Here is a 55,180-nt window from a genome sequence, read left to right as displayed (position 1 = left end):
CGGTGGGGGAGAGTGCTCAGGCCTACCGTGAGGCGCCGCTGCTGCAGGGCTTCCTGCAGGGCTACCTGACCATGGATACCCTCGGCGCCTTGGTGTTCGGCATCGTCATTGCCACCGCCATCCGTGACCGTGGTGTGCGCAACGAGGCGCTGATCACCCGCTATGCCATTAGTGCCGGGTTGATCGCCGCCGTCGGCCTGTCGCTGGTCTATCTCGCGCTGTTCTACCTCGGCGCCACCAGCCAGGGTATTGCCGGTGACGCGCAGAATGGCGTGCAGATTCTCTCCAGCTATGTGCAGCACACCTTCGGCACGGCCGGCAGCCTGCTGCTGGCGGTGGTCATCACCCTGGCCTGCCTGACCACGGCCGTGGGCCTGCTGACGGCCTGTGGCGAGTTCTTCAGCCAGTTGCTGCCGCTGTCCTACCGCACGGTGGTGATCGCGCTGGCACTGTTCAGCCAGCTGGTGGCCAATCAGGGGCTGACCCAGCTGATCAGCGTGTCGGTGCCGGTGCTGGTCGGTATGTATCCGCTGGCCATCGTGCTGGTCGGCCTGAGCCTGGCGAGCAGCCTGTGGTGTGAGCCGCGCCGGGTGTTCATCCCGGTCATGGCGGTGACGCTGCTGTTCGGTGTGTTCGATGGGCTGGCGGCGGCTGGCCTCAAGTCCTGGGTGCCGGCTGCCATCGGCCAGCTGCCGCAGGCCGGCGACAGTCTCGGTTGGCTGCTGCCGGTGAGCTTGACCCTGCTGGTGGTAGTCGTCTTCGATCGGCTGCGCGGGGCTCCCGGACTGCAAGTGGAGTAGCGCTGCAAGCGCTCTTCATGTTGATAAAACGGCCTCCCGAGTGAGGCCGTTTTTTCGCGCTGGCTTGAACCGGCCCTCCCTCTGGCTGAGGCCGTTTGGCGCATAGGGTCGTGCCGATGGTTTCATAGGCACTCGACTGCCTGCGTGGCCAATAGAAAAAAGCCCCGCTCGGGCGGGGCTGAAGGGGACTTGCTCGGGGGCTGCTGTCAGGCCGCGTGGGCGTCCTGAGGGCTGTGCGGGTGTTGCTGCAGGTAGGCGGCTACCTGGCTCTGCTGGGCCGGGGTGAGGAACAGGCCGAGTTTGCTGCGGCGCCAGAGGATGTCTTCGGCGCTCTGTGCCCATTCCTCCTGACACAGGTAATCGACTTCGCGGGCATACAGGCCGCCGCCCAGGTGTTCGCCCAGATCGCTGAGGTGGCGGACGCCTGCCAGCAGGCGCTCGACTCGGCTGCCGTAGCAGGTGCTCCAGCGCCGCGCGAGGCTTTCGGGCAGCCAGCTGTAGGTCTGGCAGAGGCTGTCGGCCAGTGCCTGCACCGATGTCATCTGTTCGCCGCCCGGCAGTGGTGCGCTGGCCGTCCAGCTGCCGCGCATGCCGGGGAAGAAGGGCGCCAGTTGGGCCAGTGCGGCTTCGGCCAGTTTGCGGTAGGTCGTCAGTTTGCCGCCGAACACCGACAGCAGCGGGGCTTCCCCGGCATTGGCGGCCAGCGCCAGGGTGTAGTCGCGGGTGATGGCCGAAGGTTCGTCGGATTCGTCATCGCACAGCGGACGCACGCCGGCATAGGTGTGCAGGATGTCGCTGCGTTGCAGTTGCTGGCGGAAGTGAGCGTTGCTGATCGCCAGCAGGTAGTCGATTTCCTCGTCGCTGATCTTCACCTCGGCCGGGTTGCCCTGGTATTCGCGGTCGGTGGTGCCGATCAGGGTGAAGCGATCCAGATAGGGAATGGCGAAGACGATGCGGCCATCCTCGTTCTGCAGGATGAACGCCTGCTCACCTTCGAACAGGCGCGGCACGATGATGTGGCTGCCCTGGATCAGGCGGATGCCATAGGGCGAGCTTTGCTTGAGGTCCTCGCGGATGAAGCGTGCCACCCAGGGGCCAGCGGCATTGACCAGCGCGCGGGCGCGGATCGACAGCAGGCTGCCATCGGCCCGTTCCAGATGAATGTGCCACAGGCCCTTGCTGCGCCTCGCGCTGACGCAGCGCGTGCGGGTGTGAATGTGTGCGCCATGCTCGCGGGCGCTCATGGCGTTGAGTACCACTAGACGGGCATCGTCGACCCAGCAGTCGGAGTATTCGAAGCCACGGTTGATCTCGCTTCTGAGCGGGCTGTCGGCGCCGAAGCGCATGCCGCGCGAGCCCGGCAGCTTCTCGCGCTTGCCCAGGTGATCGTAGAGGAACAGGCCGGCGCGGATCATCCAAGCCGGGCGCAGGTGCGGGCGATGCGGCAGGATGAAACGCAGTGGTTTGACGATGTGTGGGGCCTTGGCCAGCAGCACCTCGCGTTCGGCCAGGGCTTCGCGCACCAGGCGGAACTCGTAGTGCTCCAGATAGCGCAGGCCGCCATGGATCAGCTTGCTGCTGGCCGAGGAGGTGTGCTGTGCCAGGTCGTCCTTTTCGCAAAGGAACACCGACAGGCCGCGTCCGGCGGCATCGGCCGCGATGCCCACACCATTGATGCCACCGCCGATCACCGCCAGGTCATAGATTTCGCCCAGAGGGGTGTTGAGGGTGGTCTGGCTGTGCATGGCGGAGTCCTCGTTTCGAAATCGATTTTCGAAATAGCTTATCGAAATCGAACTTTAATGTTCACTTTCGAAAATAGTCTAGGCGAAGCTGCGCTGTCTGACCAGTCATCTGGTCGGATTTTCGGTTGGAGGGGGAAGGGTGGCCTCAGAACCTGTTCAAAGTCTCGCGAGCTAGAGCCAGGCAAGGCGAAATTGGGCGAAGAAGCGCAGTTTACGAGCGGTAAATGAGCATTCTGAGCCCGATTTCAACGCAGCCTGGCCGACGGGCAGCAGACTTTGAACAGGTTCTCAGACGATATCGAGACGGATCTTCTGTTGCTGCAGCTGCTGGGCGATGGCCGCCGGCGGGCATGGTCGGTGAACACGCGGTCGACCAGGCTCAGCGAGCCCAGACGCACTACGGCGTTGCGACCGAACTTGCTAGAGTCGACGGCGAGAAACACCTGACGGGCGTTGTCGATGATGGTCTGCGACACGCGCACTTCCTGGAAGTCGAAGTCGAGCAGGCTGCCGTCCTCGTCGATGCCGCTGATGCCGACCAGGGCGAAGTCGACCTTGAACTGCTGGATGAAATCCACGGCCGCCTGGCCGACCACGCCGCCGTCGCTGCGCACCATGCCACCAGCCACCAGTACTTCGAAGTCATCCTTACCAGCCAGGGTGGCGGCCACGTGCAGGTTGTTGGTGATCACCTTGAGGCCGCGGTGGTTGAGCAGGGCGCGGGCGATGGCTTCGGTGGTGGTGCCGATATTGATGAACAGCGAGGCGTGGTCGGGAATGGCCGCCGCCACTGCTTCGGCGATGCGCTGTTTCTCCTCGCGCATCTGCTCGGCGCGCATGCTGTAGGCGGTATTGCGTGTGCTGCTGCCTTCGCTCGCCGCGCCGCCGTGGGTGCGCCGCACCAGACCGAGTTCAGCCAGCTGGTTGATGTCGCGGCGGATGGTCTGCGGGGTGACGGCAAAGGCCTGGGCCAACTCATCGATACTGGCATAGCCGGTTTCATGGATGCGGTCGAGCAACTGCTGCTGGCGCGGCGCTAGAGTCATGCGGACACTCCTTGAGATGGCGGGAGTATACAGGCTGCCGGGGAGAGTTTTTATGCCTTGCCAGGCATGGCTGCCACCCTGTGGGCCGCCTCTGCGCGGCGTTAAAAACTGCGCCCTGCCGTTTTTTCCGTTAAGGTAGCGCATCTTTTCGTTTGTTTTCGGAAACGAACATGACACCGGCTATCGATCTGCTCAAGAAACAGCGCGCGGAACATCGTGTGCACAGCTATCAACACGATCCCAAGGCCCCTTCCTACGGGCTTGAGGCTGCCGAGAAGCTCGGACTGGAGCCGGCACGGGTGTTCAAGACCCTGCTGGCGGCGACCGAGAAGGGGGAACTGCTGGTGGCCGTGGTGCCGGTGGCCGGCAGCCTCGATCTCAAGGCACTGGCCAGCGCGGCCGGGGCCAAGAAGGCCGAGATGGCCGATCCTCAGGCGGCGCAGCGCAGTACCGGTTACCTGCTCGGCGGCATCAGCCCGCTGGGGCAGAAGAAGCGCCTGCGTACCTTTATCGATCAGTCGGCCGGGCAGTGGCCGAGCATCTATGTCAGTGCCGGCCGGCGCGGCCTGGAGGTCGAGCTGAGCGCCAGCGTGCTGTCTGAGCTGACAGCCGGGCAATTTGCCGAGCTGGCCCGCGGCTAATAACCTTCTTTATCCAACCATCAAGCGCGCCCGCATCCGCACGGGCACGTCGGAGCACAACAATGAGTCAGTACCTTCTCGCCATCGACCAGGGCACCACCAGCAGCCGCGCCATTGTCTTCAGCGCCCAGGGGCTGCCGGTGACCAGCGCCCAGCAGGAGTTCAAACAGTATTTCCCCAAGGATGGCTGGGTCGAGCATGACGGCGAGGAGATCTGGCTGACCACCCTCAAGGTCTGTCGCGAAGCCCTGCAGAACAGCGGTCTGCAGGCGTCGGAAATTGCTGCCATCGGTATCACCAACCAGCGTGAAACCACTCTGGTGTGGGATGCCGCGACTGGTACGCCGATCCATCCGGCCATTGTCTGGCAGGACCGTCGTACTGCCGATTACTGCGCCGGGCTGAAGGACAAGGGCCACGAGGCGGCGGTGGCGGCCAAGACCGGTCTGCTGATCGATCCGTATTTCTCGGCCACCAAGATTCGCTGGATTCTCGACACGGTGCCCGGCGCCCGCGAGCGCGCCGAGCGTGGCGAACTGCGTTTCGGCACGGTGGACAGCTTCCTGCTGTGGCGCCTGACCGACGGCCGCTCGTACAAGACCGATGCCACCAATGCCTCGCGTACCCTGCTGTTCAATATCCACAGCCAGCAGTGGGATCAGGAGCTGCTTGACCTGTTCGAGATTCCGCGCAGCCTGCTGCCGGAGGTGCTCGACTGCGCCGCCGACTTCGGCACCACCTCGGCGGAACTGCTTGGTGCGGCAATTCCGGTGTTGGGCATGGCGGGGGACCAACAGGCCGCGCTGATCGGACAGGCCTGCTTCCAGCCCGGCATGGTCAAGAGCACCTACGGCACCGGTTGCTTCATGATCCAGAACACCGGCACCACTCCGGTGGCCTCGCAGCACCGCCTGCTGACCACGGTCGGCTACCGCCTCAACGGTCAGACCACCTACGCGGTGGAGGGCAGCATCTTCGTGGCGGGCGCGGCGGTGCAGTGGCTGCGCGACGGTATCAAGCTGATCAGCCATGCCCGCGATACCGAGGCACTGGCTGAGGCCACGGGCGATGCCTGCGGTGTCTACCTGGTGCCGGCCTTCACCGGTCTCGGCGCACCCTACTGGGACCCTCGCGCGCGTGGCGCGATCTTCGGCCTGACTCGCGACACCGGGATCAAGGAAATCGTTACCGCCGGCCTGCAGTCGGTCTGCTACCAGACCTGCGACCTGCTCGAAGCGATGCGCCAGGACGGCGCGGCCGCGCCCAGCGCGCTGCGGGTGGATGGCGGCATGGTGGTCAATAACTGGGTCATGCAGTTCCTCGCCGATATTCTCGGCGTGCCGGTGGAGCGCCCGGAAGTCACCGAAACCACGGCACTGGGCGTGGCCTACCTGGCTGGCCTGCAGCTGGGGCTATACGCCAGTCTGGATGACATCGCGCGGATGTGGCACCGTGACCGGCGTTTCGAACCGCGCATGGGCGAGGCTCATCGTACCCGCCTCTATGAGGGCTGGCTGGATGCAGTCAAGCGGGTGCGCAGCGAAGGTTGATCACGGCTGAGGGCAGGGAATGCGGAGAGTCAGGCAGGCATGGTTGGGTGTTGCCGCACTGCTGCTGAGCGGGCAGGCGCCGGGGGAAACCCTGGTGATTGCCGGCGACCTCTGGTGCCCGGTCAACTGCGCGCCTGATTCGCCCCGGCCGGGCATCTATGTCGAGCTGGCCCGTGACATCTTTGCCGAGGCCGGCATCAGCGTCGAATACCGTGTGATCAACTGGGCGCGGGCCCTGCATGAAGCGCGGTATGGCTATATCGATGCGGTCATCGGTGCCGCGCGCAGTGATGCACCGGACTTCGTCTTCACTGCTCAGCCGGTCAGCCAGTCACGCAACTGCTTCTACACCGTCCGGGAGAGCCAGTGGCATTTTGATTCCCTGAAGTCCTTGCATACGCAGCGTCTGGCCGTGGTCAACGACTACAGCTACGGCGAGGAGCTGGATGCTTACGTGCAGGCCGAACAGGGCAACCCGCAGCGTCTGCAGGCGTCGGCAGGCCAGCACGCGCTGGCGCTGAACCTGGCCAAACTGCTGGAGGGGCGGGTTGATGTGGTGCTGGAGAACAGCTGGGTGATGCAGGAGTACCTGGCCCGGCGTGGCTACAGCGGCACGGTGCGTCATGCCGGTTGTCAGCAGCCGGATATTCCCATTTACCTGGCGTTCTCTCCGGCCCTGCCGCGCAGTCGCGATTATGTGCAGCTGCTCGATCAGGGGCTGCAGCGTTATCGAGCCGATGGCCGGATGCAAGCTCTGCTCGAGCGCTACGGGGTCAGGGAAGGGCGCTGACCAAGCGACTGGACATCACTCCCTCATAGGCGGTGGTCAGGTCGTTCATCTGCCACAACAGGGTTTCCGTGGTGGTGCTGATGACGGTCGGCACATAGCGCGAGTCGTTGGACAGCTTGAAGCCGGCGCGGGAGAAAGCCCACTGGGCATCGACTTTCTTCAGTGCCTCGGTAATGGCCGGGGTGTTCTCTTCGGCAGTCTGTAGCTGGCCCAGCGCCGTATCGAACTCGGTTACTGCCTGATTGAACTGTTGCTCCAGACCGGCGACGGGGACATGCCAGCTCATGGCCAGGTAAAGCTTGGCAATGCGCTGACTGAGCATGCGTTGCCGGCCGCTGCGGTTCACCAGTTGTGCCGAGCGGCTGCCGGTGTAAGCCTCGATCAGCTTGACCACTTTTTCGCACTGGGCCAGCAGGCGGTCGCTTTGTGCCAGCACTTCGGTCGCGCCTTTTTTGTCCGGGGTTTCCAGCACCAGATTGCGGTACTCGTGCCAGAGATTCTCGACGACCTGCAGTTCGCGGCGAATTTCCTCGCTGGGGGCATATTCGCCGAGTGCCAGGTAGTTGCTTTCGAACTTGGCCAGGCTCTGATCGAGCTGCTGATTGGCCACGTCCGGGCGAACCTGACTGCCAATCATCAGGTAGCTCTTGGCGATGCGCTGGCTGAGCATGCGTTGCATGCCGGACAGGTTCATCGCTTCGGCATCGTTGATTACCGCCCAGCAGGGCAGGCTGCCCAGACTGAGACTGAGGGCAAGCAGGCTGCGTGAGATCAGTTGACGCATGGTGTTCTCCTTGCGGCAACGAGGCTGCCAGGCAACCCCGTGCCTGCTGCTGACACTTAGTAGGTGTACTGCAGTTGCAGCCAGAGCTTGTCGGTGTCGACGTTGGCGACATTGCCGCGCAGCAGTGGCGTGTCGGCGTCGTAGGTGGCGTACTTCACCAGAGCGACCAGACCCGGTACGGCGGGGATGGGGCGGCCGTAGGAAAGGTTGATCTCGTCACCGTAGCTGTCGCTGCCCTGTTCGGCGCTGTAGTCGTGGTACCAGGCCTGGACCTGACCACCCAGCAGGGGCGCGGTGACGCCGACATAGGCGTCCTCGATGCCGTCGGCCGGGGTGGTGAGGAATACGTCAGCCCAGCCCTGGAACAGGTGCTTGGTGGCCAGTGGCGTCTGGAAAGCACGGTTGCCGGCGCCTTCATCACCACCGAGCACCTCGTAGCCGCCCTTGAACACCACGCCCTGCCAGGTGTAACCGAGCTCGGCCAGGTAGTACTCGCTGTCCAGATCCATCGGATTGTCGGCGTAGTCCTGCTGCTGGGCGTATTCGCCGACCAGGCTGAAGGGGCCGATGGCACCGGTGGCGCGCAGGCCATTGGTGCGGCTGGAGAGGCTGCCCAGCGGCGCGGCGGCGGTAGTGGCGATGTTGTCCAGACCCAGCAGGTAGCTGTATCCGGTCAGGGTCAGCTGCGGCGCGCCGCGGCGATCACGCATCAGGATGTACTGGGCATTGAACAGGTGGCTGTGGCCTTCGATATTGGCCGGGTTGGTCTTGTTGTCGAAGCGGTTGTCGTCCGGGCCCCAGATGCTGTTGACGTTGTCGATGTAGCCGTAGGTCAGGGTCATGCCGGTCAGCGGTTTGACCTGGCCGAGCACGCCATCGAATGTCTGCTCGTTCTGGCGCCAGGCCACACCGCCGATGAAGCGCTGGTTGTCCAGCAGGATGCGCTGGCGGCCGGCGACCACGTTGCCTTTCTTGAAGTCATAGCGCATCAGTGCCTGGTTGATCTCGCTGCCGTCCGGGTCGGCGACCACCGAGAAGTCTTTCTGACCATTGCGGGTGCTGTTGTAGGAGGCATCGCCGATGCGGCTGACGTTGTCCGCCTCGACCAGGCCGGAGAGCCCGTACCACTTGCCGCTCTGTACGGTAAGGCGGGTGCGCAGGGTCTGGGCGTTGGCGTTGTTGAGGGCGTTGTCCTGATCGACGTGCTCGTAGCGGTAGCGGGCGTCGACGTTGACCTTGCCGAATTCGACCAGATTGGCCAGCTCTTCGGCGGCCATGGCGCCGCTGCTGAAAGCGCCGCAGACGGCCAGAGAAAGGACGGAGAGAGTGTGAAGACGCATATCGGTATTCCTTGTGCCAAGACGCAAAAAAAAACGCCACGAGCCGCCATCTCTGATCAGAGCGGGCTTCGTGACGTCGTTGTCGGGTTGGCAGACACGCCGTTGTGCTGTCCGGGGCTGGACTAAGCAGAGACTATGCCAGTTACGCTAGTGTCTTGTTTATTAACGAATTGTTGCGGTTTTGCAGTGTCAGGGCAGGTGGCCCGAGGCAGCCATATGCTTTGCCTTTGTGCAGTTGCCTGGCTGTTATGCCCATTTTCGGGTCCGCTGTATGGCAGCTCTCGGGTGTGACTGCGCCATGCTGCATCAGTGAACACTCAGGAGAATCGCCATGCCCCTCGCTTTTCATCAGGTCGACGCGTTCAGTGACCGGCCTTTCGCCGGTAATCCGGCCATGGTCTATCGCCTTGAACAGTGGCTGGATGAGGCGCTGATGCAACGCATCGCTGCCGAGCACAATCTCTCCGAGACGGTTTTCGTGGTGCGCGAGGATGAGCGCTGGCGCATTCGCTGGTTCACGCCCAGTTGCGAAGTGCCGCTGTGCGGTCATGCCACTCTGGCGGCCGCCCATGTGCTGTTCGAGGTGTACGGTGAGCCGACGCCGGTGCTGCAGTTCGACAGTTTGTCCGGGCCGTTGGCGGTTACCCGTCAGGGCGACTGGCTGGAGCTGGATTTCCCGACCCAGGCACCACTGGCGAGGACCGTCGATGCCGAGTTGCAGCAACTGGTCGGGCAGCCGGTACAGGCGGCCTTTACCACCCGCGAGCTGATGGTGGTGCTGGAGTCGGAGGCGGCCGTGCGTGCCTGTCAGCCGGACCTCAACGTTCTGGCGCAGTGGCCGTTTCTCGGGCTGATAGTTACTGCGCCCGGGGAGCAGTATGACTTCGTCTCGCGTTATTTCGCGCCGGCGCTGGGTGTGGACGAGGATCCGGTGACCGGCTCTATCCACTGCAGCCTGATCCCGTACTGGGCCGAGCGTCTGGGCAAAACAGAGCTGGCAGCCTTCCAGTGTTCGAACCGGGGCGGCGAACTGCGCTGCCGTCTGGAGGGCGAGCGGGTGAAGATTGCCGGGCAAGCGCGCCGGGTTGCCAGTGGCGAACTATTGATCTGATCTGGACTGGCTGAGTAGCAGTCGCTCAGGCGTCGCTGCTAAAGCGGCGCACGCCTGATTCGCCCAGAGGCAGGTGCGCGGCCACGCTGCCCTGCGCGGGGAACAGCACCAGGTGGTCGGCCGCCACGCGAATGCCGACTTCTTCGCCGGGCTGATGGTCGGCATGGCTGGGGAAAATGGCTTCCAGCAGTGAACCCGTGGGCAGCTGCAGGCGGTAGAGGGTAGCGGCACCGAGGAAGGTCTTGCCGCTGATGCGCGCCTTGAGCGGGCTGTCTTCGCTGTAGACGATATCGTCCGGGCGCAGCAGAACGTCCACCGCGCTGCCGTTGGCCAGGTTGTAGGCGCGGTTGCCGCGCAGCACGCCCAGTTCGGTCTGCACCGTGTCCGGGCTGAGTACCTGGCCGCGAATGAAGTAACCCTGGCCGATAAAACTGGCCACGAACGGGGTGAGCGGCTCGTGGTACAGGTTGAACGGAGTGTCCCACTGCTGCAGGCGGCCGGCATTGAACACGCCGATATGGTCGCTGACGGCGAAGGCTTCTTCCTGATCGTGGGTCACCAGAATGGCGCTGGTGCCGCGGGCCTTGAGGATCTCGCGAACCTCCTGGCTCAGGCGGCGGCGCAGTTCGCCATCGAGGTTGGAGAAGGGCTCATCCAGCAGCAGAAGCGCCGGTTGCGGGGCCAGGGCGCGGGCCAGAGCCACACGCTGCTGCTGGCCACCGGACAGCTCATGGGGAAAGCGTTTGGCCAGCGCGCCCAGCTTGACCAGATCGAGCAGCTCGGCGGTGATCCGCGCGGCATTTGGATCGCGGTGGATACCGAAGGCGACGTTGTCTTCCACTGACAGGTGGGGGAACAGCGCGTAATCCTGAAACACCATGCCGATGCGGCGTTTCTCCGGAGCCAGGGTAAAACCGGCCCTGGAGATCACTTCGCCATTGAGCTCGATAGAGCCAGCCTGAACGGGTTCGAAGCCGGCAATGGCGCGCAGGGTAGTGGTCTTGCCGCAGCCCGACGGGCCGAGCAGGCAACCGATATCGCCCTGCTTGAGGTGCAGATTGAGTTCCTGCACCACCTTCTGTTCCTGATAGCCGCAGACCAGGTCACGCAGCAGCAACAGCGGGGCAGTCTGATTCATGTTCAGACCCGGTGGGCGTGTTCGACGAGCAGTTCGAGCAGGGCCTTCTGTGCGTGCAGGCGGTTCTCCGCCTGATCCCAGGCCAGCGAGCGCGGGTCGTCCAGCAGGTCGTGGCTGATTTCCTCGCCGCGGTGGGCCGGCAGGCAGTGCAGGAAGATCACCGACGGATCGGCGGAATCCAGCAGCTCACGGGTCACCTGGTAGGGCGCAAAGGCTTTCTGGCGGATGGCCATTTCCTCTTCCTGGCCCATGGAAGCCCAGACGTCGGTGCTGACCAGATGGGCGCCGCGCACGGCTTCCAGCGGGTCGCGGATGATCTGCGCGCGATCACCGGCCAGCGCGAGGAACTCGGCCTTGGGCTCGTAGCCTTCCGGGCAGGCGATATTGAGCTGGAAGTCGAACTGCACGGCGGCTTCCAGATAGGTGTTGCACATGTTGTTGCCATCACCGACCCAGGCCACCGTCTTGCCGGCAATATTGCCGCGCGCCTCGCGGAAGGTCTGCATGTCGGCCAGCAGCTGGCAGGGATGCAGATCGTCCGACAGGCCGTTGATCACCGGCACGGTCGAGTGCGCGGCAAAATCGGTCAGGGTGCTGTGGGCGTAGGTGCGGATCATCACCGCATCGAGCATGCGCGACATGACGATGGCGGTGTCGCTGATCGGCTCGCCACGGCCCAGCTGGGTGTCGCGCGGCGAGAGGAAAATGGCCTGACCGCCGAGCTGGATCATACCGGCCTCGAAGGACAGGCGGGTGCGGGTCGAGGCTTTCTCGAAGATCATGCCCAGCACGCGGTTCTTCAGCGGCTCCAGCAGCACGCCCTTGTTGCGCAGGTCTTTCAGCTCGATGCCGCGGCGGATCAGGGCCACCAGTTCCTGGGGGCTGAAATCCGTCAACGAGAGAAAATGCCTAACACTCATGGTCGTACCTTAACTACTGGAGGGAGCGGCCGGGGGTTCGGTTTTGCGGGGAAAACGGCGGAACCCGCGGCACAAGCCGCGCGGTGGCGACAAACAGGAAGGCCGGAATCTTATAAGGAAATGACGCGGCGGCGCAAATCAGGCACCGGCCGCCCATCGACCGGCCTGATGATGGGGGATTCAGCTGTCACGATAGGCTGGTCAGCAGAGCCAGGGCTTTTTAGATTGGCGGGCATGGACTGACCCGACCGGTCGTCTCGCCTACAAAAATGAGGTTAGCCATGAGCAAGACCCAGCATCACCGTGCCTGCCACCTGTGCGAGGCCATCTGCGGCCTGACCATCGAGACCGCCCCGGATGAGCAGGGCGGCGTGCAGATCCTGTCGATCAAGGGCGATACCCAGGACAGCTTCAGCCGCGGCCATATCTGCCCGAAGGCGGTCGCCCTGCAGGATATCCAGAATGACCCGGACCGCCTGCGCCAGCCCATGCGCCGGATCGGCAGCGAGTGGCAGGCCATCGGCTGGGACGAAGCTTTTGAACTGGTTGCCGAACGCCTGAGTTCGATTCGGGCGGCCCATGGGCAGAACGCCGTGGCGGTGTATCAGGGCAATCCCAGCGTGCACAACTACGGGCTGATGACCCACAGCAACTACTTCCTCGGCTTGCTGAAGACGCGCAACCGCTTCTCGGCCACCTCGGTGGACCAGCTGCCGCATCACCTGACCAGCCTGCAGATGTATGGCCATGGTCTGCTGATTCCGATCCCGGACATCGACCATACCGATTTCATGCTGATCCTCGGCGGCAACCCGCTGGCCTCCAATGGCAGCATCATGACCGTGCCGGACGTGGAGAAGCGCCTCAAGGCCATCCAGAAGCGCGGCGGCAGGCTGGTGGTGGTCGATCCCCGGCGCAGCGAGACGGCGGCCATTGCCGATCAGCACCTTTTCATCCGTCCCGGGCAGGACGCCGCGCTGCTGCTGGGGCTGCTCAATACCCTGCTGGAGGAAAACCTTGGTCGCGCCACTCACCTGCCGGTGGTGGGGCTGGACGAAGTGCGCGCGGCCATCGCGCCGTTCACGGCTGAAGCCATGGCGCTGCGCTGCGGTATCGACGCCAGCGCCATCCGCCAGCTGGCGCGGGAGTTCGCCGCCGCCGACAAGGCGGTCTGTTACGGACGCATGGGCGTGTCCACACAGGCCTTCGGCACCCTGTGCCAGTGGCTGGTGCAGCTGATCAATCTGGTCACCGGCAACCTCGACCGCGAAGGCGGCGTGCTCTGCACCTCGCCGGCGGTGGATCTGGTGGCGGCTACCTCCGGTGGCAGTTTCAACCGTTGGCAGAGCCGCGTGTCCGGCCTGCCGGAGTACGGCGGCGAACTGCCGGTCGCGGCGCTGGCCGAGGAAATGCTCACGCCCGGTGAAGGGCAGGTGCGCGCGCTGGTCACGGTGGCCGGCAACCCGGTGCTGTCCACACCCAATGGCCGGCAGCTGGAGCAGGCGCTGGAGGGGCTGGAGTTCATGGTTTCGGTGGACCTGTACATCAACGAGACCACCCGCTACGCCGACCTGATCCTGCCGCCGACCGCGCCGCTGGAGCATGATCACTACGACACCACCTTCAACGTCTTTGCCGTGCGCAATGTCACCCGCTTCAACGAGGCGGTGCTGCCCAAGCCGGAGGGCGTGCTGCATGACTGGGAAATCTTCATCGGTCTGGCCAAGGCCTTTGCCGCCCGCACCGGTGTGGAACTGAAACCGACCATGGCACCGCAACAGATGATCGACATGGGCCTGCGCTTTGGCCCCTATGGCGACAAGAGCGAGCACAAGCTCAGTCTGGCGGCACTGCGCGATGCCCCTCACGGTATCGATCTCGGCCCGCTCAGGCCCAACCTGGCCGCTCGCCTGAAAACCGCCGACAAGCAGGTGCAGGCCGCTCCGGCGCTGCTGCTGGGCGATCTGTCGCGCTTTGCGGCCCAGCCGCAGCCGGCCGGTGGCGAACTGCTGCTGATCGGCCGTCGCCATGTGCGCAGCAACAACTCCTGGATGCACAACTACCACCGTCTGGTGAAGGGCAAGCCCCGTCACCAGCTGTTGATGCACCCGGACGACCTGGCCGCCCGTGGCCTGGACGATGGTCAGCGGGTGCAGGTGCGCTCGCGGGTTGGCAGCGTGGAAGTGGAGGTGGCCGGCAGTGACGAGGTGATGCGTGGGGTGGTCAGTCTGCCCCATGGCTGGGGGCACAACCGGGCCGGGGTGCGGATGGCCATTGCCAGCGCGCAACCCGGTGCCAGTGCCAACGATCTGACCGACGAGCGCTTTCTGGATGAGCTGTCCGGCAATGCCGCACTCAATGGCGTACCTGTGGAGGTGACCAGCCTGTGAAACACTTCAATCGAGCCGCGCTGTTGACCGTCAGCCTGAGCCTGTTGCCCTTGAGCCTGACGGCGGCGGGTGAGGCCATGAAGGTCGGGGCGGACAGCTTCCGCTGTATCCGTGAGATGACTCCGGTGCGGCATTTCTATGTCGACAACCTGCTGGGCAACCTCGAAGGCACTCTGGCGGCGGCCAATGCACCCAAGGGGGCGATCTACCCGCCGGGCTCGGTGGTGCAGCTGGTGCCCAGTGAGGTCATGGTCAAGCGCGAGGCCGGCTTCAGCCCGGCTACCGGTGACTGGGAGTTCTTCGAGCTGGATGTCAGCGAGAAGGGTTCCACTGTGCGCGCACGGGGTTTTGCCGAGGTCAACAACCGCTTCGGCGGCAACTGCTTTGCCTGCCATGCCCCGGCGCGCCAGCCCTGGGATTTTGTCTGCGAAACGGGGCATGGCTGCGAATCCATCCCGGTGACCCGCAAGATGATCGGCGCCCTGCAACGTTCCGATCCGCGCTGCGGGGAGGAAGTGCTGGAGGAGGGCGACAGCTGGGCGCTGTTCAAGCTCAACACCCTGGTGCTGCTGGGCAAGACCAAGGCGGCCATCACCGGCTGGTTCTAGGAACCTGTCCAGAGTCTGCTGCGCGTCGGTTCTGCTGCGTTAAAAGCAGGTTCGGAATGCTCATTTACCGCTCGTAAACTCGGCTCTGGCTCCTGCTTCGCTCTAACGCCTACATCCCTGTAGGCGTGCGCTTCTCACCTGCTTTCGCCTTGCATGCCTCCAGCTCGCTGGCCTTTGAACCGGTTCCAGGTTGGCAAAGACCAAGCGGCGCGCTCGACTTTCCGGTAAACTGCGGCCACCCAATCGGCCGCAGGCCGGTCTTGCACGGTTCGTATTCAGTCGTCGAGGTGCCCCATGGACATCATTGAAACCATCAAAGATCAGATCGCCAACAACACCATCCTGCTGTACATGAAGGGTTCGCCGAATGCCCCTCAGTGCGGTTTTTCCGCTCGTGCCGCGCAGGCAGTGATGGCCTGTGGCGAGAAGTTCGCCTATGTCGACATCCTGCAGAACCCGGAAATCCGCGCCGAGCTGCCGAAGTACGCCAACTGGCCGACTTTCCCGCAGCTGTGGGTCAAGGGCGAACTGGTCGGCGGCAGCGACATCATCACCGAGATGTTCGAAAAGGGTGAGCTGCAGAGCCTGATCAAGGAAGCCGCCGGCAGCGCCGCCTGATTCCTCTGTGACATGAAAAAGCCCCGCCAAGTGCGGGGCTTTTTCATATGGGGGTACGCTTCAGAGGTCGAAGTCGTAGTCGCTGAGCTGCTTCTGCAGCCGGCGCTCCTCCAGCAGGTTGTCGATGACCCGGCGCTTGGCCAGATTGGTCTTGGCGACCACCGGGGCAGCGGGCGCGACAGTGCTGTCCTCGTCTTCCGCGACGAAGTCGTCTTCCAGGGCGATGTCTTCTGTTTCAGTGCTCATGGCTTCACTCCAACGATCGGGGTGCTGATGGCGCACCTTATAGCGACAAAGTTCTGGAGGGTAAAAAAGATTTTTTCAATCAGTGGCTTGGAAAAATCTATAAGCCATCAATCGTCAGAAGTTTTCGCCTTGAACTCGCACAGGTCCTCGATTCGGCAGCTGCCACACTGCGGCTTGCGTGCCTTGCACACGTAGCGGCCATGCAGAATCAGCCAGTGGTGGGCGTCGAGCAGGTAGTCCTTTGGCACGAACTTGAGCAGCTTCTTCTCCACTTCCAGCACGTTCTTGCCCGGCGCGATGCCGGTACGGTTGCTGACGCGGAAGATGTGCGTGTCCACCGCCATGGCCGGCTGGCGGAAGGCGGTGTTGAGCACCACGTTGGCGGTCTTGCGCCCGACGCCAGGCAGAGCTTCGAGGTCTTCGCGGTTGTCCGGTACCTGGCTGCCGTGTTTTTCGACCAGCAGGCGGCAGGTCTCGATGACGTTCTTCGCCTTGCTCGGGTACAGGCCGATGGTCTTGATGTACTGGCACAGACCGTCGTAGCCCAGGGCGAAGATGGCTTCCGGGGTGTTGGCCACCGGGAACAGCTTGTCGGTGGCCTTGTTAACGCCCACATCGGTGGCCTGGGCCGAGAGAATCACCGCGATCAGCAGCTCGAAGGGCGAGCTGTAGTTCAGCTCGGTCTTCGGCTCGGGGTTGTCCTCGTGCAGGCGGCGGAAGATTTCCAGGCGCTTGGCGGCGTTCATGCTTACTCGATCACCCCGGTCACGCGCACGCGGCGGCTGGTGGCCGGTGCCGGTGCGGCAGCGGTGGCCTTGGCCCTTTCGGCGGCACGTTCGTCGAGCACGTTTTTCAGCGCGATCAAAAGGCCCAGCACAAGGAAGGCGCCCGGCGGCAGAATGGCCAGCAGGAAGCCGGAGTAGTCGCTGAACAGAGTCAGCTGCCAGTGGGCGGCGATCGGGCCGAACAGCAGGTGCATGTTGCCGAGAATGGCGCCGGTGCCGAGCAGCTCGCGCACGGTGCCGATGGCCAGCATCACCAGGCCGAAGCCTGCGCCCATCATCAGGCCGTCAAAACTGGCGTGCAGCACGCTGTTCTTCGCGGCAAAGGCCTCGGCGCGGCCGAGGATGATGCAGTTGGTGGTGATCAGCGGGATGAAGATGCCGAGGATCTGGTACAGCTCGTAGGTGAAGGCCTGCATCAGTAGTTCAATGCAGGTGGTCAGCGCGGCGATGATCATCACGAACACCGGCAGGCGCACGGCGTCGGTGACCTGATTGCGCACCAGTGCCACGGCAGCATTCGAGGCGGCCAGCACCAGCGCGGTGGCGATGCCCATGCCGAGGGCGTTGACCATGGAATTGCTGACCCCGAGCAGGGGGCACAGGCCCAGCAGCTGCACCAGTCCCGGGTTGTTCTTCCACAGGCCGTTGACGGCGATCTCGCGATAACTAGCCATGGCTGTTCTCCTGCACGGCCAGCAACTCGGCCTTGTGCGCATCGAAGTATTGCAGCGCCTTGTGCACCGCCTTGACCACCGCACGCGGGGTGATGGTGGCGCCGGCGAACTGGTCGAACTGACCGCCATCCTTCTTCACCGCCCAGCCCGACTCGTCGGGACTGGTCAGCGAGCGGCCTTCGAAGCTGCGAATCCACGGGCTCTTGGCCAGTTCGATCTTGTCGCCCAGGCCGGGGGTTTCCTTGTGGCCGATGACCCGCACGCCAGCCAGACGGCCGTCGGCCAGCACGCCCACCAGCAACACGATGCTGCCGCTGTAGCCATCCGGCGCGGTGGCCTGAAGGATGATGCCGCTGGCCTGGCCCTTGAGGGTGGCCAGATAGGCCGGGGTGGCGGTCTTGTTGCCGAGCAGTGGATCGAACACCTCGCGCGGATGGTCGAGCAGGTGGTTGTCGTAGCTGCCGGCGGGCAGGATTTCGCCAAGCGCGCGGGCCTTGGCCTCGCGTTCGGCGGCAGCAATGCGCTCGGCCGTGCCGAACTGGGTGATGGCGACCAGGCCGACCGTGAGTACGGCAAACAGCCCGAGGACCAGGCTGTTGTTCAGCATCGAACGGGAGATATCCGGCAGGGCCATGTCATTCCCCCAGCTTGAAGCCGCGCTCGGCCTTGCGGTGGCCGTAGGTGCGCGGGCGGGTGTAGTAGTCGATGGTCGGTGCGGCGAGGTTCATCAGCAGCACGGCAAAGGCCACGCCATCCGGATAACCGCCCCAGGTGCGGATCAGGTACACCAGAATGCCGACACCGGCGCCGAAGATCACGCGGCCAAGGTTGCTGGTGGCGCCGGACACCGGGTCGGTGACGATGAAGAAGGCGCCGAGCATGGTGGCCCCGGTCAGCAGGTGGAACAGCGGCGAGCCGTTGGAGTCCGAGCCTGAGCCGTTCCAGAAGATCAGGCTCATGACGAACAGGGCGCCGAGCATGCCCAGCGGCGCGTGCCAGCTGATGATCTTCTTGTGGATCAGGAACAGGCCGCCAAGGAGAAACGCGAGATTGACCCACTCCACGGCCTTGCCGCCAAACTGACCAAAGGCCGGGTTTTGCGCCCACAGCTCGTCCATGGTCAGGCTCTTGTTGAGCTTGAGGCTGTCCAGTGCTGTGGCCTGGCTCCAGCCGTCCGGCAGGCTGGCCAGACCGAAGATGTGCTGCAGGCCTTCCCATGCGCCCACGCTGTGGGGCGCTGGCCAGCTGGTCATGGGGATGGGGAAGGAGATCAGCACCACTACATAGCCGAGCATGGCCGGGTTGAAGGGGTTCTGTCCGAGGCCGCCATAGAGCTGCTTGCCGAAGACGATGGCAAAGCCGACGGCCACCAGAGTCAGCCACCAGGGTGCATAGGGCGGCAATGCCAGGGCCAGCAGCACAGCGGTGACCAGGGCGCTGCCGTCCTTGAGGAAAAACGCCAGCGGGCGGCGGCGTACTGCCAGAATGGCAGCTTCTACTGCCACTGCGACCAGACTGGCCCAGACCAGATTGACCAGCGTGCCGATGCCGAACAGCCAGGTGAGGGCCAAGGCGCCAGGGGCGCAGGCCGCCGCCACCAGCAGCATGACGCGCTGGGTGCGGTTGTTGCCCTTGGCGTGGGGCGATGTGATGCGGGGCAGGGCCATGGAGTCTCCGGAATTCAACCTTGATGGGCGGCCAGGGCCTGTTCGGCGGCCGCCAGTCGGGTACGCGCGGCGTCCAGCGCCTCGCTGCTGGCGGCGTCATCGCGCTCCAGCTTGCGCAGATCGGCACGGGCGAAGGCAACCTCGGTCTTCAGTGCACGCAGGGCATCGTCGACGCCCGATTTGTTGTGGCGCTGCAGCTCAGGTGCCGGTTTGCCGGAAGCCTCCTCGGCAGCGTGCAGGGCCTGTTCGGCCTCCGCCAGGGCGCTGCGCAGGGTGGCGAGGCTGGCTTCGTCGGCCCCGGCCTTTTCCGCTTTCTTCAGCTCGGCGCGCTTCATCGCCAGTTCGATCTTGGCCTTCTTCAGGGCTTCCTCGCCTGGAGAATTGGCGGGGGCGGCGGGTGCGCTGGCGGCAGTGCTTTCAGCAGCGGCCAGAGCCTGCTCGGCCTGACTCAGTTGCTGGCGCAGGGCAACCAGTTCGCTCTGCTGCTCGGCCGTCGGGGCCTCGATCTTTTCCAGTTTGCGGATCTGCGCCCTGAGCATGGCCGCTTCGATCTTGGCCTTCTTCAGTGCTTCGTCGCCGGCGGGTTTGGCGGGAGCAGCTGGCGCGCTGGCTTCGGCGCTGGCCAGAGCCTGCTCGGCCTGAGTGAGCTGCTGACGCAGAGTGTCCAGCTCGCTCTGCTGTTCGGTCGTCGGCGCTTCGATCTTTTCCAGCTTGCGGATCTGCGCCTTCAACATGGCGGCTTCGATCTTGGCCTTCTTCAGCGCCTCGTCGGCGGCCGGCTGTGCGGACGTAGGCACTGGCGCAGGCGGGGCAGCCGCGAGTGCTTCCTGCAGGGCCTGCTGGGCGGCATCGGCGGCGGTGCGCAACGACGCGACCTGTGCCTGCAGTTCAGTGGTGTCGTGGGTGGCGAGCTGCTTCTCGGCCTTCTTCAGGGCGACCTGCGCCATGCTGGCTTCGATCTTCAGGCGCTTGATCTGCTCATCGGCGGCCGAGGGCGCGGCAGTCGCAGTGGCGGCTTCGGCCTGGGCGCCTTGGCTTTGGCGGCACGCTCGGCACGGGCGATGCGCTCGGCTTCCTTCTGCTCTTCGGCGCGGCGCAGACGCTCCTGGCGCCATTCGAAACGCTGCTTGGAGTGTTCGGCCTTCTGCTGCTTCTGTTCCAGTTCGCGAATCTCGGCCTTGGCCGCGCGGTAGTACTGCACCAGCGGAATGCTCGACGGGCAGACATAGGCACAGGCGCCGCACTCGATGCAGTCGAACAGGTTGTGCGCCTTGAGCTGGTCGTGTTGCTGGCCGAGGGCAAAGAAGTGCAGCTGTTGCGGTAGCAGGCTGGCCGGGCAGGCCTCGGCGCACTCGCCACAGCGGATGCAGGCCATGGCGGGCGGCGGTGTCGGCAGTTCCTGACGGGTCGAGGCCAAGAGGCAGTTGCTGGTCTTGATCAGCGGCACATCCAGCGAGGGCAGGGTGAAGCCCATCATCGGCCCGCCCATGATCAGACGGTTGAGTTTGCGCTCATCCAGGCCGGCAAAGGCAAGCAGTTCGCCCACCGGGGTGCCGATCAGCGCGCGCACGTTGCCGGGGCGTGCCAGCGCTTCGCCGGTGAGGGTGGTGATGCGCTCGATCAGCGGTTTGCCGTGCACCACTGCGTCATGGATGGCCACACAGGTGCCGACGTTCTGGCAGACGATGCCGATATCGGCCGGCAGGCCACCGCTGGGGACTTCCCGGCCGGTGAGGATCTGGATCAGCTGCTTCTCGCCACCGGACGGGTACTTGGTCGGGAACACCTTGAGTGTGTAGCTGCGCTCGGTCAGCGCGGCGCGCACGGCAGCGATGGCCTCGGGCTTGTTGTCCTCGATGCCGATCAGCACTTCATCGGGCTGGATCAGCTGCACCAGAATGTCGATGCCGGAAACCAGCTCGGCGGCGTACTCGCGCATCAGCAGGTCATCGGCGGTGATGTAGGGCTCGCACTCAGTGCCGTTGATCACCAGGGTATGAATTTTCTGGGCGGCACGGGCCTTGAGTTTGACGGCGGTGGGGAAACCGGCGCCGCCAAGACCGTTGATACCGGCATCGCGGATTTTCGCCAGCAACGCCTCACTGTCCAGCTGGCGGTAGTCCGGGCAGGGCGCCAGCTCGCCCCACTCATCCTGGCCATCGCTGTCGATCACGATGGCCGGCGCCGGCAGGCCGGAAACATGCGGGTAGGGCTGCGGGCCGATAAAGCTGACGAGTCCGGACGTTGGCGCATGCACGGCGACGCTGACAAAGCCATTGGCCTTGGCGATCAACTGGCCCTTGAGTACGCGGTCACCCACCGCCACGCAGGGTTCGGCCGCCGCACCGATGTGCTGGTTGAGCGGTACGATCAACTGGCGGGGCAGTGGAGCCTGTTGAATGGGCGAGCCGTTGGAGAGTGTCTTGCACTCGGCCGGGTGGATGCCGCCGGGGATGTCCCAGATCTGTTGGGCGTGGTCGATCAGGGCTGTCATGCCGCGTGCTCCCGGTCGGTTGCGATCAGTTGGCTGGCCGGTACGGGCAGGTCCCATTTCCAGCCCTGCAGCGTGCTGCCAACCGGAATCATGTCGATACAGTCGACCGGGCAGGGCTCCACGCAGAGGTCACAGCCGGTGCACTCGCTGGCGATCACCGTGTGCATCTGCTTGGCGGCGCCGACGATGGCGTCAACCGGGCAGGCCTGGATGCACTTGGTGCAGCCGATGCATTCGGCTTCACGGATGAAGGCGACCATCTGCGGCTTCTCGCCGCCCTCGGCGTCCAGCGGTTCGGCCTCCACATCGAGCAGATCGGCGAGCGCCTGGATGGTGGCCTCGCCACCGGGTGGGCACTTGTTGATCTTGTCGCCGGCTGCGATGGCCTCGGCGTAGGGCTTGCAGCCCGGATAGCCGCACTGGCCGCACTGGGTCTGTGGCAGCAGGGCGTTGATCTGTTCGGCGATGGGATCGCCCTCGACCTTGAAGCGCACTGCCGCGAAACCGAGGATGGCGCCGCAGATCAGACACAGCGCGAGGATGGCCAGTACCGCAATCAGCACCAGACTCATAGTTTGATCAACCCGGCAAAGCCCATGAACGCCAGCGACATCAGCCCGGCGGTAATCATGCCGATGGCCGCGCCCTGGAACGGCTTGGGTACATCGGCAATGGCAATGCGCTCACGCATGGCGGCGAACAGCACCAGTACCAGGGAGAAGCCCAGGCCCGCGGCAAAGCCGTTGACGCTGGCACTGAGGAAGGTGAATTCGGCCTTGTTGGCATTGAGCAGCGCCACGCCGAGGACGATGCAGTTGGTGGTGATCAGCGGCAGGAAAATGCCCAGAACGCGGTAGAGCAGGGGGCTGCTCTTCTTCACCACCATTTCGGTGAACTGCACCACCACGGCGATCACCAGAATGAAGCTGATGGTGCGCAGGTACTCGATGTTCAGCGGTTCGAGGATGTACTCCTGCACCAGATAGCTGCACATGGCGGCCAGGGTGAGGACGAATGTGGTCGCCAGCGCGAGGCCGATGGCCGTCTCGATCTTCTTCGATACGCCCATGAACGGGCACAGACCGAGGAACTGCACCAGCACGAAGTTGTTGACCAGGATGGCGCTAACCATGATCAGGGCGAGTTCGGTCATCGATAACACCGTGTGCGCTGGCCGGGGCCGGGGAAATGGGGGCGCTTATTATCGTGAAGCGCCAAGACGCAAACAAGCCGGCAATTGCCGGCTTGTTTGCGTGGTTAAGGCTAGCTCAGCCTGGCGGGTTACTTGACCCGCTGCCCCGGCTTGGCGCCGCTGTCCGGGCTGAGCAGGTAGATTTCGCTGCCGCCTGGGCCTGCGGCCAGGACCATGCCTTCGCTGATGCCGAACTTCATCTTGCGCGGGGCCAGGTTGGCCACGTACAGGGTCAGGCGGCCTTCCAGTTCGCTCGGGTTCGGGTAGGCGCTCTTGATGCCGCTGAACACGTTGCGCTTGGCGTCGCCGATATCCAGAGTCAGGCGCAGCAGCTTGTCTGCGCCCTCGACAAACTCGCACTTCTCGATCAGCGCGATGCGCAGGTCAACGGCGGCAAAGGCGTCGAAGTTGATCTCGGCGGCCAGCGGGTCCTTGGTCAGTTCGCCATTGCCGGCGGCAGCCGGTGCGGCGTTCTCGGCGGCGAGGTCTTCCTTGGAGGCTTCGATCATGGCGTCGATTTTTGCCGGCTCGATGCGGGTCAGCAGCGGGTTGAACGGATTCAGCTGGTGGTTGGCCAGCGGCGTGGTCAGGTCGGCCCAGCTTAGCGGCGCAACATTCAGGAAGGCCTCGGCATCGGCGGCCAGCTTGGGCAGCACGGGTTTGAGCATGATCACCAGCTGGCGGAACAGGTTGACGCCCAGGGCGCAGATTTCCTGCACTTCGGCCTGCTTTCCTTCCACCTTGTTCAGCGACCACGGCGCCTTGTCGGCGATCCAGGCATTGGCGCGGTCGGCCAGGGCCATGATTTCGCGCATGGCGCGGGCAAAGTCGCGGGCCTCGTAGGCGTCGGCAATGCTCGGTGCGGCAGTCTGGAAGGCGTCCCACAGTTCCGGCTCGGGATTGGCGCTGACCAGTACGCCGTTATTGCCCTTGTGGATAAAGCCGGCGCAGCGGCTGGCAATGTTGACCACCTTGCCGACCAGGTCGGCATTGACCTTCTGCACGAAATCCTCGAGGTTGAGGTCGAGGTCATCGACGCTGCGGCCCAGTTTGCTGGCGTAGTAGTAGCGCAGGTATTCCGGGTTCAGGTGATCCAGGTAGGTGCGCGCCTTGATGAAGGTGCCGCGCGACTTGGACATCTTCTGGCCGTTGACGGTCAGGTAGCCGTGCACGTTGACCGCGGTGGGCTTGCGGTAGCCGGCGCCTTCGAGCATGGCCGGCCAGAACAGGGCGTGGAAGTTGACGATGTCCTTGCCGATGAAGTGGTACAGCTCGGCGGTGGAGTCCTTGCCCCAGTAGGCGTCGAAATCCAGCTCCGGGCGCTTGGCGCAGAGGTTCTTGAAGCTGGCCATGTAGCCGACCGGCGCGTCCAGCCAGACGTAGAAGTACTTGCCCGGCTCATCGGGGATCTCGAAGCCGAAGTAGGGCGCGTCGCGGGAGATGTCCCACTCCTGCAGGCCGCCGTCCAGCCATTCGGCAATCTTGTTGGCCACGGCGTCCTGCAGGGTGCCGCTGCGTGTCCAGCTTTTCAGCATGGCTTCGAAATCGGGCAGCTTGAAGAAGAAGTGCTTGGATTCCTTGAGCACCGGCACGGCGCCGGAAATGGCCGAGCGCGGGTTTTTCAGGTCGGTCGGGGCGTAGGTGGCACCACACTTCTCGCAGTTGTCGCCGTACTGGTCCTCGGCCGCGCACTTGGGGCAGGTGCCCTTGATGAAGCGGTCGGCGAGGAACATGCCCTTCTCGGGGTCGAAGTACTGGGTTACCGAACGGGTGGCGATGTGGCCCTTGTCGCGCAGCGCCAGATAGATGCCGCAGGCCAGTTCGCGGTTTTCCTCGGCATGGGTCGAGTGGTAGTTGTCGAAGTCGACCAGGAAGTCGGCGAAGTCGGCACTGTGCTCGGCCTGTACGTTGGCGATCAGCTGTTCCGGGGTGATGCCTTCCTTCTCGGCGCGCAGCATGATGGCCGAGCCGTGGGCGTCGTCGGCGCAGACGTAGGTGCACTGGTTGCCGCGCAGTTTCTGGAAACGCACCCACATGTCGGTCTGGATGTACTCGAGCATATGGCCCAGGTGAATGGAGCCATTGGCGTAGGGCAGGGCGCTGGTGACGAGAATCTTGCGGGCTTCGGACATGATGATCGGCTGCACTGGTGACACGGGAAAGGTCGGCAACTATATAGGCGCGGCGCATTTTTTTCATCCGCAGCGGCGCTTGGTCACGCCGCCACGGCCGGGTGTGGGCATGCAGGCCGGGCGCTGCTCGGGTAAGATGCCCGCCTGTTTTGCTCGGTCTTTTCTGGAGTTGCCATGAGCGCTGTTAACCGCCAGCTGGTTGAAACCGTCCTGCGTCAGTTCACCGATCCGCACCTGAACCTCGATCCGGTGAGTGCCGGCTGTGTGCGCGAGATCGATATTCAGGGTGGCAAGGTCAGCGTGCGTCTGGAACTGGGCTATGCCTGCGGCCTGTTCAAGAGCGGCTGGGCGCAGATGCTGCAGATGGCGCTGGAGAACCACGAGGGTATCGACTCGGCCAGTGTGCAGGTGGATGTGCGCATCGAACCGCACAAGGCGCAGGAGCAGGTGCCGGCGCTGGCCAACGTGAAGAACATCATTGCCGTGGCTTCGGGCAAGGGCGGGGTCGGCAAGTCCACCACCGCCGCCAACCTGGCACTTGCGCTGGCCCGCGAGGGCGCGCGGGTGGGCATTCTCGATGCCGATATCTATGGCCCCAGTCAGGGCATCATGTTCGGTATCGCCGAGGGCACGCGGCCGGCAATCAAGGACCAGAAGTGGTTTGTGCCCATCACCGCGCACGGCGTGCAGGTGATGTCGATGGCTTTTCTCACCGACGACAACACGCCGGTGGTCTGGCGCGGGCCGATGGTCTCCGGGGCGCTGATCCAGCTGATTACCCAGACCGCCTGGGACAACCTCGATTATCTGGTGATCGATATGCCGCCGGGTACCGGCGATATCCACCTGACCCTGGCGCAGAAGGTGCCGGTGGCCGGCAGCGTGATCGTCACCACGCCGCAGGATCTGGCCCTGCTTGATGCGCGCAAGGGCGTGGAGATGTTCCGCAAGGTCAATATCCCGGTGCTGGGCGTGGTGGAGAACATGGCCGTGCATATCTGCAGCAACTGCGGCCATGCCGAGCACCTGTTCGGCGAGGGCGGGGGCGAGAAGCTGGCGGCGCAGTACGGCGTCGACCTGCTGGCCTCGCTGCCGCTGTCGATGGCCATTCGCCTGCAGGCCGATGACGGCAAGCCGACCACGGTGGCCGACCCGGAAAGTCAGATCGCCATGATCTATCAGGAAATGGCGCGCTGCGTCGGTGCGCGTATCAGCCAGAGCGGTCTGGGTGCCGCCGCAATGCCGTCGATCGTGATCAGCGACGACTGATCACCGTCTGTCCGACAGGTCAGCTTGTGTGCGGCAAGCTGGCCGGATATTGCTCTGGGTCAGTTTTTCGCGAGATCGTTGTTGATAATCTCTCGCGTCTTTCTCGCTGTACCCCCGCAGCAGTACCCGGCGTGTAGTTGGCCTTTTCCGCATGAACCTTATCCCCCAGGCGTTGACCCCGTCCCTGTGCGACGAAGACTTGTCCGAGTCCGAGCAGCAGGAAATCCTGCACCTGCAGCAGGAAATCCTGGCTGCAGTGGCGCAGAACCTCGATCACCTGGCGGTCATCCGTCAGGTCTGTCTGCTGGAGGAGCAGTTGCTGCCCGATGCCGTGGCCAGCGTGATGCTGCTGGACGAGCAGAAACTGCTGCAGCTGTATGTGGCGCCGAGCATTCCGGCCGCGGCGGCGGTGCGCCTGAGCAATCTGCGCCCGGGTCCGCACGCCGGTTCCTGTGGCAACGCGGTGTACCGTGGGGAGGCAGTGTTCGTCAGCAACACCCACAGCGATCCGCGCTGGCAGGAGCTTCGTCCGCTGGCGCTGGATTACGGCCTCATGGCCTGCTGGTCGATGCCGATCCGCGGTGCCGGCCAGCAGGTTCTTGGCACCTTTGCCCTGTCCAGCTTCGTCGGGCGCGAACCCGGCGCTTTCCACCGCAAGATTCTGGAGATCGGTGCCTCGATCATCGGCATCGTCCTGGAGCGTCAGCGCCAGGAGCAGACCCTGAGCCTGCTGGGCAAGGTATTCGAGAGCAGCAATCAGGCGATCATGCTGACCGACAGTCAGGCCGGCATTCTTGAGGTCAACCGCGCCTTCAGTGACATGACCGGCTACAGCGCCGCCGAGGTCAAGGGGCGGCGGCCGAGCCTGTTGTCCTCCGGCCGGCATGACCGGACCTTCTACCAGAACATGTGGCGCAGCCTGCAGGAGCGTGGCTACTGGCAGGGCGAGGTGTGGAACCGGCGCAAGAACGGCGAGGTGTACCCGGAGTGGCTGAGCATCACGGCGATTCGCGAGGCCGGGCAGATCACCAACTATGTGAGTTTTTTCTTCGATATTTCCGAGCAGAAGGCGACTCAGGCACGGCTGGAATTTCTTACCTGTCATGACCCGCTGACCGAGCTGCCCAATCGCCTGATCGTTCAGGAGCAGCTCAGTCAGGCCATGGTCAGTTCGGCACGGCGTCAGCTGCAGGCCGCCTTGCTCTATCTGGATCTGGACGATTTTCGCAGCATCAATGCCTCGCTAGGTCAGGCGGTGGGTGATCAGCTTCTGCGTGCGGTGGCCGAGCGCCTGCGCCAGTTGCTGGGGGAGCAGTGCCCGCTGGGCCGTCTGGACTCCGATGAATTTGCGATTGTTCTGGCCGGCGTAAAGGATCTGGATCAGCCGGCCGAACTGGCCGAGCAGATCATTCAGGCTTTTCTCAAGCCCTTCGTCATCGCCGGGCATGAGCTGATTTGTACCCTGTCCATCGGCATTGCCCTTTATCCCGAGGATGGCGAGGACAGTGACAGCCTGCTGAAGAAGGCTGACAGTGCTATGAGCCATGCCAAGCAGGACGGGCGCAATACCTTCCGCTTCTACAGCGAATCGATGAACCGCGATGCGGCGGCGCATCTGCAGTTGCGCACCGGCTTGCGCCGGGCGCTGGTGCAGAACGAGCTGTTCCTCGAGTATCAGCCTCAGGTCGAGCTGATGAGCGGGCGGGTGATCGGTGCCGAGGCGCTGGTGCGCTGGCAGCATCCGCAGCTCGGCCGCATTGCGCCGGCCGACTTCATCGGTGTGGCCGAGCAGAGCGGACTGATCGTGCCGCTGGGTGAGTGGGTGCTGCAGCAGGCCTGCGCCCAGGCCGCGGCCTGGCAGCGCGCCGGTCAGCCTCTGGTGGTGGCGGTGAACCTGTCCGGGGTGCAATTCAAGCGCGGCGATCTGGTCGACTGCGTGGCGGCTGCACTGCTCGAACATGGGCTGGATCCGGCTCTGCTGGAGCTGGAGCTGACCGAGACCATCCTGATCGAGGGGACCGAGCATGTGCTGGACAACCTGCAGCGCCTCAAGGCGCTGGGCGTTCAGCTGTCGATCGATGATTTCGGTACGGGTTATTCCAGTCTGGCCTACCTCAGTCGTCTGCCGGTGGACAAGCTGAAGATCGACCAGTCCTTTGTGCGCAGCCTGCGTGAGGTGCCGGCCAACGCCACCATCGTGCGTATGGTGGTGCAGATGGCCCGCAGCCTGGGTATCCGCTCGATTGCCGAGGGCGTCGAGGATGCCAAGGCCCGCGACTTCCTGCTGGCCAACCAGTGCGACGAGGCACAGGGCTACTGGTTCAGCCGGCCGCTGCCGGCTGAGACACTGACCCAGTTGCTGCAACGGGCCGGTCACCAACTGCCGCTGCTCTGTTGAACGGGCATCTGCCCTGCGCTGGTGCTTGGCTGCGCATGGGGGCAGCCGGTAAGATGCGCGCTCAGTTTTTCACCACACCTTGAGTCAGGACGCCCGTCATGAGCATCAAATCGGACAAGTGGATTCGCCGCATGGCGCAGGAACACGGGATGATCGAGCCCTTCGTCGAGCGTCAGGTGCGCACCGAGGGCAGCGAGCGCCTGATCTCCTACGGGGTTTCCAGCTACGGCTACGACGTGCGCTGCGCCGACGAGTTCAAGGTGTTCACCAACATTCACTCGGCCACCGTCGACCCGAAGAACTTCGATGAGAAGAGCTTTGTCGATGTCAAAGGCCCGGTGTGCATCATTCCGCCAAACTCCTTTGCGCTGGCCCGTACCGTCGAGTACTTCCGCATCCCGCGCGATGTGCTGACTATCTGCCTGGGCAAGAGCACCTACGCGCGCTGCGGCATCATCGTCAACGTCACCCCGCTGGAGCCGGAGTGGGAAGGTCACGTGACCCTGGAGTTCTCCAATACCACGACGCTGCCGGCGAAGATCTACGCCAACGAGGGTGTGGCGCAGATGCTGTTCCTGCAGTCGGATGAAGCCTGCGAGACGTCCTATGCCGACCGTGGCGGCAAGTACCAGGGCCAGACCGGCGTTACCCTGCCGAAGACCTGATACACAGGCATCGCGAAAAAGCCGGGCAATGCCCGGCTTTTAAATGCCCTGCAAGAAAGTGCGCGAAGGCTGTCAGTCGCCCTGGCGTTGCTCCAAACGCTGAGCGGCGGTGTTGCGCTTGAGCACATCCATCACCGCCGCGGTCATCACTGCGGTGGAGACGCCGAACATGAGGATGCCGTTGGCGGCCTCCAGCGGGCCGAGCAGGCGCCACTCGGGTGAGAGCACCACATCGCCGTAGCCCAGCGTGGCGAAGGTCACCCCGGAGAAATACAGGGCCGCGCTGGCGCTGTCGAATTCGCCGAGCAGGCGGAAAAGGGCGGCCCACAAGGCCATCTGCAGGAAGTTGCTCAGCAGCATGGTCAGCATCACCATCGACAGCAGCAGGCTGCTGCGCAGGAACCCGCTGGGCCCGGTGTGGGTGCGGTTGTAGCGCAGGTAGAAGTTCATGCACAGAGTGGCAAAGCCCGCCTGCAGGGCCAGGCAGATCAGCATCACCGGCAGTCCGACCAGGAGTTCGGTAAGCATGGGGTTCTCTCAGATGCTCAGGCGCCGCTTGCGGCGCTGGTTGTCGAAAAGCTGGACCATCAGCGTGGCATACAGGGCCACGGCAATGAACAGGCCCATGCGGATGGCGAAGGCGCCGTAGACATCCTTGCCGTTGGCGCTGTCCTGCACCGACTGGCCGAGCAGCAGAATCAGGGTGGACAGGCTGTTGAGCCAGAACTTCGGGCTCAGCCGGGTGCGGCTCAGGGCATAGAGTTTGCGCCCGACCAGCAGGATGAACAGCAGCATCCACAGGGCAAACATCCACAGGTGCGGGAAAATGCTCAGCAGGCCCCAGAACAGAATGGCCAGCAGGCCGGCCAGCAGGGTGGAGCCGAGCAGTTCCCACCCGGCCTGGCGGGCATCGCTGGCGCAGGTCTGCTGGCCCAGATTGACCGCCTGCATGATCAGCGGCATGAAGCGACTGGGGTCGATCAGGGCGAGCAGGTAGGCCGGCATGACGACCAGTGTGGCGCGCAGGGCAATCCAGCCGTGCTCGGCTTCTGGTGTTGGCGCTGGCGGGGGCGGTTCGCTCAGGCCAGCAGGTTCGGGGAACAGCCAGTGACTGAGCAGTGTGGTCAGGGTGGCCAGCAGAAGGCCTTTGGCCAGCGCTTCGATGACGGTCATGCTCAGACTGAAGGAGGTGGTGCCAGCTGCTGTGATCATGGTCAGGCCAATCACCAGAAAGGTACTGAGCAGGGCATTGCCACCACGCAGTTGAAAGGCAAAGCAGGCACTCAGACACAGGCCGACCAGCAGCACGCCGGCCAGGGCCGCATGCTGCAACAATGGAATCAGCAACAGGCTGGCGCCGGTGGTCAGCGTGATCAGTGCCGGCAGGGCCAGTGCTGCAACGGGAGGCAGCGCCTGATTACGCATGGCCAGCAGAAACAGCGTCAGCATCGGCGCAATGAAGGGCACGGGCAGGGCCAGGCCGAAACTGGCCACCAGCGCCAGCGTGGTGCCGGTGGCCAGGCGCAGCAGGCGCCGGGGGCGAGGGTCGCCGTGGCTGCTCATCGCCGGGCTAGTAGGCGAACGACAGCCAGCTCATCAGCCGGAGGAACAGGCGGCCGAGCGGGTTGAGGGGGTTGCCTTCGGTGGGGAAGGCCATCACCTCGGCCTGGCCACCGACACGCAGTCCTGCCATGGGTGGCAACTCGCCGGGTGCGAATTCGACGATTACCGGAAAACGCTGGGCGGCCCGCAGCCAGTCGCGGCTGTTTTCCACCGTGGGCAGGCTGCCGGGTGCGGTACTCTGGCCGACACTGACGCCGTAGCCGATGCTGCGGATGCGCCCGCTGAATACCTGACCCGGCAGGGCATCGAGGACGATGCTCACTGGCGAGCCAGTCTTTAAATGGCCGAGGTTGTTCTCCGTCATCTCGGCGCTGATCCACACATCATTCAGGCCAATCAGGGTCATGACCGGGCTGCCGGCGGCGGCGAACTGGCCCACTTCCGTGCGCAGGTCGGTAATCAGACCGCCGGAGCGGGCGCGCACCTGGCTGTTGCTCAAGTCCAGTTCGGCCTTGACCAGCGCAGCGGCGGCGCTTTGCAGGCGGGCGTTGTCTTCGCCGCTGCCGCCTTCCTGCTCGCGTGCACGCTGCACCTCGGCCCGGGCGGCGGCAACTCTGCTCACCGCTTCGCTGAAGGTGGCGCGGGAGACTTCCAGGCGGCGCAGGGAAATGGTGCCACTGTCCTCGCGGTACAGGCGTTCGAGACGGTCGCGGTCCTGACGGGCCTTGAGTTCGTTGGCTTCGGCAGCCTGCAGGGCGCCGATGGCCGAGTCGATACCGGCGGTGTTGGCGCCGATCTGCCGGCGCATGGCCTCGAGGTCGGCACGGGCGCGGTCGGCGGCGATCTGGTAGTTGCTGCGGTCGATCTCGAACAGCAACTGACCGGCTTCAACGCGCTGGTTGTCATGCACATGCACGGCAGTGACCCGGCCAGCCACTTCGGCCGCCACCGGCACCACGAAAGCCTGTACCCGCGCCTGCTGGGTATAGGGCGTGTAGCGATCGGCCAGCAGATACCAGCACAGGCTCAGGCCGATGACGATTGCCACGCCCGTGGCGCCGAGCTTGGCCGGGTCGGTCTTGGCGGGGTTGGCCGGTTTGGCCGGGGCGGTGTCGGTCATGGCTGCGGGTCTTGTGCGGTAGCGGGAGTTTGGGTGTCGTCCAGCAGATCGCCCCAGTCGGTACGCTGTTGCATCTGCTGGCGGGTGGCATCGTCGAGCAGTGGCTGGTTGCTGTACCAGCCGCCACCGAGAGCCTTGTACAGCGCGATCAGGCTGCTGACAGCGCTGCTGCGGCTGAGCAGGTAGCTGTCCTGCTGCACGAACAGCGCCCGCTGGGCATCCAGCACACGCTGGAAGTCGGAGTAGCCCTCGCGGTACTGCGCGGTGGCCAGGGTCAGGGAGCGGGTGGCTGAGAAGGCGGCTTCGCGCAGGATGCGTTCGCGCTCCAGGGCCTTGCTCAGCCCGGTGGCGGCATCGTCAGCCTCGCGCGCGGCCTGGCGCACGCTGTCGCGGTAGCTCTCGATCAATTGCTGCAGGCGGGCGTCCTGAGCGCGGATGTTGTTCTTGATGGCGCCGTGATCGAAAAGGTTCCAGCGCAGGCTGGGGCCGCCCCCAGTGTCCAGGCTGCTGGAGCTGCCGCTGAGCGAGGAGGCTGACCAGCCGATGCTGCCGAGCAGGGTGATGGCCGGATACAGGTCGGTTTCGGCGACGCCGACCCGTGCCGACTGGGCGGCCACCTGCAGTTCGGCAGCACGGATATCGGGGCGGCGCAGCAGCAGGTTGGCCGGCACATCGTCGAGGATGGCCTGGTCGAGGAGGGGGATAAGCCCGGTTTTTTCCTCCAGCTGGCTCAGCGGTCCGGGCGCCTGGCCGATCAGTACGGCCAGGGCATTGCGGGTCTGGCGCACCTGCGCCTCGAATTCCGGCACGCTGCTGAGGGTGCCCAGGTACTGGGTCTTGGCCTGTTGCAGGTCGAGCTCATCGCTGTTGCCGCTGGCGAACAGGCGCTCGGTGATTTCAAAACTGCGCTTCTGCCGCTTGGCGTTCTCGCGGGCGATGCGCAGGCGTGCTTCGGCCGTGCGCAGAGCGAAATAGGTTTGGGCGACCTGAGCACGCAGCAGTACCAGCAGGTCCTCGTAGTTGGCCTGGGCGGCGAAGAAAGCAGCGTCGGCAGATTCTATGGCGCGGCTGAAACGGCCCCAGAAGTCCAGTTCCCAGCCGACATCAAAGCCGGCGCTGTATTGCCAGAGGCTGCTGTCCTGAGGATTGCGGCCGCCGGACTGATTGCGATCCAGATACAGGCGTTCGGCACTGGCCTGCTGTACCTGCGGATAGCGTCTGCTCTCAGCGATGCCCAACTGAGCCCGGGCTTCGATAACGCGCAGACCGGCAATTTTCAGGCTGCTGTTGTGCGCGTCGGCTTCGGCGATCAGACGGTCGAGCACGGGGTCGTTGAAGACTCGCCACCACTGGCGGTTATCCGGCTGGGTTCGCTGTTGGCTGACTTGGCTGATGGCTTCGCTGTTCCAGCCATCCAGCCAGGTGACGGGTGTGGCCTGGAAGTCCGGCCCCAGGCGCACGCAGCCACTGAGCGTCAGGGCGCCGAGGGCAATAGGGAGCAGTGCACGCTGGTGCATGGGGACTGTCATTGCCCGGCGTTGTTGTCGCTCGTATTGCTCTGTTCGTTCTGGTCTTCCACCCACTGCCAGAACAGCTGGTAGCCGACCCCAAGGATGACCGGGCCAATGAATAGACCGATGATGCCGCTGGTCACCATCCCGCCAAGCGCGCCGATCAGCACCACCGGCATTGGCACGGCAACGCCGCGGCCGAGCAGCAGTGGCTTGAGTACGTTGTCGACCAGACCGGCCACAAAGGTATAGATCGCGAAAGCGATGGAGGCCACGCTGGCGCCTTCGGTGGCAAAGACATAGGCGATCACCGGAATGGTGATCAGTGTGGCCGGCAGTTGCATGATGCCGAGGAGCAGGACCGCCAGGGCCAGCAGCCCGGCGCCAGGTACGCCCATGACGACAAAGCCGGCGCCGATCAGCAACATCTGGATAAAGGCAATGCCGACCACACCCTGGGCGACAGCGCGGATGGTTGCGGTGCACAGTTCAGCGATTTTGGGGCCTTTTGCTGGGCCGGAAATGCGCGAGAAGATCTGTACGGCGCTGCGGCTACCGCTCTCGCCGAAGGCCATGAATATGCCGGCAATGATCAGGGCGAAAATGAACACCAGAAAGCCCATGCCGATACCGGCCAGCTTGCCGAGCAGGTCAAGGCTCACATCCTTGAGCTGCGGGGCGACCTTCTTCAGCAGACTGGTCAGGTCGGTGGAGGCCTGTAGCCAGAGGTCGTGCAGCTGCTGACCGATTAGCGGCCAGCTGGCTACTGACTCGGCAGGGCGGGGGATATGCATGTCGCCACTCTTGACCAGTGCGATAGTGCTCTCGATCGAGTCGGCCATGGAGGCGCCCAGCAGATACACGGGAACCAGCAGGATGGCGATGCTGACAACCACCAGCGCAGTGGCGGCGCGGCCATCACTGTTGCCCATGCGGGCCTTCAGCAGGCCGTGCGCTGGGTAGAGGGTGATCGCGAGGATCATCGACCACAGCATCAGATTGAGGAAGGGCTGAAAGACCTGGTAGCAGAACATCACCAGCACGCCGATCAGGCCGGCGCGGATCAGCACATCGAGCAGGTCACGGGAGATGAGTTTGTTGTCCGCAGGGGCTGGTGTCATGGCACTTCCTTGGCTGTGTCAGGTTGGCTAGGCGATCGGGTGTTCGATCCGGCACTGCAAATGTCCCGGCGTCTCCAACAGCACTGCTGTAAGGGAGCCGACCGGGAAAAAGACGGAAACGATCATGACACAGGCGCTCGCCTGCGGCATATCCCGGGCGGGCAGTCACTGAGCCAGGCCGTATCTAGCGCAGGGCGCTGGCCGGCGGGTTGGGCTCTTCCAGTGTCGGCACTTCGATGGGGAGTGTGGTTACGCTGAAATCGGTGATTTCGATGGCGCCACGGCCTTCTGCCAGCAGGTGGAAGGAAAAAGCCTTGCGCGCTTTCTCGTTGGCGAAGTCAAAGCTCAGTTCCAGGGGCTGTCCTGCCTTGAGTGGTGGCAGCGGCGGGATGGCCAGGTTGATATCGCGATCATATTCTTTGGTTTTGAGCAGCAGGCGCGCGCCTTCACGGTCGAGTTTCACGGGGCGAATCTTCAGGGTTACTGTGGTGCGACTGTGGCTAGGCATTTCGAGGTACTGGGCACCGATCAAGTTGTCGGCCCAGTCGTCGTGAATGCTGTCCTTGAGGCGGATGCGCTCGCGGGTGGCGAACTGGTATTGCTGGCCGGCCTGTCCGCCCTGCAGCGACTGATCAAGCAGAGCCGCGCTGCGGCTGATCAGGCGGGCCTCACGACCACGAAAGCGGCCCAGGAATTCGGCTTCGGCGGCAATGAAGCCCTCGCTGCGGTAACGCCGGCATACCTGCTGGAAGTCGCACTCGCTGAAGGTTTCCTGACCGTCGTGCAGGCGCAGCAGGCCGTTGGTGTAGGAGATCATCGGCCGGCCATTGTCGTAGTCGCGGAACAGCGAGCGGCCGATCAGATTGCCCGGTACCGGCAGGCCGAAGTAGTCGAGCACCGAGGTGGTCAGGTCGACATGACCGTAGACGCCGCCCTTGAGTGCCGGCAGGCGGTTCTGCTCGGGGGCGAGGACCAGGTTGAGGCCCCAGGCCGAGGCCAGGCGTACGTTGTCGATACCATGGGACTCGTCGGAGGTGATGACGACCAGGGTGTTTTTCAGCACGCCCATCTTGTCCAGCTGGCTGAGGAAGTTGTCGATGGCATCATCCAGATAGGCCACAGCGGCCTGCTTGCCGTCCGGATAGTGCTGCAGGTAATCCTCGGGGGCCGAGTAGGGCTGGTGGGTGCCGACGGTCAGCAGGGTCAGCATCCATGGCTGGCGCTGATGGCGCAGCTGTTTGACGTAACCCAGGGCGCCCTCGAAGTAGGCCTTGTCGTCCATGCCCCAGGGAAATTCCAGATTGGGTTTGTTGCGGAACCAGTCACGCCCCAGGGTCTTCTGGAAACCCATTTGCGGCATGATCTTGTCCTTGGCCATGAAGCGCAGCCCGGCGCCCTGCAAGAAATGCGTGGAAAAACCGCGCTGGCGCAGCTGTGCGGGCAGGCACTGGCGGCTGCGACTGGTGTTGTTGAGCAGCTCAACCCCCTTGGGCGTGCCCGAGTCGAGTTTGCTGTAGTCGCCGCAAAGCATGGCGTACAGGCCGCGTATGGTCTGATGGCTATGCAGCACGTAGTCAGGGGTGCTCATGCCGCGTTCAGCCCACGCGCTCAGCTTGGGCATCAGAGGCGGGCCGCTGGGAACGTTCAGGGCGGTACGGTTGGCGCTGATATAGGCGCCGGGAATACCTTCCAGGGTAATGATCAGAACATTGCGTGCCTGGCCGCGATCAGCCACCAGCTTGCGGCCATTGAGGTCCAGTTGGGTAAGGCTGCTGATGTCCGGCTCGGCCTCCGGCGTGCCATCCAGTTGTTCCTCAAGATTCAACTGAACTCGACTGAGGCCTTCGGCCAGCCACTTGTGCGGCAGGTTGAACTGTTGCCACTGGCTGACTTCGCTGGGCTGATACCACTGGCTGGCGGCATGGCCGACCAGCAGTGCGGCAGGCAGAGCCAGCAGCCAGGTAGGGGGGCGCTCCTGAGGCAACGGGCGATGCAGCAGGCTGAGCAGCAGTGCCAGTAACAGTGCGGCTGCGATCAGAGGATGACTAAGACCGCCGCTGCTGCCGGCAGTCGAGTTGCCAATGAATTGCGGGTCGGCCAGATAACGTAGGTCATTCAGCTCAGGCATCCGGCCTACGGCTTCAATCATTTCGAGGCTGCCGATCTGGCAGAGCAGCCAGAGCAGCATCAACGGCAGCGCGAACCAGCGCGGGCGGCCGCGGCAGAGCATGAAAAGCGCCAGGCCGAAAGCCAAGTCTGACAGGTAGCCATAGGGATGCTGCCAGTTCAGGCTCCAGCGGCTGATCAGGGGAATCAGAAAAAACAGGCTGGCCGGCGCCAACCAGGCAAACACAGAAGACAACAGCCGGCTGCTGGGAGGATGCACGGACGCTCCGTAAAGCAATAAGGGCGTAATTAAGACAAGTCGGTGCATGCAACAGTTGCATGTAAACCGAATCTGACACTATTTCGAAATATATCCGGTGAGATACTGGAAGATTAGCCAGATTGCAAAATAAATAGTGTTGCTCGGTTTCTGCTTCAGTCTTTGGGCGTTCAGAGGGGCTCTCATTGACTAGAGAATACGGCGTTTGCAGGTCGTCACCGTCACGAGAGCGGCATGTGGTCTCTGCGCTGAGTTAGAATGCAGGCTGATCAGTTCTGGTATTTCCCATGGCAGCCATTGGCCGATACAACTCTCTGCAAATCACTAAGTACACCGATTTCGGCCTCTATCTGGATGGCGGCGTCGATGGCGAGATTCTTCTGCCCAAGCGTTATATCCCCAAGGGTGAAGAGCTGGAGGTGGGCGACTGGCTGAATGTCTTTGTCTACCTGGACAGTGAAGATCGTCTGATTGCTACGACACAGAAACCCAAGGTGCAGGTTGGCGGCTTTGCCAGCCTCAAGGTCGTAGAGATCAATCGTGTGGGCCTCTTCCTTGACTGGGGGCTGCCCAAGGATCTGTTGCTGCCTCATTCGGAAGAAAAGCGTCCGCTGCAGGTTGGTGATTACTGCGTGGTGTATGTCTATCTCGATCAGCGTACCCGTAGGATTACTGCCACGGCTCGGTTGGACCGGCATTTGGACAAGACCCCGGTGCGCTATGAGACAGGTCAGGAAGTTGATTTGCTGGTGGTGGAAAAGACCGATATGGGCTTCAAGGCCATCATCAACAACGAGCACTGGGGCCTGATTCACAACAACGAAGTGTTCAAGTTCCTGCGTGGCGGTATGCGCGAACGTGGCTTCATTCGTGAAGTGCGGGCTGATGGCAAGATCAGTCTCAGTCTGCAACCGCTTGGGCGCGAGGCTGCCAGCAGCCTGAGCGAGCAGATTCTGGCCAAGTTGCGTGAAGCAGACGGTCAGTTACCCCTCAGTGACAAGAGCTCGCCGGAGCAGATCAGCAGTCTGTTCGGCGTGAGCAAGGGCAATTTCAAGAAGGCAATTGGTGGCTTGTACAAGCAGGGTCTGATCGTCATCGAGAGTGACCGAATCCGTCTGCCCTGAGGGCGCTATTTTCTCTTGTCACTCTGCTGTTCCTCGGGGACTTATCTACGCTTAGCAATAAGTCCCTGTGGAGCAAGTGATCATGCAGCCTCTGTCGTTACCCAGCCTGCTTGACTACTGGTCTGCTCAGTCGCTGCAGATCAATCTGGTGATTTTCCTCAACCTACTGGGCGCCCTGCTGCTGGGGTGCCTGGTGGGTTATGAGCGCGCCTACCATGGCCGTGCGGCGGGCATGCGCACCTATGGGCTGGTGTGCATGGCGTCTTGTGCTCTGACGGTGATTGCCGGCTACTCGGTCGGCTGGTATGGCGGGCATGCCACGCCAAGTGCCATGGGCACTGACCCGACCCGGATCATTCAGGGGATTGTCACAGGCATCGGTTTTCTCGGTGCTGGTGTGATCATGCGTGAGGGGCTCAATATCAGCGGCCTGACCACGGCGGCCTCTATCTGGGCCTCATCAGCCATCGGTGTGCTGGTGGGGGTGGGCTTTTATGCGGCAGGCATTCTGTTAGCGTTGCTGTCGGCCATGTGCATGCTGGGTCTTTCGCGAATTGAGTCTTGGTTGCCGCAGCGCCCTGCTATAGGTCTTACGTTGCGCTTTGACGATGGATTCTGTCCAGAGGAAGGCGCTTTGCGTGCATTCCTGATGACGCATGGCTTCGATATGGCCATGGGGTCAATCAGCATCAGTTTTTCCCAAGGCGCTCCTGAGTGGCGCTTTGTGGCTATCGCCAACTGCCGTAACTGTGGCACGCCGATGATAGGTTTGGCCAAGGCGCTGGAGCTGCATCCCGGAGTGCAGAGCTTTCATATTTCGCATGCGCGAAACTAGCCTCTGACTGGGTTACTGGAGGTTGGTCGAAGTATCGGTCGGCGGAGCAGTGTGGCGGCGCAGGCTATTGAGCAGCCTGCAGCCACGATAACAACGACTTACTTCTTGCCCAGAGAGATCTGTCGGCTCGGTGTCCATACCTGGCCACTGACGCCGCGCTCTACCTGCTGGATTTCGCCGCCGCTTTGCAGAAAGGCCGCAACCTGAGCCTCGATGGATTCGCGGGTTTCCACGGCCGGAGCCGGTTTGGCAACTTTATTCGAGCCCTTCACGCGCATTTGCTGATCCTCTGCAGTTGCTGCTGCCTTGGATAGACAGCGGAGATAAAAAAACCGGCCCGTGGGCCGGTTCTCTTTGACGGGGCAGGTGATTAGACCACCTGTACCTCGTCAGCTTGCATGCCTTTCTGGCCTTTCACAGCCACGAAGGAGACCTTTTGGCCTTCCTGCAGGCTTTTGAAGCCGGTGCTCTGGATCGAGCGGTAGTGCACAAACAGGTCAGGACCGTTTTCCGGGGTGATGAAGCCGAAGCCTTTCTCATCGTTGAACCACTTGACGGTGCCAGTTTGACGTTCGGACATGGGAGTCTCCTTGAACAAAGTTTGCACAGCGCCGGAACAGCCCGGGCCGTGACTGAGTGCAAAGAGTAAAGAAACCGATGGTGTGAATGGATCGAGATCTAAACAAGTCGATTTACGGTGACACATGCAGCCAGTGGACACACCATACTCGACTGGAGGGGTTTCACCTAATCATTTCTCCGATTTCTGCTGGGTGGCTGCTGATCGTGCTTAGGGGAGGCAGTGCCTGGAGGGCGATGTCGGCCAGGTCCTCAGGTTTGACAAAGATGCCATCACTGCTCAGCTTGGCCAGCCCGTGCAGCGTGGCCCAAAGCAGTTGCGCCTTGCGCAGATGAGTGAGGCTGGGAAGGCCTAGGCTGTTGTCGAGTTGCTCGAACAGATGCACGTACTGCCGGAAGCAATCCTTGGCGTAGCGCTGGAACTCTGCGGTGCCAACATCGTTGCTGCTCTGCCATAAGGTCCGGCCGAACATCAGGGCATACAGCTCGGGTTGTTGAGTGGCGAAGTCAAGATAGCCCAGCACGGCTTGGTGCAGGCGTTCGCGCAAAGGCTGCTGTTCATCTTCAACCAAGGTCTGCAGAAGTTTATTCAGCTCGGCAAACCCCAGCTCGCCAACTGCCGCGAGCAATGCCTGCTTGTCGCGAAAATGGTGGTAGGGCGCGCCGCGCGAGACACCGGAGTGTTCGGCCAGGCGACGCAGCGACAGGGCTGCTATCCCTTCGCTACGCAGGATTGCCAGGCTGCTGTCGAGCAGTGCCTGACGCAGGTTGCCATGGTGATAAAGCGGTTCTTGTGTGCTCATGGGGTGAGTATAAACAGCGCCGGGTTGGTTGACCTAGGTGAACTTGACAGTGTCAGGATTGCCCTCCTATCGTGGCGCACTGCCAGCTTGGGCATTCCGCCTGGGCCTCTCGATGGGTATTCGCGATGACCTATAAAAGCTTCACTGTCACCCTGGCTGAGCACATTGCCCATGTGCAGTTGAGCCGCCCGGAGGCGCTCAACTCGATGAATGCCGATTTCTGGGTGGAGTTGCCGCAGTGCATGCGCGACATCGAAGCGAGCGGCGAGGCGCGGGTTATTGTCATTTCTTCCACCGGCAAACACTTTTCCGCCGGTATGGACCTGGGCGTCTTTACCAATCCGAAGAGCGTGCCGATGGGCGGCGACCCGGGGCGTATGGCGGAAAACCTGCGTCGTGTGGTGATGCAACTGCAGGCAACGCTGAGCTCGTTGGAAGAGGTGCGTTTGCCGGTGCTGGCAGCGATTCATGGCGGTTGTATCGGCGGTGCGCTGGACATGGTCTGTGCGGCTGATTGCCGTTATGCCACGGCAGATGCTTACTTCACTATCAAGGAAACCGAGCTGGGCATGACGGCAGACGTCGGCACTCTGCAGCGTTTGCCGAAACTCATTCCCCAGGGCGTAGTCCGTGAGCTGGCCTTTACCGGGCGCAACTTCTCGGCACAGGAAGCGCTGGCGCTCGGTCTGGTCAATCAGGTTTTTGACAATCAGGAGGCGATGCTGGAGGGCGTGATGGCCATTGCGGCGCAGATCGCCAAGCATTCCCCGCTGGCCGTGACCGGCTGCAAGGAAATGCTCAACTACAGTCGCGATCACAGCGTGGCCGACAGCCTCAAGTACATGGCCACCTGGCAGTCCGGCATGTTCCGTCCCAATGACATGATGAAAACCTTCCAGGCCAAGGCGACCAAGAGCCAGGCACAGTTCGACAACTTGTTCCCGGTTAAGGGGCTGTTCGAAGGCTGATGGTCTGCTCAGGCATCATGCAAGAGAGGCAGCTTCGGCTGCCTTTTTTGTGCGTGCGCGAAGGTGATTCGGGACTTCAGGCCGGAATGGCAATACAGCTTCGGTTGCGGCCACCATGTTTGGCGGCATACAGCTGTTGGTCCGCGCGGTGTAGCCAGCTTTCCCAGCTTTCATCGTGTTGCAGGTTGGCGCCGCCGATCGATACGGTCACTGCTCCGCCCGGGCTGCTCAGCCCCTGATTGACCTGTTGCAGCAGGTGTTCGGCGGCGGCTTTAAGGCCGGCGCTGTCGGTGTCTGGCAAAAGCAGGAGGAACTCCTCGCCACCCAGGCGATAGAGGCGGTCCTGTTTGCGCGAGTGACTCTTGACCAGGCTGACAAAGTCGGTGAGTACGCGGTCGCCGACATGGTGGCCAAAGCGGTCATTGATCTGTTTGAAGTGGTCCAGATCCATAGCCAGAACGCCGAAATCAGTGCTGTTGCGCTGTTTGGCTGCAACTGCCATCTGCAGTTCCTCGCTCATGGCCCGGCGATTACGCGCGCCAGTGAGTGGGTCCTGACTTGCCAGTCGTTGCAGTTGATCGCGCTGGTTGCGCGTACGGTAGGCAAAAATAAAGGCGAGTATGCTGGCCATGCCCGTGGTCACTAGGAAGGAGACCATCTGATAGTGGCTCTCGAAGACTGTGCCGGCATTGAGGCTGGCATAGCCGACGAGTGCACTTAGCACGCCAATCATGGTCACCAATGCCTTGCCTGGGGTGACCATGAAGAAGTTGAAGAGGATTAGTGGATAAATCCAGAATAGGCCGTTGACCCCCAGTTTGATGGTGATCACGGTGGCTGCGATGGAGAAGATGACTGATACCCAGAGGCCGGGCTTGACCGTATCGCCCGTTCGCCAGGCATGGGCTACTGCCAGCAGGGTGGAGAGGACGATGACGCAGTCGGCGATGCCGACCACCCAGTTATGTTCGCTCAGACGGTAGACGGCGTAGGGGGTAATCCCCAGAACCCCGAACAGGCCCATGAGAGAAATGATCGACAGTTGAAAGTCGTTCTTCAGGCGGTTCAGCATGCCAGCGCATTCCTTGGCTCTAGGCCTTTTTGTTATGCGGTTAGCATGCAGAGATTAAGCCTGCCATGACAAGGGGAATGCCGCCTTTTGGTGCGGGGATTCCGCCGGATGGTCGGCGCCCAACCAAGGCTGGGGTCAGCGTTTGCCCATGGAACGACGTGAACCGCGCGGGGCTGGGCCGGGGCGCTGGTCATGGTTGCAGTTGTTGCCTTGCTGGTACCAGGGCTGAGCCTTTTTCTGGCGGGCCAGCTCGGCGAGCTTGGCGGCAGAAAAGCTGAAGCCGACGTTGGTTTTCTCTTCGGGGGAAGTTTCGGCTGTCGACAGGGTGGGGTTTTCGGTTTCAGGCGTGTGCTGGGTCATGGACTGAACTGCGCAGATAGGGAAGCAGCCGGCATTATAGCGACTTCCGCCAGAGGGTGAGTTTGCCTGTGGCGGGGCGGCAACCCTCGACTGGTTAACAGTTCGCCTGCGTCATTGGGCCCGGTGGCTGGTCAGCCTCCGGGTGTCCAAGCATCATGCTCATCGCGTGCCGTCGGCTGTGCCCGTTGTCGGCCCGTCCTTAGACTATGTCCGTCGTATACAGGTCTTTGCCTTGCCTATGTCCAGTTCTCCTTCAGCCAGCCATGCGCACTTTGCCGCTCTGAGTGATCCGGGGCAGGTGCGTGAGCACAATGAAGATGCCTTGTTGTGCAATCACGAGCTTGGCCTGTGGGCCGTGGCCGACGGCATGGGCGGGCATCAGCGTGGCGAGGTGGCCAGCGCTCTGGCCGTCAAGGTGCTGCAGGATGAGGTGGCGCGGGGGACTGATCTGCTCACGGCAGTGCGCTCCGCGCACGCGGCGATTATGGCTGCCGCCGCCGAGGACAGTGCCAGCCGGGGCATGGGAACCACTCTCGTGGCCGTGCAGTTGCAGGGTATCGACTTCCGGCTGACCTGGGTCGGGGACAGTCGTGCCTACCGCATCAGTGCCCAGCAGGTCGAACAACTAAGTCGTGATCACAGCTGGGTGCAGGCGATGGTCGATGCCGGTGAAATGACCGCGCAGCAGGCGCGTCAGCATCCCCGACGTAACGTGATTACCCAGTGTCTGGGGCTGCCTGTGGAAGACTTCGAGCCGGGGTTCTTACAAGGTCAGTTGCAGTCCGGGGAAATCCTCCTGTTATGCAGCGATGGGCTGAGCACCGAGTTGGAGGATGAGCAGATTCTTGGTCTTTCTACCCAAGCTGCAACGCTCGATGGCCTTGTATCGGCGCTGGTCGATGCAGCCAAGCAACATGGCGGCAAGGACAATATTTCCTGCATTGTGCTGGCGCCGTCGATACCGCTGGAGCCGGCCAGTGAACCGCGTAAGCGTGGCCTGTTCGGTCATCTGTTCGCCTTGCGCAAACGCGCCTGATATCTGAATTTCCTATGAATGACACAGTGATCGATATTCCCGGTTACACCGTACATGGCCGCCTCGGTAAGGGCGGCATGGCCGAGGTGTATCTGGCTACTCAGCAGTCCTTGCAGCGCAAGGTGGCGGTCAAGGTGCTGCTTAGTGCCGATGATGAAGAGTTCAATACCCGCTTCATTCAGGAGGGGCATATCGTTGCCTCCCTGCATACGCCCTCGGTCATCACCATCTACGACATCAATCGCCTTGCCGATGGTCGTTACTACCTGGCGATGGAATTCGTTCCCGGCGGTGATCTGGCCCAGCACAAAGGCGAGATTTTTGCCCCGGCCCGGGCGCTGGAGATCGTCCGGCAGATCGCCACCGGCCTGTCCGTAGTGCATGAGAAAGGCCTGATTCACCGTGATATCAAACCGGCCAATATCCTCTTTCGCAGCGACGGCACGGCGGTGATCACCGATTTCGGGATTGCCAAGGACACCCAGATCGACAGCGAATTGACCCACTTCGGCGTCGCCGTGGGAAGTCCTGCCTACAGCAGCCCGGAGCAGACCCAGTGTCTGCGTCTGGATGCGCGCAGCGACATCTACAGCCTGGGCGTGATCTTTCTGGAGATGCTCACCGGCAGTAATCCCTACCGTGGCGCCAACTTTACCCAGACTGTGATGAATCACGTGCAGATGGGTGTGCCGACGCTGCCGGAGTACCTGGCCGTGTTCCAGGGCGTGCTCAATCGCATGCTGGCCAAGGACCCGAGCAAGCGCTTTGCCGATTGCCGGGCCCTGCTCAAGGCGCTGGAGGGCATCGATCTGGGTGACCCCGATGCCACCCAGGTGCGTCCGGCACATAAGGTGGCGGTCCAGGCCGCAGTGGCTCCACCTGCGGTGGGCGCGAACAGCGCCGGCAAGGCGGCAGTTGCCCCAAGGCGGTCGATGATGCCGCTGTTGCTGGTGCTGACCCTGCTGGTTGCCGTGGGCACTGGTGTGGCGGGCTGGCTGTACTGGCAGCAGCAGAGCCAGATCAAGGCCTTGTTGGCCCAGGCTGAGCAGCGTCTTGCCGAAGGGCAGCTGGTGGCGCCGGAGCAGGACAACGCCGATCACTATTTCCAGCAGGTGCTGTTGCTGGATGACGACAACCGTGCGGCACTCGAAGGCCTACAGCGTGTTCTGCAGGCACGTGTGGCCTCCTTTGTCGTGCTGGGCGATCAGCGTCTGAGTGAAGGCAAGCTGCTCGAACCGGCCGATGACAACGCCGACTACTACTACCGCCAGGCATTGGCGCTGGATGCCACGGCTGCCGCTGCGCTGGACGGTCTTCAGCGCCTGCTGGAGGCGCGTATCGCCGGTTACCTGGCGCAGGCGCAGAAGAGCATTGCCGAAAAGCGTCTGCTGACCCCGGAAGATGACAGCGCGGTGTTCTACTACCGGCAGATTCTTGCGCTGCAGGCCGACAATGCTGAGGCGCTGGCAGGTTTGCAGCAGGTTGCCGAGCTTTACCGCGATCTGGCCAAGGATGCCTATGCTCGCTTCAACTTCCCGCTGGCACTGAGCATGATCGAGCGCGGCCTGGAGGTGCAGCCCGAGCATGCTGAGCTGCTGCAGATGCAGCGTGAACACCAGCGCCTGCAGGCGTCCGCGCGTGCGGCAAAGGCTCAGCGCCAGCAGCAACAGGCACAGCAGAGCAAGGCCGAGCCTGAACCGCCCAAGGAAGAGCCGAATACCCTGAAACGGGTGTGGAACAATCTTTTTGGCCAATAAGCGCGGCCTGCGGTCAGCGGGCTGCCATCAGCAACAGGGTTAACACGAACGATGCTCAAGCTGCATTTCAAAGACGGTCGCCAGGCGCCGCTCTGGCTCACGGAAGAGCGTTTCACCATCGGCCAGGATGGGCGTAACCAACTGGTCATGAGTGATGCCGGCGTCAGTGCGTTTCATGCCGAAATCCGTCAGGAGCAGGGGCATTACTACCTCAGTGACTGCGGGAGCCAGAGCGGCACCTTCGTCAATGACGAGCGTATCGGCAGCCGTTACCAGCTGCGCTCTGGTGATGTGCTGCGCGTGGGCACTGTTGAAATGGAATTGAGTGATCCGGCCAAGAGCAGCGTACGCCTGGAGGGTGCAGGCGCCCGCTGGTCCCTGCAGGTGATCAAGGGTGAGCATCAGGGCCACAAATACCCGATCAGCTCATCGCAGACTTTCGGCCGCTCCGCGCAGTGCGAGCTGTGTTTTGCCAGCGATCAGGAACTGTCGCGCCGTCACTGCGAGTTCTTCCTGCAGGATGACGTGTTGTATTTCAAGGATCTGGGGTCGGCCAACGGCGTCTTCGTCAATCAGGAAAAGCTGGTGGCGGGCCCGCTGCGCCCTGGCGATGAACTGCGCATGGGGTCGGTCAGTCTTCTGGTGATCGGGCCCAAGGTCGAGATCGAGCAGCCTCAGGCCGATGAAGATGCCACGGTATTCATGCAGGCCGTCAAGGTGCCCAAGCCGGCGGGCAAGCCGCAGGTCAGCCAGGCGGCGGCGCTCAATCCGGCGCGGGCACAGGCTGCTGCTCCTCAGGTACCGGTTCAGGCGCCGGCAAACGGTAACCGTCGCTTGCTGCTGGTGGCCGGGGCGCTGGTGCTGGGTGTGATTGTGGCTGCAGTCGTGCTGCTGGCCTGATAGTTGGAGAAGGCCTCCTTGCCGCAGGGCGGCAAGGAGGTGGGTGCGTCAGCCGCCGAGGTAGGCGTCGCGCACTTTCGGGTCGACGAGCAGGTCGGCGCCGCTGCCCTGCATGACGATGCGACCGTTTTCCAGCACATAGCCGCGATCAGCCAGCTTGAGCGCCTGGTTGGCGTTCTGCTCAACCAGAAACACGGTCACGCCATCTTTGCGCAGCTGCTCAATGATGTCGAAGATCTGCTGGATGATGATCGGGGCCAGACCCAGTGACGGCTCGTCGAGCAGCAGCAACTGCGGCTTGCTCATCAGCGCCCGGCCAATGGCGAGCATCTGCTGTTCCCCGCCACTCATGGTGCCCGCGCGTTGCTCGAAACGTTCTTTCAGGCGCGGGAACAGGTGCAGGACTTTGTCCAGTTGCTCCTGATTGTCGGCCTTGGTGCCGAAGAAGCCACCCATGGCCAGGTTCTCTTCCACGGTCAGGCGGGCGAATACGCGGCGGCCTTCGGGCACCACAGCGATGCTCTTGCGCATGATCTCCGGGGTGTCCAGCCCGACCAGCTCTTCACCCTGATAACGGATGCTGCCGCTGGCCGCGCGGGGCGAACCACACAGGGTCATCAGCAGAGTCGACTTGCCGGCGCCGTTGGCGCCGATCAGCGTGACGATCTCGCCTTTGCGCACTTCGACATTGATGTCGTGCAGCGCCTGGATCTTGCCGTAGAAAGTAGAGACGTTCTTGAAAGTCAGCATGCTCACGCTTCCCCCAGATAGGCTTTGATGACGTCCGGGTTGTTGCGGATCTGCTCCGGCGTGCCGTCGGCCAGGGGAGTCCCCTGATTGATCACGTAGATATGGTCGGAAATGCTCATGACCAGATGCATGTCGTGCTCGATCAGCAGCACGGTGACATCGTGCTTGTCGCGCAGCATGCCGATCAGGGCCTTGAGGTCTTCGGTTTCCTTGGGGTTCAGGCCGGCTGCAGGCTCGTCGAGCATCAGGATGCGCGGGCGGGTCATCATGCAGCGGGCGATTTCCAGACGGCGCTGCTGGCCGTAGGCCAGGGTGCCGGCCGGGCGGTTGGCCACGTCCGTCAGGTTGACCTGTTCCAGCCAGTGGGCGGCGTACTCCATGGCGGCCTTTTCGCTGCGGCGGAAGTCCGGCGTCTTCAGCAGACCGGCGAGGAAGTTGGTGTTCAGGTGACGGTGCTGGGCAACTAGCAGGTTCTCGACTGCCGTCATTTCCTTGAACAGGCGGACGTTCTGGAAGGTGCGTACCACGCCTTTCTGGGCGATCTTGTGCCCGGGCAGGTTATGGATCGGCTCATCATCCAGAAGGATCACGCCGCCGGTTGGCTGATAGAAACCGGTCAGGCAGTTGAATACGGTGGTCTTGCCGGCGCCATTCGGGCCGATCATCGAGACCACCTGCTTGGGTTGCACGGTGAGGGCGACATTGTTGACGGCCAGCAGGCCGCCGAAGCGCATGGTCAGCCCGCTGACTTCAAGAATCGGGCGGCTCATGGTTTCAACTCCAGGTGCGGGCGTTGCATGGGCAGCAGGCCCTGCGGACGCCAGATCATCATCAGTACCATCAGCGCACCGAACATCAGCATGCGGTATTCGCTGAATTCACGCATCAGCTCAGGCAGCAGGATCATCACGACCGCAGCGAGGATGATGCCCAGCTGCGAGCCCATGCCACCCAGAACAACGATGGCGAGGATGATCGCCGACTCGATGAAGGTGAAGGACTCCGGGGTGACCAGACCCTGACGGGCGGCGAAGAAACTACCGGCGAAACCGGCGAAGCAGGCACCCAGGGTAAAGGCCGACAGCTTGATCACAGTGGGGTTCATGCCCAGCGCGCGGCAGGCGATCTCGTCTTCGCGCAGGGCTTCCCAGGCGCGGCCGATCGGCATGCGCAGCAGACGGTTGATCACGAACAGGGTCAGCAGCACCAGCAGCAGGGCAACCAGGTAGAGGAAGATCACCTTGTTGATGCCGTTGTAGGCAATGCCGAAGTATTCGTGGAAGGTCTGCATGCCTTCAGCAGCACGGCGCTCGAAGGACAGGCCGAACAGGGTCGGCTTGTCGATATTGCTGATGCCGTTGGGGCCACCGGTGACCTCTGTCATGTTGCGCAGCAGGATGCGGATGATCTCGCCGAAGCCCAGTGTCACGATGGCCAGGTAGTCACCGCGCAGGCGCAGTACCGGGAAACCGAGGAGGAAGCCGAACAGCGCCGCCAGTGCGCCGGCGATTGGCAGGCAGGTCCAGAAGCCCAGGCCGTAGTAATGCGAGAGCAGGGCATAGCTGTAGGCGCCGACGGCATAGAAGCCGACGTAGCCCAGATCCAGCAGGCCAGCCAGACCGACCACGATGTTCAGGCCGAGGCCTAGCATCACGTAGATCAGGATCAGGGTAGCGATATCCACCGCGCCGCGGCTGCCAAAGAACGGCCAGGCCAGACCAACCACGATCAGGCCGAGGATGATCCAGCGCTGGGTCGAGGGCAGGGTCAGGAAGTTGCTGGCCGAGGCAGGCAGGCCGGGGAGGCTGGGCAGGCTGCTCAGCGGCCCGTCCAGGCGATCACGCAGCAGTTGCCAGAGGAACATGCCCACAGCGGCGGCGGCGATGGTCCAGAGCATGGCGGGGCTGGCGCCATGCACTTCCAGCTTGATGCCCACGGTGGTCAGCTTCAGGCCCAGTACCGGGTAGGCCACGGCCAGTACCAGCAGGGCGCTGAAGAAGGCGGTCTTGAGACGATTGTTGAGTGAGCGGGCCATCATACTTTTTCCACCTCCGGACGACCGAGAATGCCGGTCGGACGGAACAGCAACACCAGAACCAGCAGGCTGAAGGCCACTACGTCCTTGTACTGGTCGCCAAAGATATCGGCGCCAAAGGCTTCGGCCACGCCCAGCAGCAGGCCGCCAAGCATGGCGCCGGGGATGCTGCCGATGCCGCCAAGCACCGCAGCGGTGAAGGCCTTGATGCCGGCCAGGAAGCCCAGGTGCGGGTTGATCACGCCGTATTGCAGGCCCAGCAGCACGGCAGCCACGGCAGCCAGTGCGGCGCCGATGACGAAGGTCAGGGCGATGATGTTGTTGGTGTTGATGCCCAGCAGGTTGGCCATCTTGATGTCTTCGGCGCAGGCGCGGCAGGCGCGGCCAAGCCGTGAGCGGGAGATGAAAGCGGTCAGACCCAGCATCACCACGAAGGTGATGACGAAGATCAGCACCTGCATGTAGGAGATGGTCACGCCGCTCATGCTGTCGGCACCGATCACGAAGTTGCCCGGCAGCAGGTTGGGGATGGCCTTGTCCTTGGAGTCCTGGGCCAGCAGCACTTCGTTCTGCAGGAAGATCGACATGCCGATCGCTGAAATCAGCGGGATCAGACGGTTGCTGCCACGCAGGGGGCGATAGGCCACCCGTTCGATACTGTAGCCATAGGCACTGGTGACGATCACGCTCGCGGCGAAGGCGGCGGTGATAACCAGTGGCAGGCTGTCGAGTCCCATCAGGGACAGCCCGGCGATGACGATGAAGGCCACGTACGAGCCAATCATGTACACCTCGCCATGGGCGAAATTGATCATGCCAATGATGCCGTAGACCATGGTGTAGCCAATGGCGATCAGGGCGTAGGTACTGCCAACAGTCAGGCCGTTAACCAGCTGCTGCAGATAGTGATAGAGATCGGGCATTACCTGACTCCTCGGATATCCCTGCGGGGGCGGCGCGGGTAGCGCGGCGAATATCCGGATTGCTCGAATAAACAAAGCCCACTGCAGGTGCAGTGGGCTTTGGGTTAACGCATGGGCTTACTTGGCTTCGGACTTGGTGCCGTCCTGGTGCCAGTTGTAGACCACGAAGCTGAAGTCCTTCAGGTCACCCTTCTCGTCGAAGGCGAGGGTGCCGGTCGGAGTTTCGAAGCTGTTGGCGCGCAGAGCTTCAGCCACCTTGGCGGTGTCGGTGCTGCCGGCTTTCTTCATGCCTTCGGCCATGACCTGTACCGCGGCGTAGGCCGGGAACACGAACGGGCCGGTCGGGTCCTGGTTCTTGGCCTTGAAGGCTTCAACCAGCGCCTGGTTCTTCGGATCCTGGTCGAAGGACTTCGGCAGGGTGACCAGCAGGCCTTCGGAGGCCGGGCCGGCGATAGCCGAGATTTCCTTGTTGCCCACGCCTTCCGGACCCATGAACTTGGCGGTCAGGCCTTTCTCGGCCGACTGACGCAGCAGCAGGCCCAGTTCCGGGTGGTAGCCGCCGTAGTAGACGAAGTCGACGTTGGCCTGCTTCAGCTTGGCGATCATGGCCGAGAAGTCCTTGTCGCCGGCGTTGATGCCTTCGAACAGGGCAACCTTGGTGCCAGCGGCTTCCAGGGTCTGCTTCACGGCAGTGGCAATGCCTTCACCGTACTGCTGCTTGTCGTGAATGACGGCCACGGTCTTGGGCTTGACCTTCTCGGCAATGAACTTGCCGGCGGTCGGGCCCTGCAGGCTGTCCAGACCAATGGTGCGGAACACCAGCTGGTAGCCGCGAGCGGTGATGTCCGGGCTGGTGGAGGCCGCGGTGATCATCAGGATGCCTTCATCTTCATAGATATCGGATGCCGGCTGAGTGGAGCTGGAGCACAGGTGGCCAACCACGTATTGCACTTCGTCGTTGACGATCTTGTTGGCGACAGCCACGGCTTGCTTCGGGTCGCAGGCGTCGTCGTAAACCACGCCTTCGAGCATGGCGCCATTGACGCCGCCGGCCTTGTTGATCTGCTCGATGGCCATCTTGGCACCGATGAACTGCATTTCGCCGTATTGCGCAACCGCACCGGTAACCGGGCCGGCCAGGGCGATCTTGATGGTGTCAGCCGCTACGGAGTAGCTGGCAACGCCGGCCATGGCCATGGCGGCAAACAGCTTGGTCATCTGCTTAGTAGCCTTGTTCATAGTGCTCCACTCGTTGGTCTTTATAAGTTGTTGTTATCCGTGCCGTCATGGTGACAGGCAGGAATGGCTGCCGCGGACACCGGCCGGGCAACTGTACCGGCACAGTGTAGAGTGCTGCTTTGTGCCTTGAAAAGCCGAGCATTCAGGGCGGTTTTACTGGTGTCGCATGGGCGTAACAAACATACAGAAAAACGGCGTAGGTTTGGTTTTTTCTGATCGTTTGGCCAACTCCGTGAACGGTTCATTCACCGAGGTTTGCCGGGTATCATGCCGGCCCTTATCGACTACCGGATCGGCCCAGGAAAACTGCCCATGACCGAACAAACTAGCACCCTCTATGCCAAGCTGCTGGGGGAAACCGCGAAAATCTCCTGGCAGGAGCTGCAACCCTTCTTCGCCCGGGGCGCTTTGCTCTGGGTTGATGCCAAGGCTGATCTGGTAGCGGTAGCGGAGGCTCTGGCCACGGATGACAAGACCAGCGTTTCGGCCTGGCTGAGCAATGGCCAGCTGGCCAAGGTCGAGGCAGCTCTGGCTGAAGATCTGCTGGCGCGGGACCCTGATCTGTGGGCCGTGGTGGTGGCGCCCTGGGTGGTGATTCAGGAACGTGAGGAAAAGCCCCGGTTACATTGATCCCGCGCTGTTTTCCGGGCTGGACGCAGTGGGTTTTTTCCGCGAAGCTCAATGGCTGACAAAGACCCACAAAGGAGTGCCAGTCCATGTTTGAGCCAGGTCATCTGCATCGCAAGAATATGCCAGGGATGCCGGGTGTTCCCGAATTCAGTATCGATGTGAACTACGAGGTCCGGCACGATGCCACCGAAGGCACGCTGATGCACTTCAAGGTTGCCGGCGAGATTGATGGCAAGGCCTTTGTCGAAGAGTTCGACATGCACCGCGATACGGCTTTCAACTTCGCCAGCCTCATTGCCAAGGCGGTGGTCAAACACGGTCTGCCGGCCAATGCGAGCCCGATCATGCGTGGGCATGCCGAGTTTGATGCCATGTTCGATGACATCCGCAACAAGCTCGGTGCGCAGCCGGGCGAAAGCGTGAACTTCGATCACCTGGAAAAAGACGGCCTCTAAGCCGGACGCTTCGCGCCAGCCGCGCTGGTACACTGGCACCCGTTCAGCATGACGGGTGCCAGCATGATTCAATCCCTTCCTTCCCTCGCTTTTGCCGGCATCGGCCTGATGGGCCTGCCGATGTGCCGCCGTCTGCTGGCGGCCGGTTTTCCCCTGACCCTGTGGAACCGCTCGGCTGACAAGTGTCTGCCGTTGCTGGAACAGGGTGCCCAGCGTGTCGAACAGCCTGCCGAGCTCTGTGAGCGGGCGGAGATTGTGCTGCTGTGCCTGGCAGATACCGCCGCGGTGCGTGAGGTTGTCTTCGGCGTTGGCGGGCTGGCCGAGACCGCGCGCCCCGGCCAGTTGCTGGTGGATTTTTCCAGCTCCGATCCGGCGGCAACCCGCGAGATGGCTGCCGAGTTGCTGGCGCGTACCGGCATGCGCTGGGTCGATGCGCCGGTTTCCGGTGGCACCCCGGGAGCCGAAGCCGGCACCCTGGCGATCATGGCCGGTGGTGACCACGACGATATCCAGCGGCTGCGTCCGATTGCCGAACACCTGGGCCAGCGCCTGACCCATATGGGCGCAGTGGGTGCCGGGCAGGTGACCAAGGTCTGCAACCAGATGATCGTCGCCTGCAATGCGCTGGTGATTGCCGAGGTGGTGGCTCTGGCCGAGCGTAGCGGCGTGGATGCCACGCTGCTGGCGCCGGCGCTGGCTGGTGGCTTTGCCGATTCGAAGCCGTTGCAGATTCTGGCGCCGCAAATGGCCGAGCGCCGTTTTGAGCCGATCAAATGGCATGTGCGAACCCTGCTCAAGGATCTGGATACAGCCGTGAAGCTGTCGCAGGCTAGTGCATCGGCTACGCCGATGAGCGGCCTGGCAGCGCAGTTGATGCGTCTGCACGGCCAGCAGGGCGCGCTGCACAAGGATCCGGCGACCCTGATCGGGCTGTTCGAGGACAAAGCATGAAGCTCGCCGCCAATTTGTCCCTGCTGTTCAACGAGCTGCCGCTTCTGGAGCGGGTGCGGGCTGCTGCCGTGGCAGGTTTTGCCGGGGTGGAAATCCAGTTCCCCTATGAGGTGCCGGCCATTGCGCTCAAGGAAGCGCTGGAGCGCGCCGGCCTGCCGCTGGTGCTGATCAATGTGCCGGCCGGTGATCTGATGTCTGGTGGGCCGGGGCTGGCGGCAGTGCCGGCGCGCCAGGCTGAGTTCGATGCTGCCCTGCAGGAGGCCCTGAGCTATGCCGCCATGGTCCGGCCGCAGTGGGTCAATGTGTTGCCGGGGCGGCTGGCCGAAGGTGTGGGGCGCCATCAGGCATTGACCTGTCTCGCGGCTAACCTGCGCCGCGCTGCCGAGGCTTTTGCCGTATTGGGCATCGGTGTGCTGTGCGAGGCGATCAATCCGCTGGATATGCCGGGTTTTCTGATCAGCACCCCGCAGGAACTCGATGAACTGTTACGCGCGGTGGATCACCCCAATCTGCACGCGCAGTTCGACCTTTACCACATGGCCCGGCAGGGGCTGGATATTCCTGCGGGCATCGCGCTGCTGGCCGGCCGTATTGGTCATGTGCAGTTTGCCGACTGCCCGGGCCGGCATGAGCCCGGTAGTGGCACGCTCGATTTTGCTGCGGCCATCGCCGCCTTGCGCGCGACGGGTTATGAGCGCTGGCTGGCGGCCGAGTACCGGCCACAGGCATCAACGGACGCAGGTCTGGTCTGGCTCGATACCTGGCGGGCACTGATCGGGTGAACCGCTTTGGCACCTGAAGCCAGGCGCCATGTTCATGCTCAGCCCGCCACCAGGACGCGGATAGCTTCCAGGCGCAGGGCAGCTTTGTCGAGGAAGGCCAGGCTTTCGTCACGCTGGCGCCGGGTCGCCTCAATCTCGCTGTCGCGCACTGTCGGATTGACGGCTTTGAGGGCGGTCAGGCGGGCCAGTTCTTCATCCAGTTCGGCAGCCAGGCGCCGCTTGGCTTCGGCAACACGGGCGGCATGCTGCGGCGCAATCTTGGTCTCGGCGGCGCCAATCTGCTTGCTCAGGGCATCGCGCTGGGCCTGCACGAACTTGTTGGCGCTGCCGCGCGGCACGCTTTCCAGCTGATCGTTGAGGGTGTCGAAGGCGACCTTGCTGGCCAGATCATTGCCGTTGCTGTCGAGCAGGCAGCGCAGCGCCACCGGCGGGAAGAAACGGCCAAGCTGCAGGGTCTTGGGTGCCACGGCCTCGCTGACGAACAGCAGTTCGAGCAGCACGGTACCGGGCTTGAGTGCCTTGTTCTTGATCAGCGCCACGGCGGTGTTGCCCATCGAGCCGGACAGCACCAGGTCCATGCCACCCTGCACCATGGGGTGTTCCCAGGTGATGAACTGCATGTCTTCGCGGGCCAGCGCCAGGTCGCGGTCGTAGCTGATGGTCACGCCTTCGTCGTCGCCTAATGGGAAGCCGGCATCCAGCATCTTCTCGCCGGGCTTGAGGATCAGGGCGTTGTCCGAATGGTCTTCGCTGTCGATGCCGAAGGCGTCGAGCAGCTCTTCCATGTAGATCGGCAGGCTGAACTGGTCGTCCTGCTCGAGGATGGCCTCGACCAGCGCTTCACCCTCGCCGGCCCCCCCGGAGTTCAGCTCCAGTAGGCGGTCGCGGCCGCTGTGCAGCTCGCCTTCCAGGCGCAGGCGCTCATTTTTGGCGTCGTTGATCAGTGCCTGCCAGGCGGCATCGTCGCCACCTTCCAGCAAGGGCAGCAGGCGCGGGCCGAACTGATGCTGCAGGGCGTTGCCGGTCGGGCAGGTATTAAGGAAGGCGTTCAGCGCCTCGTGGTACCACTGGAACAGGCGAGCCTGGGCGCTGTCTTCCAGATAGGGCGCATGCAGCTGAATGGTGTGCTTCTGACCAATGCGGTCCAGACGACCGATGCGCTGCTCGAGCAGGTCAGGGTGGGCGGGCAGGTCGAACAGCACCAGGTGGTGGCTGAACTGGAAGTTGCGGCCTTCACTGCCGATCTCGGAACAGATCAGCACCTGGGCACCGAATTC

At 63.0% G+C, this 55,180-nt stretch carries 51 protein-coding genes and 2 pseudogenes (2 of these 53 cut by a window edge); 21 read left to right on the top strand and 32 right to left on the bottom strand.

Annotated elements, in window-relative coordinates:
* On the top strand, positions 1–800 hold the 3' portion of the coding sequence (brnQ, locus tag CK486_RS05820) for a branched-chain amino acid transport system II carrier protein (protein WP_095939340.1). 514 nt of this gene lie to the left of the window's left edge; 800 of the gene's 1,314 nt are visible here — the last part of the coding sequence; the start codon falls outside the window, past its left edge; it ends in the stop codon at positions 798–800.
* A gap of 206 nt (positions 801–1,006) precedes the next feature.
* Here brnQ and glpD read toward each other — a convergent pair whose 3' ends face one another.
* On the bottom strand, positions 1,007–2,545 hold the full coding sequence (glpD, locus tag CK486_RS05815) for a glycerol-3-phosphate dehydrogenase (RefSeq protein WP_095939339.1): 1,539 nt from the start codon (positions 2,543–2,545) through the stop codon (positions 1,007–1,009).
* A 288-nt stretch (positions 2,546–2,833) separates the two neighbouring features.
* Positions 2,834–3,591 (bottom strand): annotated as a pseudogene (locus CK486_RS05810) (DeoR/GlpR family DNA-binding transcription regulator).
* Positions 3,592–3,761: 170 nt separating this feature from the next.
* Between CK486_RS05810 and ybaK the strand changes: the two are divergent.
* The 3 genes from ybaK to CK486_RS05795 all read left to right on the top strand — a co-directional run bounded on the left by ybaK (position 3,762) and on the right by CK486_RS05795 (position 6,572).
* Positions 3,762–4,232 carry a Cys-tRNA(Pro) deacylase gene (gene ybaK / locus CK486_RS05805; protein ID WP_095939338.1) on the top strand — a complete coding sequence of 157 codons (471 nt, stop codon included), beginning with the start codon at positions 3,762–3,764 and terminating at the stop codon, positions 4,230–4,232.
* A 62-nt stretch (positions 4,233–4,294) separates the two neighbouring features.
* Positions 4,295–5,782, top strand: a complete 1,488-nt coding sequence (gene glpK / locus CK486_RS05800; RefSeq protein ID WP_095939337.1) for a glycerol kinase GlpK — start codon at positions 4,295–4,297, stop codon at positions 5,780–5,782.
* 19 nt (positions 5,783–5,801) lie between these two features.
* The gene (locus tag CK486_RS05795) at positions 5,802–6,572 is read left to right on the top strand and encodes an ABC transporter substrate-binding protein (protein WP_095939336.1); all 771 of its coding nucleotides are present in this window, start codon (positions 5,802–5,804) and stop codon (positions 6,570–6,572) included.
* Here the strand turns inward: CK486_RS05795 and CK486_RS05790 are convergent.
* Together CK486_RS05790 and CK486_RS05785 are read right to left on the bottom strand one after the other, a co-directional pair.
* Entirely contained in the window at positions 6,556–7,356 is an 801-nt protein-coding gene (locus tag CK486_RS05790; RefSeq protein ID WP_095939335.1) for a type IV pili methyl-accepting chemotaxis transducer N-terminal domain-containing protein, read from the bottom strand. The genes CK486_RS05795 and CK486_RS05790 overlap by 17 nt on opposite strands.
* A gap of 56 nt (positions 7,357–7,412) precedes the next feature.
* Positions 7,413–8,696 (bottom strand): alginate export family protein, encoded by a 1,284-nt coding sequence (locus CK486_RS05785; RefSeq protein WP_095939334.1) that lies wholly within the window; start codon positions 8,694–8,696, stop codon positions 7,413–7,415.
* 331 nt (positions 8,697–9,027) lie between these two features.
* Here CK486_RS05785 and CK486_RS05780 point away from each other — a divergent pair, with 331 nt between their 5' ends.
* Entirely contained in the window at positions 9,028–9,807 is a 780-nt protein-coding gene (locus CK486_RS05780) for a PhzF family phenazine biosynthesis protein (RefSeq protein WP_095939333.1), read from the top strand.
* Positions 9,808–9,832: 25 nt separating this feature from the next.
* Here the strand turns inward: CK486_RS05780 and CK486_RS05775 are convergent, their stop codons facing one another.
* Positions 9,833–10,945: an ABC transporter ATP-binding protein gene (locus CK486_RS05775; protein WP_095939332.1), complete on the bottom strand. Its 1,113-nt coding sequence runs from the start codon at positions 10,943–10,945 to the stop codon at positions 9,833–9,835.
* A gap of 2 nt (positions 10,946–10,947) precedes the next feature.
* Positions 10,948–11,865 (bottom strand): ornithine carbamoyltransferase, encoded by a 918-nt coding sequence (gene argF / locus CK486_RS05770; RefSeq protein WP_095939331.1) that lies wholly within the window; start codon positions 11,863–11,865, stop codon positions 10,948–10,950.
* A gap of 281 nt (positions 11,866–12,146) precedes the next feature.
* On the opposite strand from argF, the gene CK486_RS05765 reads away from it, so the two are divergent.
* The 3 genes from CK486_RS05765 (at position 12,147) to grxD (ending at position 15,481) form a co-directional block, all read left to right on the top strand.
* A complete protein-coding gene (locus CK486_RS05765) occupies positions 12,147–14,255 on the top strand; it encodes a molybdopterin oxidoreductase family protein (RefSeq protein WP_095939330.1) in 2,109 nt (702 codons plus the stop codon).
* Positions 14,252–14,863, top strand: coding sequence for a hypothetical protein (locus tag CK486_RS05760; RefSeq protein ID WP_218192093.1), 612 nt, complete (start codon positions 14,252–14,254; stop codon positions 14,861–14,863). The genes CK486_RS05765 and CK486_RS05760 overlap by 4 nt, the downstream gene beginning before the upstream one ends.
* Positions 14,864–15,157: 294 nt before the next feature.
* Positions 15,158–15,481: a Grx4 family monothiol glutaredoxin gene (grxD, locus tag CK486_RS05755; RefSeq protein ID WP_095939329.1), complete on the top strand. Its 324-nt coding sequence runs from the start codon at positions 15,158–15,160 to the stop codon at positions 15,479–15,481.
* Positions 15,482–15,541: 60 nt separating this feature from the next.
* Here the strand turns inward: grxD and CK486_RS05750 are convergent, their stop codons facing one another.
* From CK486_RS05750 to metG, 9 genes and pseudogenes are all read right to left on the bottom strand, one after another.
* Complete coding sequence (locus tag CK486_RS05750) at positions 15,542–15,727, bottom strand: PA3496 family putative envelope integrity protein (protein WP_095939328.1); 186 nt, start codon at positions 15,725–15,727, stop codon at positions 15,542–15,544.
* A gap of 107 nt (positions 15,728–15,834) precedes the next feature.
* Positions 15,835–16,473 (bottom strand): endonuclease III, encoded by a 639-nt coding sequence (gene nth / locus CK486_RS05745; protein ID WP_095939327.1) that lies wholly within the window; start codon positions 16,471–16,473, stop codon positions 15,835–15,837.
* Positions 16,474–16,475: 2 nt separating this feature from the next.
* Positions 16,476–17,186, bottom strand: a complete 711-nt coding sequence (locus tag CK486_RS05740) for an electron transport complex subunit E (protein ID WP_095939326.1) — start codon at positions 17,184–17,186, stop codon at positions 16,476–16,478.
* On the bottom strand, positions 17,179–17,820 hold the full coding sequence (gene rsxG / locus CK486_RS05735; RefSeq protein WP_095939325.1) for an electron transport complex subunit RsxG: 642 nt from the start codon (positions 17,818–17,820) through the stop codon (positions 17,179–17,181). The genes CK486_RS05740 and rsxG overlap by 8 nt, the downstream gene beginning before the upstream one ends.
* Before the next feature lies 1 nt (position 17,821).
* On the bottom strand, positions 17,822–18,853 hold the full coding sequence (locus tag CK486_RS05730) for an RnfABCDGE type electron transport complex subunit D (RefSeq protein WP_095939324.1): 1,032 nt from the start codon (positions 18,851–18,853) through the stop codon (positions 17,822–17,824).
* Positions 18,854–18,867: 14 nt separating this feature from the next.
* A pseudogene (gene rsxC, locus CK486_RS05725) lies at positions 18,868–21,347 on the bottom strand (electron transport complex subunit RsxC).
* Positions 21,344–21,919 carry an electron transport complex subunit RsxB gene (rsxB, locus tag CK486_RS05720; RefSeq protein WP_095939323.1) on the bottom strand — a complete coding sequence of 192 codons (576 nt, stop codon included), beginning with the start codon at positions 21,917–21,919 and terminating at the stop codon, positions 21,344–21,346. Before rsxB ends, rsxC begins: the two are co-directional and overlap by 4 nt.
* Positions 21,916–22,500, bottom strand: coding sequence for an electron transport complex subunit RsxA (gene rsxA, locus CK486_RS05715; RefSeq protein ID WP_095939322.1), 585 nt, complete (start codon positions 22,498–22,500; stop codon positions 21,916–21,918). The genes rsxB and rsxA overlap by 4 nt, the downstream gene beginning before the upstream one ends.
* A gap of 128 nt (positions 22,501–22,628) precedes the next feature.
* Entirely contained in the window at positions 22,629–24,671 is a 2,043-nt protein-coding gene (metG, locus tag CK486_RS05710) for a methionine--tRNA ligase (protein WP_095939321.1), read from the bottom strand.
* 174 nt (positions 24,672–24,845) lie between these two features.
* Here metG and apbC point away from each other — a divergent pair, with 174 nt between their 5' ends.
* The 3 genes from apbC (at position 24,846) to dcd (ending at position 29,003) form a co-directional block, all read left to right on the top strand.
* Positions 24,846–25,940 (top strand): iron-sulfur cluster carrier protein ApbC, encoded by a 1,095-nt coding sequence (gene apbC, locus CK486_RS05705; protein WP_095939320.1) that lies wholly within the window; start codon positions 24,846–24,848, stop codon positions 25,938–25,940.
* Between the two features lie 151 nt (positions 25,941–26,091).
* Positions 26,092–28,338: an EAL domain-containing protein gene (locus CK486_RS05700; RefSeq protein ID WP_095939319.1), complete on the top strand. Its 2,247-nt coding sequence runs from the start codon at positions 26,092–26,094 to the stop codon at positions 28,336–28,338.
* A 98-nt stretch (positions 28,339–28,436) separates the two neighbouring features.
* Positions 28,437–29,003, top strand: a complete 567-nt coding sequence (dcd, locus tag CK486_RS05695) for a dCTP deaminase (RefSeq protein ID WP_095939318.1) — start codon at positions 28,437–28,439, stop codon at positions 29,001–29,003.
* Positions 29,004–29,075: 72 nt separating this feature from the next.
* Here dcd and CK486_RS05690 read toward each other — a convergent pair whose 3' ends face one another.
* The 6 genes from CK486_RS05690 to CK486_RS05665 form a co-directional block, all read right to left on the bottom strand.
* Positions 29,076–29,531 (bottom strand): potassium channel family protein, encoded by a 456-nt coding sequence (locus tag CK486_RS05690; protein WP_095939317.1) that lies wholly within the window; start codon positions 29,529–29,531, stop codon positions 29,076–29,078.
* Between the two features lie 9 nt (positions 29,532–29,540).
* On the bottom strand, positions 29,541–30,566 hold the full coding sequence (locus tag CK486_RS05685; RefSeq protein WP_095939316.1) for a DUF2955 domain-containing protein: 1,026 nt from the start codon (positions 30,564–30,566) through the stop codon (positions 29,541–29,543).
* A 7-nt stretch (positions 30,567–30,573) separates the two neighbouring features.
* A complete protein-coding gene (locus CK486_RS05680; protein ID WP_095939315.1) occupies positions 30,574–31,686 on the bottom strand; it encodes an HlyD family secretion protein in 1,113 nt (370 codons plus the stop codon).
* Positions 31,683–33,203 carry an efflux transporter outer membrane subunit gene (locus CK486_RS05675; RefSeq protein ID WP_095939314.1) on the bottom strand — a complete coding sequence of 507 codons (1,521 nt, stop codon included), beginning with the start codon at positions 33,201–33,203 and terminating at the stop codon, positions 31,683–31,685. Before CK486_RS05675 ends, CK486_RS05680 begins: the two co-directional genes overlap by 4 nt.
* A gap of 8 nt (positions 33,204–33,211) precedes the next feature.
* A complete protein-coding gene (locus CK486_RS05670; RefSeq protein ID WP_095939313.1) occupies positions 33,212–34,318 on the bottom strand; it encodes an AI-2E family transporter in 1,107 nt (368 codons plus the stop codon).
* A gap of 184 nt (positions 34,319–34,502) precedes the next feature.
* Positions 34,503–36,704 (bottom strand): LTA synthase family protein, encoded by a 2,202-nt coding sequence (locus tag CK486_RS05665; protein WP_256574370.1) that lies wholly within the window; start codon positions 36,702–36,704, stop codon positions 34,503–34,505.
* 287 nt (positions 36,705–36,991) lie between these two features.
* Here CK486_RS05665 and CK486_RS05660 point away from each other — a divergent pair, with 287 nt between their 5' ends.
* Together CK486_RS05660 and CK486_RS05655 are read left to right on the top strand one after the other, a co-directional pair.
* Complete coding sequence (locus CK486_RS05660) at positions 36,992–37,828, top strand: S1 RNA-binding domain-containing protein (protein ID WP_095939311.1); 837 nt, start codon at positions 36,992–36,994, stop codon at positions 37,826–37,828.
* A gap of 82 nt (positions 37,829–37,910) precedes the next feature.
* On the top strand, positions 37,911–38,663 hold the full coding sequence (locus tag CK486_RS05655; RefSeq protein WP_095939310.1) for an MgtC/SapB family protein: 753 nt from the start codon (positions 37,911–37,913) through the stop codon (positions 38,661–38,663).
* A gap of 98 nt (positions 38,664–38,761) precedes the next feature.
* On the opposite strand, the gene CK486_RS05650 is transcribed toward CK486_RS05655, so the two are convergent.
* The 3 genes from CK486_RS05650 to CK486_RS05640 form a co-directional block, all read right to left on the bottom strand.
* On the bottom strand, positions 38,762–38,941 hold the full coding sequence (locus CK486_RS05650; protein ID WP_095939309.1) for a hypothetical protein: 180 nt from the start codon (positions 38,939–38,941) through the stop codon (positions 38,762–38,764).
* A gap of 92 nt (positions 38,942–39,033) precedes the next feature.
* Entirely contained in the window at positions 39,034–39,243 is a 210-nt protein-coding gene (locus CK486_RS05645) for a cold-shock protein (protein ID WP_095939308.1), read from the bottom strand.
* A 163-nt stretch (positions 39,244–39,406) separates the two neighbouring features.
* Entirely contained in the window at positions 39,407–40,045 is a 639-nt protein-coding gene (locus CK486_RS05640) for a TetR/AcrR family transcriptional regulator (RefSeq protein ID WP_095939307.1), read from the bottom strand.
* 125 nt (positions 40,046–40,170) lie between these two features.
* Between CK486_RS05640 and CK486_RS05635 the strand changes: the two genes are divergently transcribed.
* Positions 40,171–41,013 carry a crotonase/enoyl-CoA hydratase family protein gene (locus CK486_RS05635; protein WP_095939306.1) on the top strand — a complete coding sequence of 281 codons (843 nt, stop codon included), beginning with the start codon at positions 40,171–40,173 and terminating at the stop codon, positions 41,011–41,013.
* 76 nt (positions 41,014–41,089) lie between these two features.
* On the opposite strand, the gene CK486_RS05630 is transcribed toward CK486_RS05635, so the two are convergent.
* Positions 41,090–42,085 (bottom strand): GGDEF domain-containing protein, encoded by a 996-nt coding sequence (locus CK486_RS05630; protein ID WP_095939305.1) that lies wholly within the window; start codon positions 42,083–42,085, stop codon positions 41,090–41,092.
* Positions 42,086–42,220: 135 nt separating this feature from the next.
* On the bottom strand, positions 42,221–42,445 hold the full coding sequence (locus CK486_RS05625) for a hypothetical protein (protein ID WP_095939304.1): 225 nt from the start codon (positions 42,443–42,445) through the stop codon (positions 42,221–42,223).
* 238 nt (positions 42,446–42,683) lie between these two features.
* Here CK486_RS05625 and CK486_RS05620 point away from each other — a divergent pair, with 238 nt between their 5' ends.
* From CK486_RS05620 to CK486_RS05610, 3 genes are read left to right on the top strand one after another with little or no spacing between them, the layout of a single operon-like run.
* Positions 42,684–43,481, top strand: coding sequence for a PP2C family serine/threonine-protein phosphatase (locus CK486_RS05620; protein WP_095939303.1), 798 nt, complete (start codon positions 42,684–42,686; stop codon positions 43,479–43,481).
* A 14-nt stretch (positions 43,482–43,495) separates the two neighbouring features.
* On the top strand, positions 43,496–45,238 hold the full coding sequence (locus CK486_RS05615) for a serine/threonine-protein kinase (RefSeq protein WP_095939302.1): 1,743 nt from the start codon (positions 43,496–43,498) through the stop codon (positions 45,236–45,238).
* 51 nt (positions 45,239–45,289) lie between these two features.
* Positions 45,290–46,138, top strand: coding sequence for an FHA domain-containing protein (locus CK486_RS05610; RefSeq protein ID WP_095939301.1), 849 nt, complete (start codon positions 45,290–45,292; stop codon positions 46,136–46,138).
* Between the two features lie 48 nt (positions 46,139–46,186).
* Here the strand turns inward: CK486_RS05610 and CK486_RS05605 are convergent, their stop codons facing one another.
* The 5 genes from CK486_RS05605 to CK486_RS05585 all read right to left on the bottom strand — a co-directional run bounded on the left by CK486_RS05605 (position 46,187) and on the right by CK486_RS05585 (position 51,085).
* A complete protein-coding gene (locus tag CK486_RS05605; RefSeq protein WP_095939300.1) occupies positions 46,187–46,888 on the bottom strand; it encodes an ABC transporter ATP-binding protein in 702 nt (233 codons plus the stop codon).
* A 2-nt stretch (positions 46,889–46,890) separates the two neighbouring features.
* Complete coding sequence (gene livG, locus CK486_RS05600; RefSeq protein ID WP_095939299.1) at positions 46,891–47,658, bottom strand: high-affinity branched-chain amino acid ABC transporter ATP-binding protein LivG; 768 nt, start codon at positions 47,656–47,658, stop codon at positions 46,891–46,893.
* On the bottom strand, positions 47,655–48,923 hold the full coding sequence (locus CK486_RS05595) for a high-affinity branched-chain amino acid ABC transporter permease LivM (protein WP_095939614.1): 1,269 nt from the start codon (positions 48,921–48,923) through the stop codon (positions 47,655–47,657). The genes livG and CK486_RS05595 overlap by 4 nt, the downstream gene beginning before the upstream one ends.
* Positions 48,923–49,846 carry a high-affinity branched-chain amino acid ABC transporter permease LivH gene (gene livH / locus CK486_RS05590; protein ID WP_095939298.1) on the bottom strand — a complete coding sequence of 308 codons (924 nt, stop codon included), beginning with the start codon at positions 49,844–49,846 and terminating at the stop codon, positions 48,923–48,925. Before livH ends, CK486_RS05595 begins: the two co-directional genes overlap by 1 nt.
* 117 nt (positions 49,847–49,963) lie before the next feature.
* A complete protein-coding gene (locus CK486_RS05585; RefSeq protein WP_095939297.1) occupies positions 49,964–51,085 on the bottom strand; it encodes a branched-chain amino acid ABC transporter substrate-binding protein in 1,122 nt (373 codons plus the stop codon).
* 312 nt (positions 51,086–51,397) lie between these two features.
* Here CK486_RS05585 and CK486_RS05580 point away from each other — a divergent pair, with 312 nt between their 5' ends.
* From CK486_RS05580 to CK486_RS05565, 4 genes are all read left to right on the top strand, one after another.
* Positions 51,398–51,715, top strand: coding sequence for a DUF2288 domain-containing protein (locus CK486_RS05580; protein WP_095939296.1), 318 nt, complete (start codon positions 51,398–51,400; stop codon positions 51,713–51,715).
* A gap of 86 nt (positions 51,716–51,801) precedes the next feature.
* Positions 51,802–52,170: a DUF5064 family protein gene (locus CK486_RS05575; RefSeq protein WP_095939295.1), complete on the top strand. Its 369-nt coding sequence runs from the start codon at positions 51,802–51,804 to the stop codon at positions 52,168–52,170.
* A gap of 63 nt (positions 52,171–52,233) precedes the next feature.
* Positions 52,234–53,121, top strand: coding sequence for an NAD(P)-dependent oxidoreductase (locus CK486_RS05570; protein ID WP_095939613.1), 888 nt, complete (start codon positions 52,234–52,236; stop codon positions 53,119–53,121).
* Positions 53,118–53,903, top strand: a complete 786-nt coding sequence (locus CK486_RS05565; RefSeq protein WP_095939294.1) for a hydroxypyruvate isomerase family protein — start codon at positions 53,118–53,120, stop codon at positions 53,901–53,903. The genes CK486_RS05570 and CK486_RS05565 overlap by 4 nt, the downstream gene beginning before the upstream one ends.
* A 38-nt stretch (positions 53,904–53,941) precedes the next feature.
* Here the strand turns inward: CK486_RS05565 and rapA are convergent, their stop codons facing one another.
* Positions 53,942–55,180: the end of an RNA polymerase-associated protein RapA gene (gene rapA, locus CK486_RS05560; RefSeq protein ID WP_095939293.1), read on the bottom strand. Its footprint extends 1,605 nt past the window's final position; only the last 1,239 of its 2,844 coding nucleotides appear in the window; its start codon lies beyond the right edge, outside the window — the gene reads right to left on this strand; the stop codon is at positions 53,942–53,944.

Origin of the sequence: Pseudomonas sp. HAR-UPW-AIA-41 (genome assembly GCF_002304225.1) — a bacterium.
Taxonomy (GTDB): Bacteria; Pseudomonadota; Gammaproteobacteria; order Pseudomonadales; family Pseudomonadaceae; genus Aquipseudomonas.
Note: the sequence above shows the minus strand (reverse complement) of the source record. Positions and strands in the feature narration are given on the sequence as shown.

What these genes read in the sequence shown, in the direction of transcription:
- CK486_RS05775 (WP_095939332.1), bottom strand. Translation starts at nt 10,945, where the DNA reads ATGAATCAGACTGCCCCGCTGTTGCTGCTGCGTGACCTGGTCTGCGGC.
- CK486_RS05685 (WP_095939316.1), bottom strand. Translation starts at nt 30,566, where the DNA reads ATGAGCAGCCACGGCGACCCTCGCCCCCGGCGCCTGCTGCGCCTGGCC.
- grxD (WP_095939329.1), top strand. Translation starts at nt 15,158, where the DNA reads ATGGACATCATTGAAACCATCAAAGATCAGATCGCCAACAACACCATC.
- CK486_RS05640 (WP_095939307.1), bottom strand. Translation starts at nt 40,045, where the DNA reads ATGAGCACACAAGAACCGCTTTATCACCATGGCAACCTGCGTCAGGCA.
- glpD (WP_095939339.1), bottom strand. Translation starts at nt 2,545, where the DNA reads ATGCACAGCCAGACCACCCTCAACACCCCTCTGGGCGAAATCTATGAC.
- CK486_RS05790 (WP_095939335.1), bottom strand. Translation starts at nt 7,356, where the DNA reads ATGCGTCAACTGATCTCACGCAGCCTGCTTGCCCTCAGTCTCAGTCTG.
- rsxA (WP_095939322.1), bottom strand. Translation starts at nt 22,500, where the DNA reads ATGACCGAACTCGCCCTGATCATGGTTAGCGCCATCCTGGTCAACAAC.
- CK486_RS05630 (WP_095939305.1), bottom strand. Translation starts at nt 42,085, where the DNA reads ATGCTGAACCGCCTGAAGAACGACTTTCAACTGTCGATCATTTCTCTC.
- rsxG (WP_095939325.1), bottom strand. Translation starts at nt 17,820, where the DNA reads ATGGCCCTGCCGGATATCTCCCGTTCGATGCTGAACAACAGCCTGGTC.
- CK486_RS05690 (WP_095939317.1), bottom strand. Translation starts at nt 29,531, where the DNA reads ATGCTTACCGAACTCCTGGTCGGACTGCCGGTGATGCTGATCTGCCTG.
- CK486_RS05680 (WP_095939315.1), bottom strand. Translation starts at nt 31,686, where the DNA reads ATGACCGACACCGCCCCGGCCAAACCGGCCAACCCCGCCAAGACCGAC.
- CK486_RS05675 (WP_095939314.1), bottom strand. Translation starts at nt 33,203, where the DNA reads ATGCACCAGCGTGCACTGCTCCCTATTGCCCTCGGCGCCCTGACGCTC.
- CK486_RS05730 (WP_095939324.1), bottom strand. Translation starts at nt 18,853, where the DNA reads ATGGCCCTGCCCCGCATCACATCGCCCCACGCCAAGGGCAACAACCGC.
- CK486_RS05610 (WP_095939301.1), top strand. Translation starts at nt 45,290, where the DNA reads ATGCTCAAGCTGCATTTCAAAGACGGTCGCCAGGCGCCGCTCTGGCTC.
- CK486_RS05605 (WP_095939300.1), bottom strand. Translation starts at nt 46,888, where the DNA reads ATGCTGACTTTCAAGAACGTCTCTACTTTCTACGGCAAGATCCAGGCG.
- CK486_RS05635 (WP_095939306.1), top strand. Translation starts at nt 40,171, where the DNA reads ATGACCTATAAAAGCTTCACTGTCACCCTGGCTGAGCACATTGCCCAT.
- CK486_RS05785 (WP_095939334.1), bottom strand. Translation starts at nt 8,696, where the DNA reads ATGCGTCTTCACACTCTCTCCGTCCTTTCTCTGGCCGTCTGCGGCGCT.
- CK486_RS05650 (WP_095939309.1), bottom strand. Translation starts at nt 38,941, where the DNA reads ATGCGCGTGAAGGGCTCGAATAAAGTTGCCAAACCGGCTCCGGCCGTG.
- CK486_RS05575 (WP_095939295.1), top strand. Translation starts at nt 51,802, where the DNA reads ATGTTTGAGCCAGGTCATCTGCATCGCAAGAATATGCCAGGGATGCCG.
- CK486_RS05580 (WP_095939296.1), top strand. Translation starts at nt 51,398, where the DNA reads ATGACCGAACAAACTAGCACCCTCTATGCCAAGCTGCTGGGGGAAACC.
- CK486_RS05585 (WP_095939297.1), bottom strand. Translation starts at nt 51,085, where the DNA reads ATGAACAAGGCTACTAAGCAGATGACCAAGCTGTTTGCCGCCATGGCC.
- CK486_RS05765 (WP_095939330.1), top strand. Translation starts at nt 12,147, where the DNA reads ATGAGCAAGACCCAGCATCACCGTGCCTGCCACCTGTGCGAGGCCATC.
- CK486_RS05565 (WP_095939294.1), top strand. Translation starts at nt 53,118, where the DNA reads ATGAAGCTCGCCGCCAATTTGTCCCTGCTGTTCAACGAGCTGCCGCTT.
- CK486_RS05615 (WP_095939302.1), top strand. Translation starts at nt 43,496, where the DNA reads ATGAATGACACAGTGATCGATATTCCCGGTTACACCGTACATGGCCGC.
- CK486_RS05780 (WP_095939333.1), top strand. Translation starts at nt 9,028, where the DNA reads ATGCCCCTCGCTTTTCATCAGGTCGACGCGTTCAGTGACCGGCCTTTC.
- CK486_RS05700 (WP_095939319.1), top strand. Translation starts at nt 26,092, where the DNA reads ATGAACCTTATCCCCCAGGCGTTGACCCCGTCCCTGTGCGACGAAGAC.
- CK486_RS05570 (WP_095939613.1), top strand. Translation starts at nt 52,234, where the DNA reads ATGATTCAATCCCTTCCTTCCCTCGCTTTTGCCGGCATCGGCCTGATG.
- CK486_RS05595 (WP_095939614.1), bottom strand. Translation starts at nt 48,923, where the DNA reads ATGGCCCGCTCACTCAACAATCGTCTCAAGACCGCCTTCTTCAGCGCC.
- livH (WP_095939298.1), bottom strand. Translation starts at nt 49,846, where the DNA reads ATGCCCGATCTCTATCACTATCTGCAGCAGCTGGTTAACGGCCTGACT.
- CK486_RS05625 (WP_095939304.1), bottom strand. Translation starts at nt 42,445, where the DNA reads ATGACCCAGCACACGCCTGAAACCGAAAACCCCACCCTGTCGACAGCC.
- metG (WP_095939321.1), bottom strand. Translation starts at nt 24,671, where the DNA reads ATGTCCGAAGCCCGCAAGATTCTCGTCACCAGCGCCCTGCCCTACGCC.
- livG (WP_095939299.1), bottom strand. Translation starts at nt 47,658, where the DNA reads ATGAGCCGCCCGATTCTTGAAGTCAGCGGGCTGACCATGCGCTTCGGC.
- CK486_RS05645 (WP_095939308.1), bottom strand. Translation starts at nt 39,243, where the DNA reads ATGTCCGAACGTCAAACTGGCACCGTCAAGTGGTTCAACGATGAGAAA.
- CK486_RS05660 (WP_095939311.1), top strand. Translation starts at nt 36,992, where the DNA reads ATGGCAGCCATTGGCCGATACAACTCTCTGCAAATCACTAAGTACACC.
- rsxB (WP_095939323.1), bottom strand. Translation starts at nt 21,919, where the DNA reads ATGAGTCTGGTGCTGATTGCGGTACTGGCCATCCTCGCGCTGTGTCTG.
- CK486_RS05655 (WP_095939310.1), top strand. Translation starts at nt 37,911, where the DNA reads ATGCAGCCTCTGTCGTTACCCAGCCTGCTTGACTACTGGTCTGCTCAG.
- CK486_RS05620 (WP_095939303.1), top strand. Translation starts at nt 42,684, where the DNA reads ATGTCCAGTTCTCCTTCAGCCAGCCATGCGCACTTTGCCGCTCTGAGT.
- dcd (WP_095939318.1), top strand. Translation starts at nt 28,437, where the DNA reads ATGAGCATCAAATCGGACAAGTGGATTCGCCGCATGGCGCAGGAACAC.
- ybaK (WP_095939338.1), top strand. Translation starts at nt 3,762, where the DNA reads ATGACACCGGCTATCGATCTGCTCAAGAAACAGCGCGCGGAACATCGT.
- CK486_RS05750 (WP_095939328.1), bottom strand. Translation starts at nt 15,727, where the DNA reads ATGAGCACTGAAACAGAAGACATCGCCCTGGAAGACGACTTCGTCGCG.
- CK486_RS05795 (WP_095939336.1), top strand. Translation starts at nt 5,802, where the DNA reads ATGCGGAGAGTCAGGCAGGCATGGTTGGGTGTTGCCGCACTGCTGCTG.
- glpK (WP_095939337.1), top strand. Translation starts at nt 4,295, where the DNA reads ATGAGTCAGTACCTTCTCGCCATCGACCAGGGCACCACCAGCAGCCGC.
- CK486_RS05740 (WP_095939326.1), bottom strand. Translation starts at nt 17,186, where the DNA reads ATGGCTAGTTATCGCGAGATCGCCGTCAACGGCCTGTGGAAGAACAAC.
- nth (WP_095939327.1), bottom strand. Translation starts at nt 16,473, where the DNA reads ATGAACGCCGCCAAGCGCCTGGAAATCTTCCGCCGCCTGCACGAGGAC.
- CK486_RS05670 (WP_095939313.1), bottom strand. Translation starts at nt 34,318, where the DNA reads ATGACACCAGCCCCTGCGGACAACAAACTCATCTCCCGTGACCTGCTC.
- apbC (WP_095939320.1), top strand. Translation starts at nt 24,846, where the DNA reads ATGAGCGCTGTTAACCGCCAGCTGGTTGAAACCGTCCTGCGTCAGTTC.
- argF (WP_095939331.1), bottom strand. Translation starts at nt 11,865, where the DNA reads ATGAGTGTTAGGCATTTTCTCTCGTTGACGGATTTCAGCCCCCAGGAA.